The organism is Hydrogenophaga sp. H7 (genome assembly GCF_002025745.1).
GTDB classification, from domain to species: domain Bacteria; phylum Pseudomonadota; class Gammaproteobacteria; order Burkholderiales; family Burkholderiaceae_C; genus Hydrogenophaga; species Hydrogenophaga pseudoflava.
Genome location: NZ_MCIC01000004.1, coordinates 1 through 56197, shown reverse-complemented (window position 1 = coordinate 56197; position 56197 = coordinate 1). Strand labels below are relative to the sequence as shown.

The window sequence follows — 56197 nt, the reverse complement described above, 5'->3', positions numbered from 1 at the left end:
CTGGCGCGCTACGGCATCACCGTCGAACTGTTGCCCTCCCAGGGCTCCTCGGCCAACCTCGAACTGCTGCGCACCGGCCAGGCCGACCTGGGCTTCGTGCAGGGCGGCAGTGCCGACATCGGCTACGACGACGAAGAAGCCATCACCTCGCTGGGCAGCCTGTTCGTGGAACCGCTGTGGCTGTTCTACCGCGAGGACTCGGCGCAGCGGCTCAGGCAGAGCCCGACCATCCAGTCGCTGGGCGATCTGGTCGGCTGGCGCGTCAACGTCGGCACACCCGGCAGCGGCGTGCCGCGCCTGTTCTCGACCCTGCTGGACGTCAACCGCATCGACCGCCAGCAGCTGCAGCTCAGCGAGCTGGAGCAGACCCCCGCCACGGTGGCCTTCCTGGACGGCCAGATCGACGCCATCGTGTTCGCCTCCGCCCCCGAGTCGCTGATGGTGCAGATGCTGCTGCAGTCGCCCGGCGTGCGCCTGCTCAACTTCTCGCAGAGCGAGGCCTACTCGCGCCGCTTCGGCTACCTCACGCCGGTGGTCATGCCGCAGGGCGTGGTGGACCTGTCGAAAAACATCCCCGAAACCGACATGCACCTGGTCGCCTCGACCACCAGCCTGCTGGCCGGCGCCAAGACCCACCCGGCCATCCTGCAGCTGTTCGCGCAGACGGCCACCGGCCTTCACAGCGGTGGCAGCTGGTTCAACCGGGCACGCGAATACCCGAGCCTGGAGCACAGCGAGGTGCCCATCTCGCCCGAAGCGGTGCGCGCGATCAAGAACGGCCCGCCCTTCCTGCAGCGCTACCTGCCGTTCTGGCTGGCCAACCTGGTCGAGCGCATGTGGCTGGCGATGGGCCTGATCCTGGCGCTGGCGCTGCCGCTCTCGCGCGTGGTGCCGCCGCTCTACACCTTCCGCATCCGCTCGCGCGTGTTCCGCTGGTACGCAGAGTTGCGCAGCATCGAGCAGCGGTTCACCGAACCGGGTGGTGCGCCGGTGCCGGTGGACGAGCTGGTCGAGCAGCTGGACCGGCTGGAGGCCCGGGTGGAGCAGGTGGTGGTGCCGCTGTCGTACACCGACGAGCTCTACGCCCTGCGCAGCAACATCGGGCTGGTGCGCAAGAAGCTGCTGCGCCAGGGCTGAAGGCCCCGGCGGACGGACCCTCTCAGGCCAGCCGGCCCGAGTTGACCCAGGCCAGGCGGGCCACGGCCGCGAGGGCTTCGTCCACCACACCGTGTTCGGCCACCACCCGCAGATGGCTGCTGGCCTCCAGGCGGTCCATGCCCTGCCGGGTGAGCGACACCGACTGCCCTTCGGCGGTGGCGAACAGGAACAGCGTGCGGTGCGGACTCGCCCAGCGCAGCTGGCAGCGCTGCACATGGTCCGGGTATTGCAGCTCGATCCAGGCACCCACCGCCAGCGTGTCCCCGCTGCCCAACGGCTGCTGGCAGGTGGCCGGCTCGGTGTCCGCGAACTCGGTGACCATCAGCTGGGTGTCGATGAACCCGGACTCCCGGGCCTCGTGGCCCTGCAACCAGGGTTCCGCTGTGGCCACCGGCTGCTCCTGGTAGCGCAGGCTCGTTTTCAGCATCCCGTCGCTGCGGTGCGACTTGTAGGCTGCCTCGTGCAGCCCCATCAGGGCCTGGAAGAAGGACTCGGCCTGCGGACGGGGAAAGTCGATGGCGTCCAGCCCTTCCCGCAGCGTGCGCAGCACCACCGGCACCACGCGCACCAGGCGCGGCCGGTTCTGGCTTGCCTGCGCGAGCTGGCAGGACCAGAGCAGGTCTGTGAGGATGTCCATGTAGCGATCCGATGGCACATCGCGCACCTCCAGCAGGTCGTGTTGTGTCGCCAGCTCCCCCAGGATGTCGGTCGACAGGCGGGCATGGGCCACCGCCTGCGCCCAGGGTCCGCACAGAAAGCGCTTGACCAGGGCGGGCGCACGGGCAAAGTCGTCGCGAGCCCGGATCTCCCGCGCCACGCGCTCGGCCAGCAGGTGCCGCTGCTCGACGCGCACCAGGGTCTGCATGGCCGGCCCCTGGTCGGTCAGCCCCAGGGACTCCATGCGCTGCATGCAGGCCACCACGCGCTCGGGCAGGTCGGCCGACAAGGTCTGCAGCGACTGCACCGTGTGCAGCACCTGCCCGGCGAACTCGCCGAACCCGGTGTCCTGCTCGTGGACGTAGGCCAGGCTGCGCGCGGTGATCGCGTCCAGCAGACGGCGGGCCGGGTTGTCGCGGTCGGCGAAGAAGCGCGGATCGGTCTTGGCCAGGTGCAGCAGCGCAGGCTTGAGCTGCATCACCAGATCCCGCACAGGCGTCAGCAGCCGCCGGTCTTCGGCGATCGTGCGCAGCATCAGCGTCACCACCTCGGCCGCCAGCGTCCGCACCAGCGCATTGCCAGAACCCGATGCACCATGGTCGGACACGCCGGCACCGCCCTGGGCCAAGTTGCCCACCAGCAGCCGGTGCAGGTGGTCCAGCGTCAGCACCAGCGGGGCACCGTCGGCATCCGCGCCGGACGGGCGGTCTTCACCATGATCGGACACAGACGTATGGACCGGGCGCGCCGGCAGCGCTGTGGGCACCACCACATAGCCGGCCGGCTGCACGCCGTCCGCCTCCAGGTGCCGCACCAGCGCGGCGTAGAACCGGCCCAGTTCCTGCCCCAGCGACACGGCACCTGCATGCAGCCAGTGCAGCCGTGCCGCTTCGTCGATGCGCAGTTTGGCCAGCGCCGCCATCAGGGTGTCGATGACGACATCGGGGCGCAGGGGGTTGGCCTCGGCACGCACGGTGCGCAGGCCGCGCGCGGCGCTGAGCAGCGCGTCCAGTGTGAGCAGTTCGTCGTCCACCGCCATCCTGACCACCTGCTGCAGCCGGGCCAGCTCCACCGAGGCCTGCACCTGGCCGTGGTCCATCAGTGTCAGGTCGTCCATGCTCAGCGCGGCCCTCGGCTTGCGTGGGGCGGCCGTTGGCGAGCCGCGGTCGCGCGCCACGTCGGCGTGAACCGCACTGGCAAACGCCGTCACCAGGCGGGCTTCGAGCCGGTCCCGGCATGCCATCAGCACCGAGCGCGCATGGCCGAAGCCGCGCTTCTCGTGTGTGGCACCAGTCGCCTCACGGTGCACCAGAGCAGCCTGCAGCAGGTCCAGCCAGCGCGGAATCCAGTCGGCGGACAGGACCAGCGCGGCCTTCAGGCAGCTGTCGAAGGGGGTGTAGGTGCGGGCGTTCATGGGGTGGAGCACAGATCGTTCGGTCGGGACCTCATGACCGAGGATTGTGGGCAACCCCTCCGGGCGACAAAGCCCGGATCAGCCCTGGAATTTCGCGCAGTTCAGGGCTTAGAAAGCAAGGCTTTCCAGCCCTCGGCGCCCAGCGTGCGCAACGTGGCGATGTTGCGTTCCACGATCTTCTCGGCGTCCCCGCCCTCGCTGGCCACCGCGCGTTCCACGCTGTCCTCACGCAGCAGATGCAGCGTGGGATAGGGCGCGCGGTTGGTGAAGTGGCTCGGATCATCCGCCGCCTCGTCCTCGAAGAGGAACTGGGGGTGGAAGTTGGCCACCTGGACCACACCTTCGAGCTCGTGCTCGGCCACCACGTCGTCCACCACGTTCATGAAGTCGTTGAAGACCTCGAACTCCGGGAACAGCGTGGGGTGCACCAGCAGCGTGGTGTCGATCTCTTCGGCCGGCGTGCTCACCAGCAGGTCCAGCTCGCGGTCGAATTCGTCCAGGAAGGCGTCCAGGTGCCGCGCGCGGCTGACCACGATGCGCACCTGGTTCTTCACGTACACCGAACGCGCAAACGGGCACAGATTCAGCCCGATCACCGCCTTCTCGATCCAGCGGCGGGTGTCGGCCAGAACCTGTTCGTCGGTCAGTTCCATGGCGGGCGTCAAATGGATTTGAAACGGGTGCGTTTCGGCCGCGCGCCCTCTTCGCCCAGGCGTTTCTTCTTGTCGGCCTCGTACTCGGTGAAGTTGCCGTCGAAGAAATACCACTGCGAATTGCCTTCGCAGGCCAGGATGTGGGTGCAGATGCGGTCGAGGAACCAGCGGTCGTGCGAGATCACCATGGCCGATCCGGCGAATTCCAGCAGTGCCTCTTCCAGAGCGCGCAGGGTTTCGACGTCCAGGTCGTTCGAGGGTTCGTCGAGCATAAGCACGTTGCCGCCCTGGGCCAGGGTCTTGGCCAGGTGCAGGCGGCCGCGCTCACCACCGGAGAGGTTGCCCACCAGCTTCTGCTGGTCGTTGCCCTTGAAGTTGAAGCGGCCGATGTAGGCGCGCGAGGGCATGACGAACTTGCCCACGGTGATGTTGTCCAGCCCGCCGGACACGTCTTCCCACACGGTCTTGCTGCCGTCCAGGCTCTCGCGGCTCTGGTCCACGAAGGCCAGCTTGGCGGTCTGGCCGATGGTCACCGTGCCCGAATCGGGTTGCTCCACGCCCTGGATCATGCGGAACAGCGTCGACTTGCCGGCACCGTTGGGACCGATGATGCCGACGATGGCGCCCGGGGGCACCGAGAAGCTCAGGTTGTCGATCAGCAGGCGGTCGCCGAAGGACTTGCTGACGTTCTTGAACTCGATCACCTGGTTGCCCAGGCGCTCGGCCACCGGGATGAAGATCTCGTTGGTCTCGTTGCGCTTCTGGTATTCGACGTCGCTCAGCTCCTCGAAGCGGGCCAGACGCGCCTTGCTCTTGGCCTGGCGGCCCTTGGCGTTGGAGCGCACCCACTTCAGTTCTTCCTTCATCGCCTTGGTGCGGGCGTCTTCGGACTTCTGTTCGGTCTCCAGGCGGCGTTCCTTCTGGTCCAGCCAGTCGGTGTAGTTGCCCTTGTAAGGAATGCCGTGGCCACGGTCGAGTTCGAGAATCCACTCGGCGGCGTTGTCCAGGAAGTAGCGGTCGTGGGTGATGGCCACCACGGTGCCGGGGAAGCGCTGCAGGAAGTGCTCCAGCCACTCCACCGACTCGGCGTCCAGGTGGTTGGTCGGTTCGTCGAGCAGCAGCATGTCGGGTTTGGACAGCAGCAGACGGCACAGGGCCACGCGGCGCTTCTCGCCACCGGAGAGGTTCTTGATGGTGGCGTCCCAGGGCGGCAGGTTCAGCGCGTCGGCGGCCAGCTCCAGTTGCAGGTCGGAGTTTTCGGAACCGCTGGCGGCGATGATGGCTTCGAGCTCGGCCTGCTCGGCGGCCAGGGCGTCGAAGTCGGCGTCGGGTTCGGCGTAGGCGGCGTACACCTCTTCCAGGCGGGCCTTGGCCTTGAGCGCACCGCCAATGCCCTCTTCCACGGCCTGGCGCACGGTCTGGTCGGGGTTGAGCTGCGGCTCCTGCGGCAGGTAGCCGATCTGGATGCCCGGCATGGCGATGGCTTCGCCCTCGATCTCCTTGTCGATGCCGGCCATGATCTTGAGCAGGGTCGACTTGCCCGAGCCGTTCAGACCGAGCACGCCGATCTTGGCGCCGGGGAAGAAGCTGATGGAAACGTCCTTCAAGATCTGCCGCTTGGGCGGCACGGTCTTGGTGACACGGTTCATGGAAAAGACGTACTGGGCCATGGCTGATGAGCTCGCTGGTGAAGGCGCGTTGTTCCGGCGAAAGGCACCGGATAGGGCAAAGGGGAAAACCGGGGATTATCGCCCGGAGGCCGGTTTGTCGAGGTCGGGCGGCAGCGGGCGGTCCAGCAGATCCCGCACCGCTGCGGGTGTCATGGGCTCCTGCAGCCACTCCGGCAGCGGCTCGGGCAGGTTCCAGTGGGTCTGCGGGAGCACCAGCGCGAGCCCCCGGTACCACAGGTGCATGCCCTTGCGGCTGAGCCGCAGCACCAGCGGGCCGGCGCCAGTTTCGAAGTTCAGGGTGACGCCCTGGGGCGCGGCCTGGGTCGTGATCCGGGTGCACAGGCGCCGCTGCGGGTCGCTCTCCTGGCCGGGCTGTTCGCGCCCCGCCCGGATCTGCGCCGGGCGCTGGCCCGGTGCGGCCTCGTGCAGCGACAGCTGGTGCTCGATCGACGCCCGCGCCCGGGGTGCGGCGCCGCCCTGCTGCCCTGGAGTGGACTCCTCGAACACTTTGAGCATGGGCCCCAGGATGCTGCGCACCATGCGCCGGGTCAGCCAGAGCGTGACGTCCTGATCGTGCACCCGCATCCAGATGCGGTCCTGCGCCGGGTCGTAGCCGAAGGTGGTCGTGGTCAAGAGAACAACCTGCGCGGGTCCGCCGTGTCAGAGACCGGTGTCCGGATCGGCCTCCTGCGCGTTGCGCAGGGCCTGCTGGGCCACCGCGTCCAGCGCCCCCTCGACCACCCCGCCGCGGGAGATGATGCGCAGGGCGTCCTTGCCCAGCAGCTTCTCCAGCGTGCGCCGGGTCATGGAATGGGCCAGGCCATTGGCGGAGATGAACATGAACAGGCCGCCCCGCGGGCTGGTCCAGGTCAGCTGGGCCCGCAGCCACTCGCCCTGCACCTTGAGGTCGACCCAGGCGCCAGGCGCCAGGTCCATTTCGACGACGTTCAGTCCTTCGAGGGGCATGGGGCCGGTCTCGGCCTCCACAAAACCGGCGTCTTCGGCCTCCTTGCCCGCGATCCAGAACGAGTCGTCGATGGGCAGCTCCTCGACCGACATGCCCAGGGTGATCGGATCGTCGAGGGCGTCGACCTCCGCCCCGGCCCCGGACGCATCGGTCAGCGTGGGCACGTCGAAGGCTTTTTCATGCACCGTCACCAGCGCGTCGAAGAACTGGCCGGTGAGTTCGTCGGGGTAGGCAATGCGCTGCAGGCCCTGGCGCATCTGGCCCAGCAGGCGGGGCACCAGCCGCGCCAGTCGGTCGGTGTCGCGCCGGATCAGGGCCGGCTGCACGCTCCAGATCAGGTCGTCGGCGACGACGTCCAGCGAATCGTCCTCGTTGCCCGGCAGGCTGCCTTCGAGCTGCGCTTCGGCCAGCACCTGGGCCCAGGGACCGGTGAGAAAGCGCTGCACGAACTCCGGCACGTCCTTGTCCTGCATGCGCTGCTGGAAATCGGCGGCCAGCCGCTCGGCCAGCACCTGCCGCTGCTCGGCGTGCAGCAGCGCACGCGCCGCCTCGGCCCGCCGCTGGTTCTTGCGGGCGTCGTCCTCTTCCCAGCGGCGCCGCAGGCGTTTGAGCAGACGGGCAAACACCTCTTCGCTGGCGTCGACGCGCTGCAGCGAACGCACCGCGCCGGTCACCGAGCGCAGCAGGTCGCTGAAACCGTCTTCGCTCTGGCTCTGGTAGCCCAGGCTGCGCTGGGTGATGCTTTCCAGCAGCTGGCGCGCGGGGTGCTGCCGGTCGCTGAAGAAACGGGGGTCGGCCTGCGAGAGCCGGGTCAGCGAGGGTTCGAGCAGTCCGATCTGCTGGCGGATGGCCGGCAGCAGGCGCTCGTCCTGCGTCAGGTTGTCCAGCATGAGGCGGACCACCTCCTGGCCCAGCAGCCGGCCCAGCTGATGGCCCGAGACCACCGGCAGTTCGGCCACCGGGCCCTGACCAGCGGCCCGTTCCGGCCGCTGGCGCAGGCGCTGCATCAGGGGCTCGATGAGCCCCAGGTCCTCCAGCGCCGACATGGAGGCCGGCACCGTGTGCAGAAAGATCGGCCCGCCTTCCTGCTCGCCATTGAGATCCCCCGCCAGCAACTGGCGCAGCCGGCTCAGCGTCAGCAGGGTGCGGCCCACCGCGTTGCGCGGTGCCTTGTCGGCCTGCAGCGACTGCGTGGTGTTCTCGAGTGGCTCGACGCCGTGCGCCATCAGCCACTGGATCAGTTCGCGGTACACCTGCCGCAGGCTCTCGCCCATGATGCCGGCCACCGGCACGAACAGTGCGGTGCGCTGGTGCGGATCGGATACGTGCTGGACCATCACCGCGCGCAGCGCCCGGGCGTAGGCCGAGGGTCGCAGCGGGTTCAGGTCGGGCTGCACCGTGAGCCAGCCCATGAGGTTGCTCACCAGGGCGTTCAGACGCGGCAGCAGTTCCTGCGTGGACTTGGTCAGCGCCTGCTCGGCGATGGCGAACTCGATGCTGGCGTCCAGTTGCCGGTCGTCCAGCAGCCGCAGATCGTCAAAACGCACCGTGGCATGCAGGTCCGGGTCCTGGACCTCGCCGTGGTAGAAGACCTGGCGCAGCTGCTGCGACCAGGTGCGCTTGATGGCATCGGCTTCGTGGATCCAGCGGTCGATCTGCCCCACGTCCACATGTTCCAGCTCCATGGGCAGGTTGGCCAGGCGGTCCGGGTCGGCCACCGCCTCCAGCTGCGCCAGCAGCTCGTCGATCATGGTGTCGGCGATCGACAGAGCGGCCTCCAGGCAATGCTGGAGTGTCGGGCGCAGCTTTCCCGCGTCATTGGCCACACCGGACCGGATCAACTTGTGCGAATCCATGGCTTCTCGTGGAGGGTGGGATCGTCCCGGCCGGGGCCGGCGTGAGGGCGGACCGACATTATGGAGACAGGCACTGACAGCCGGCTCCCGCAATTCTCCAGACGGTCGCTGGGCAAGACGTGCGACAATACGCCCCGTTGCGTCGCATCAGTGGCCCGCAACACCGGCAACCCCGCCGGAGGGTCGGCCCCCAGTTCCTGGTCCTGCCACCCGCTTTGTAGACCCCGTCTGCCTTCAACTGAACAGTTGCTTCGGCAACCGCACAGGCAGATGCCCCCAGCGCCCTGGACGGGTGCCTCTCATTGATGAAATTCGAAGATCTGAACCTGGCTCCGGCCATCGTGCAAGCTGTGCGCGAGCACGGTTACGAGACCCCCACCCCCATCCAGGTTGAGGCCATCCCGGCCGTCCTGGCCGGCCGCGACCTGCTCGGTGGCGCCCAGACCGGCACCGGCAAGACCGCTGCCTTCACCCTGCCGATGCTGCAGCGCCTCTCGCAGGGCGAGCGCGGCCAGAACCGCTTTGGTGGCAACGCCATCCGCGCCCTGGTGCTCACGCCGACCCGCGAACTCGCGGCCCAGGTGGAAGAGTCCGTGCGTGTCTACGGCAAGCACCTGTCGCTGACCTCCACCGTGGTCTTCGGTGGCGTCGGCATGAACCCGCAGATCAACGCCATGAAAAAGGGCGTGGACATCCTGGTGGCCACCCCCGGCCGCCTGCTGGACCTGCAGCAGCAGGGCTTCCTGGACCTCTCGCAGGTGCAGATCCTGGTGCTCGACGAAGCCGACCGCATGCTCGACATGGGCTTCATCCACGACGTGAAGAAGGTGCTGGCCCTGCTGCCCCAGAGCAAGCAGAGCCTGCTGTTCTCGGCCACCTTCAGCGACGAGATCCGCGACCTGGCCAACAACCTGCTCAAGGACCCGCAGAGTATCCAGGTGACCCCGCGCAACACCACGGTGCAGCGCATCACCCAGGTGATCCACCCCGTGGGCCGCGGCAAGAAGAAGGCGCTGCTGGTGCACATCATCAACCAGCACAACTGGAGCCAGGTGCTGGTCTTCACCCGCACCAAGTTCGGCGCCAACAACGTGGCCGACTACCTGACCAAGAACGGCATCAAGGCCATGGCGCTGCACGGCAACAAGAGCCAAGGCGCCCGCACCCAGGCACTGGCCGACTTCAAGAGCGGCGAGATCCGCGCCCTGGTGGCCACCGACATCGCGGCCCGCGGCATCGACATCGACGAGCTGCCACACGTCGTCAACTACGAGATCCCCAACGTCTGCGAAGACTACGTGCACCGCATCGGCCGCACCGGCCGTGCCGGCCGCGAAGGCCAGGCGGTCAACCTCGTGAGCCTGGACGAAGAAGGCTTCATGATGGACATCGAGCGCTTCACCAAGCAGCAGATTCCGGTGGAGATCTTCCAGGAGTTCATGCCCGAGCCGGGTGAGAAGGCCGAACCCATCGCCATGGGCCGCCAGACCATCTGGGGCGGCGCGGGCAAGCCGCCCAGCCGCGACGTGATGGCCGCCGCCGCCAAGGCCGCACGCCAGGAAATGATGACCCGCATCCGCGAGAAGAAGGCCGAGGGCGGCAACAGCGGGCGCAACAACAACGGCGGCGGCCAGCCGCGCCAGCGCGCCGAATCCGGTGAGGGCCAGCCCCTCGCCGAGGGCCAGGGCGAAGGCCGGCGCCGCAACCGCAACCGCCGTGGCGGTGGGGGCGGCAACGGACAACCGCGCCAGGCCAACGCCAACGGCAACCCCAATCACAACGGTCAGCCGCGCCAGCACCAGGAGCGCACGCCGCGCGCACCGCGCGAAGACCGCTACGAAGGCGAAGACCGCCCCGAGCGCCAGCCCGGCCCCAATGCCCACCTGGGCAGCCTGCGCATCCGCGAACCGCGCGCCCGCGCCGCCTCGCCGGGCGGCCAGCCTGATCCGCTGCGCACCAGCATCGATTCGATGCGCACCGGCAACCGCAACAAGAACAAGGGCGGTGGTGGACAGCGCGGTGGCAACGGCGGCGGTGCCGATCCGCTGCGCACCAGCTACGGCCGCATCCGCTGAGTTCGTTTTTCGGTCCGATCGGCAGCAAGGCGGGCACATGCCCGCCTTTTTTTCGTCGGTACCATTGCGCCATCAGAGGTCCACACCATGAAACTGCTGCTTGCCGAAGACGATGTGATGCTGGGTGCCAGCATGGAAAAAGGGCTGGATCTGGCCGGGTTCCAGGTGGACTGGGCCAAGACCGGTGACCAGGTCGTCGACGCCCTGGGCCGCCGCAGCTACGACGTGGTGCTGCTGGACATCGGCCTGCCGAAGCCCGATGGGCTGCAGATCCTGCGATGGATGCGCAACGAGGGCCAGACGACCCCGGTGATGCTGGTGACTGCGCGCGATGCCGTGCCCGACCGCGTGGCCGGGCTCAACCAGGGCGCCGACGACTACCTGACCAAACCCTTCGACCTGGACGAACTGTGCGCGCGTATCCATGCGCTGGCGCGCCGCCAGGGCGGGCGCGCCAGCGCCCACATCCAGCTGGGGCGCCTGGAGGTGCGGCCGGCCGAGCGCGAGGCCCTGCTGGGGGGCAAGCAGCTGGCGCTGTCGCAACGCGAGTTCGACCTGCTGACCACCTTCGCCCGGCAGCCTGGGGTGGTGCTCTCGGTCGAGCAGCTGGAGAAGCAGCTGTATGGCTGGAGCGAAGACATTTCCAGCAACGCCGTGGAGGTGCACCTGCACCACCTGCGCCGCAAGCTCGGTGAGCCCTGGATCGTCAATGTGCGCGGGGTGGGCTACAAGCTGGTGCAGCGGCCTTGAAACTGCGCTCGATCCGCTCCCAGCTGCTGATCTGGCTGATCTCCTCGGTGCTGATCACCACCCTGGTGGTCGGTTTCCTGACCGCGCGGCTGACCTGGAGCGGCTTCAACAATGTGCGCGACATGGGTCTGGAGCAGATCGCCCAGACGGTGGTGCGCCACGACGAGGCCGCGCCCGCTCAACCCCCGGCGCCGCTGCCCTCGACCGCACTGGCCGATGACGACCTCGACCAGTTCGTCAGCCAGATCTGGGACCACTCGGGCCAGCTGGTCTATTCCTCGCTGGCCGATGTCGGCCCGCCCCTGCAGCGTCCGGGACACAACATCGTCACCTGGGAGGGCGAAAGCTGGCGTGTGTACACACAGGCGCACGACCGGCGCATCGTTCAGGTGGCGGTCACCACCAAGATCCGGCGCCAGCACTTCTACTCACTCACCCCATGGCTGCTGATTCCGCTGGTGCTGCTGGTGCTGGTGCTGGCGGTGCTCACCAGCACGGGCGTCGACCGCGTGCTGCTGCCGCTGGAACAGCTGCGCAGCGACATCGCCCGCAGCGACCCGGAAGGCCTGCAGCCCATCGACACCTCCGGCCTGCCCGCCGAGGTGGCGCCACTGGCCGACACGCTCAACCAGCTGCTGGCCCGCATCGAGCACATGCTCAACCACCAGCGCCGCTTCCTGGCCGACGCCGCGCACGAGCTCAATACACCGCTGGCCGTGGTCAAGCTGCAGGCGCAGCTGGTCCGGCGGTCAAAGCCGGGCGAATGGGAGGGTGCGCTGGACCAGCTGGATGCAGGCATCGAACGGGCCTCCCGGCTGGCCTTTCAGCTGCTCCAGCTCGCACGCCTGGAGCCCGAAGCGCAGACGGCCCAGCAGCAGACCCTGCGGCTGGACGATCTGCTGCGCGAGGCCGTCGCCGGCTTTTCGGCGCGCGCCGAACAGCAGGGCAGCGACCTGGGACTGGTGAGCGCCGAGCCGGTGTCCCTGGTCGGCGACCCGCATGCGCTGCGCAACCTGGTCGACAACCTGATCGGCAATGCGCTGACCCACAACCCGGGGCCGGTGCGCATCGACGTGGGCTTGCACGTCGCCGGCGGGACAGCGGTGCTGGAGGTCAGCGACAACGGCACCGGCATCGCACCGGAGGACCGGGTGCGGGTGCTGGAACGGTTCGTCCGGCTCTCCCCCGGCGACGGCAAAGGCAGCGGCCTGGGCCTGTCCATCGTCGGCGAAATCGCGGCCCTGCACGGCGGCAGGGTGGAACTGGCCGACACATCCGGCGGTGGGCTGACGGTGCGCGTGCACCTGCCGCTGTTCACTGCCCGCACCGAACCGCGGAACACCTGATGCGGCGGCGCCCCGCCGCACCACTCTGTATATACAGTGCAGCCATGGCCAACACCTCTCCGCCGCCGCCCTCGCGCTGGGCCACGCTGACCGTCGCCAGCGCCAACGTACTGAACCTGGCGCAGCCGGGCCGCCACTTCTACGACGGGCAGGACCCGTACAGCCAGAACGAGTTCGAGCGCAAAGTCGAGTGGCTCGGCGAGCGCTTTCGCGTGCTCAACGCCGACGTGCTGGCGGTGCAGGAGGTCTGGGACGAGGTGGCGCTGCGCGCCGCCATCGCCCGCAGCGGCCTCCAGTACGGTACGGTGGCCGTGCCCGGCGCCGAGAACGGCCCCGGACAACACGGTGCCCAGGGCACGCCGCGCGTGGGCCTGGTGACGCGGCTGAAGCTTGAGTCGCTGGAGTCGATCGCCGATTTCCCCGCCGCGGCCGTGGTGCAGGTGCCCGGGCTGGGGCCACACACCCGCTTCGAGCGCCCGCCCCTGCTGGCCACGCTGCGCATGAAACACGGGCAGGAGATCGGCGTGATCACCGCGCACCTCAAGTCCAAGCGCCCCAAGTACCTGCAGGACGCCAGCGGCCAGACCATGGAAGACACCGAAGACCCGACCGTGCAGGCACTGGGCTCGCTGCGTTCGCTGCTGATGCGCGCAGGCGAGGCGCTGGCACTGCGGCTGAAGGTGGTCGAGCTGCTGCACCGCACGCGGCTGCCGCTGATCGTGATGGGCGATTTCAACGACGGGCCGCACAGCGTGACCACCCAGCTGATCGCCGCCACCTCGCAGGTGGCCTACGACAAGGGTGCGCGCGACAACGCCCTGTTCAGCGCCTGGGACGTGCAGGGGGAGGCTGCGCTGCGGCGCGACGTGGCGTATTCGCACATCCACCAGGGCTACCCCGAGGTGCTGGATCAGGTGCTGGTGAGCGAGGAGTTCGTGGCCACCAGCCGTTCGGCCATCGGCGACGTGCGCCGCGTGGAGGTGTTCAACGACCACCTGCACGAAGGCCGCGACCGCAGCCGCAGCGACCACGGCTTCGTGCGCGCGCTGCTGCGGCTGAAGCTGCCGGATGTGCTGGTCTAGACGAACCGGACGGAAGCCAGCGGCGGCAGATCGCGCGAGAGTTCCTGCCAGTGTTCGCCGGCATCGGCACTGACCCAGAGCCCGCCGGTGGTCGAGCCCATGGCCAGCACGCGACCGCTGGCGTCCACGTCCAGCGCGTGCCGGTACACCAGGTGGTAGGCGTGGGTCTGAGGCAAGCCGTCGCCGAAGGCCTGGAAACTCCGGCCGCCGTCGTCGGTGCGCAGCACCACCAAACGCCCGTCCACCGGGATGCGGCAGACATCGGCCTGCGCCGGCACGAACCAGGCGCGTTGCGGGTTGCCCGGGTCACAGGCCACGGCAAAGCCGAAACCCGACGGCGCTGGCGCCGCGATGGCCTGCCACAGCACGCCGCCGTCGGTGGAGCGGTAAATGCCGCGGTGGTGCTGCACCCACAGCGCTTCGGGCTGGGCGCGGCACTGCACCAGGGCGTGCGGGTCCTGGGTGTTGCCGTCGTCGGCGCTCTCGGCCGGCAGGTAGTCGGCCTTCATGCCTTGGGCCGTGAGGGACCAGCTGGTGCCAGCGTCGCGCGTCTGCCAGACGCCTCCACAGGAGATGCCCAGCGTCACATGGCGGGCATCGCGCGGGTCGACCACGATGGAGTGGATGCCGGCGTGGTCGTAGCCGCCACCGAACCATTCGCGGCGGCCGGGCTCTTCCCACAGCGGCCGGTTCAGCGACCAGCTCGCGCCGCGATCCTCCGAACGGAACAGGCCCGCCGGCAGGCAGCCCGCCCAGAGCACCCCGGGCTCGTCCGCGCCGCCGGCCGCCATCGACCACACCAGGTCCACACTCCAGGGCGTGGTGTCGTCGGCCATCGGGCCTTCGGCCGGTTTGGGCGGAAACGCGGGCGCGGCCACCTCGGTCCACGAACGCCCCCGGTCTGCACTGCGGTGCAGCTTGACGCCAAAGTGGCCCAGGCGCAGCGCGGCGTACCAGTGGCCGTCGCGCGGATCGGCCAGCACGCTGGTGACCGGCTCGCCAGCAAAGTGCAGCGCCGCGATGCGCCAGCCGGTGCCCGCGCCCTCCCACACGAACAGGCCCTTGCGGCTTGCCACCAGCATCGTCGCCATTGCAGTCTCCTCGGGTTGTGTGGGTGGCGGTTCAGCCGCCGCTCAGCGCCTGCACCACCAGCACCCGGTCGCCGGCCAGCAGTGCCCGGTCCAGCCGGGTGCGGTCGGCCACCAGTTCGCGGTTGACGAACACGGCCACGTGTTTGCGCACCGCGCGCTGGTCGTCGAACACATAGGCCGCCAGCGCCGGCGCGGCCTGCAGGGCCTCCTCCAGCGCATCGCGCAGCAACCCCGGTGGCACCTGCTGGGGTTCGCAGTCCACGTGGCGGCGCAGGGCGGGGGCGAATTCGACGGTGACCATGGTGAAGGTTCCGCACGCAGTGTCGATTCGCTCGCCCGCGCGCGCAAGCCCCGAACCCCTCTGGAGGCAGGGTCAGGCGCGCACGAACAGCGTCACCAGCGGCTGGTCGCCGACCTGGCGGCTCCAGTGGCCGTGCACCGCCGGGTCGAAGGTCGCGCCCTCGGGCAGGGTGTCGGCGGAATAGAAGTGATCGCCCGGGCCGAAGACGCGCGAGCTGCCGTCCTGCAGCCCGATCTCCATCTGCCCCTGCAGCACGAACAGCCACTGGGGGGTACCGGTGCAGTGGAACTGGCTGCGAAAACCGACCGGGCTCTGGCGCAGCTGGTAACCGCCCGAGGGCATCAACGGCGAAAGGCACGCCGCTGGCGTGCCTTCGCTGAGTTCGACCGATTCCTCGCGGAACGCGGCCCGTCCGTCGGTGCCGGTGTAGAGCACCACCTTGGTGAAACTTGTCATCGTCATCTCCTGCGTCGCAGGGTTGTACCAGACACGTTCGCCTGACATTCCAGCGCACACCGCGGAACCGGCTTCGCCGGGCCGCAGGTGTGGTCCCCCTGGGGGAAAGCCGCGAAGCGGCGCAGGGGGGAGGTCAGTTCGCCTTGGGGTAACGGCTGGGGTAAAGCTCGTTCAGCTTCTTGCCGCTTTCGCCGTCGGCAATGATGTCGCCGGTGCGCTGGGCTTCGGCCAACTCGGCCTTGACCTGCTCACGCGTCTTGGCCTGGGCCACGTTGTCCTTGGGGTAGCGGTTCGGGTAAACCTCGCGCAGCGTGCGGCCCGACTCGTTGTCGGCGATCACGTTGCCGCTTTCCTGGGCAGCACGCAGCTCGGCGCGCACTTCCTCGCGGGTCAGGCCCTGGGTCTTGGGTGCGGCGGCGTAGGCCGAGGGATTGATCTCGCGGGCGGTGCGGCCGGACTCGTTGTCGGCGATCACGTTGCCATCGCGCTGGGCGGCGGCCAGCTCGGCCTTGACCTCGGCACGGGTCTTGGCCTGGGCGGTGGCGGCGGCCGGATAGCGGCCGGGATACATCTCGCGCAGCGTCAGACCGGACTCGTTGTCGCCGATCACGTCACCGGCCTGCTGGGCCTGGATCAGTTCGGCGCGGACCTGCTCGCGGGTCAGGGGTGCGTCGGCGTCGGCGGCGAAGGCCTGACCGGCCGACAGGGCGGCCACGGCAAGGGCGATGCTGGAGAGGTAAGAGGCTTTCATGGTGCTTCCTTTCAAGAAGTGGTGAAACGGTGAAGTGATGGTGCCGGCCCGGGGGTCGGGTGTCTTTTCGCGGCGGTTTCGCTTCTTTGCGTTGTGTTTCGGAAGAGATTCGTTCGCGATGGGTGAACTTTAAAATTTCATTGCAAGAAGAAAAATCACCGGATCGTCGTCAATCTATTTCCAAATCAGCAACAATCTCTCGATTGAAACCCTCCACCATCGACCCATGGACCGACTGACCTCAATGCGTGTGTTTCTTCGTGTGGCGGACGAAGGCGGTTTTGCCGCCGCTGCGCGGGCGCTGGACATGTCGCCCGCGGTGGTGACGCGGCTGGTGGCCGACCTGGAGGAGCACCTGGGCACCCGGCTGCTGCAACGCACCACACGCCGGCAGTCGCTCACCGATGCCGGCGAGGCCTACCTGGAGCGGGTGCGCCACATCCTGCAGGATCTGGACGACGCGCACTCGCTGGTGAGTTCGCACACACAGGAGCTTTCGGGCACGCTGCGGGTGCTGGCGCCACCGGTGCTGGCCACACACGTGCTCGCGCCCATGGTCGCGAGCTTCCACCAGCGCTATCCGCAGATCCAGCTGGACATCGAGGTGGCGAGCCACCGCGAGCCCCCCATCGAAGCCTTCGACATCACACTGATGGGCACCGACGAGGGTTACGACGCCAACATCATTGCCCGCAAGGTGAACACGACCGAGGCCTTCCTGGTTGCGTCGCCGGCGTACCTGGCGCGCCGGGGCACCCCCGCCACCCCGCAGGACCTGCTGCAGCACGACTGCCTGCGCATCAAGCCGGACATGGGCCCTCGCAGCCGCATGCTGCGCCTGTTCCGCAGCGACTGCGACGACGAGGTGCTGCTGGACGTGCGCCCGGTGCTCTGGGCCAACCACACCGACACGCTGATGCGGGCCGCGCTCGACGGCGCCGGCATCACCGGCACCACGGTCGAGCTGGCTGCGCCCCACCTGGCCAGCGGTGCGCTGGTGCGCGTGCTCGCGCCCTGGATCACCGGCCGGTTCACGCTCTATGCGGCCCTGCCCAGCCGCAAGTTCCTGCCCCAGCGCACCCAGGTGTTTCTGGACCACCTGACCGAACGGACGCGCGAGCGCGTGGCAGAGGCGCTGGCCGGCTGCAGCGTCTGCTGAATCTGGGGGCGGCCCGGCGCTGAAATCTTCCACCAGGGTTCAACCCCTTTTCGCCGTTCCGTTCGTTTCAGTGGACTCCACACCCTTTCTGGAGTCCTCATGAACACCTCCCTGCGCCGCCTCGCCCTGTCCGCCTTCGCGGCAGGTGCCTTGTTGTCCGCCCTGCCCGCCCAGGCCATCGGCCGGCTCGCCAATGTCCACCTGATCGACCGCGACAGCGGCGAGACCCTGCCGGTCTACCGGCACCGGGGCGAACACTGGGTCGCCGGCCGGCCGGGCGCCCGCTACGCCATCTCGGTGCGCAATGCCCAGCCGAACCGCCTCATGGGCGTGGTCTCGGTGGACGGCGTCAATGTGGTCTCGGGTGAAACCGCGGCCTGGCACCAGACCGGCTACGTGCTCGGCCCCTGGCAGCAGTACGACATCACCGGCTGGCGCAAGTCCGACCACGAGGTCGCGGCCTTCCACTTCACCGCCCTGCCGTCGTCCTACGCCGCACGCACCGGTCGCCCGGCGCATGTGGGGGTGATCGGGGTGGCGCTCTTCCGTGAGAAGGCCCCGGCCCTGGAGCCGCTGCCGGAGCCGGTCTACCCGTCCTGGCGCGAGCGGCGGGAACTCAATGAAGCCGAAAGCGGCTCACTGGGCAGGGGCCCGCTCGAACGCGGCGCACCCTCGGCCTCGGCCGCCGACTCGGTCGCCGAAGCCCGCCGCCCGGCACCAGCGGCGCCGAAGCTGGGCACCGGCCACGGCGAGCGCGAACACGACACCATCGGCCACACCACGTTCGAGCGCCGCAGCGACCGGCCCGAAGAGGTGATCCGCATCCGCTACGACAGCCGCGAGAACCTGGTGGCGATGGGCATCCTGCCGCCCGATGTGTCACCGCACCGCCCGCAGCCGTTCCCGGGGTCGCGCTCGCCGCGCTACGCACCCGATCCGGACTGAAGGCGTGACCACCGCCGCCCATAATCGCCCGCATGACCGCGGCCGACACGCCCTCCGACGAAGAACTCATGCAGGCCTACGCCCGCGGGGACATGCGCGCCTTTGAAGCCCTGTACGACCGCCACGCCCTGCCGGTGTGGCGTTTCGTGCAGCGCAGCGTGCAGAACGCCGCGCTGGCCGACGACCTGGTGCAGGACGTCTGGTTCAGTGTGGTGCGCCACGCGCCGCAGTACGAGCCGCGTGCCAAGTTCCGCACCTGGCTGTTCACCCTGGCGCACCACCGCATGGTCGACCACTGGCGCACGCAGAAGAACCACACCAGCCTGGACGCCGAGAGCGAGGACGGCAGCGCGCTGGCCGAGATGCTGGCGGCCGAGTCCGGCTTCGGCCCGGAGCGGCGGCTCGATTCGCGCGAGCTGGCGCAGGCGCTGCTGGATGCGCTGGCGGCACTGCCCGAGGTGCAGCGCGAGGCCTTCCTGCTGCAGGCCGAAGCGGGCATGAGCCTGGCCGAAATCGCGCAGACCACGGGCGTCAGCATGGAAACCGCCAAGAGCCGCCTGCGCTATGCCCGCGCCCGCCTGCGCGAGACCCTGGAGGCCCACGCATGAACCGCGACCACCTGCCGCCGACGCCCGACGACGCGCTGCTGAAGCGCTACCGCGAGGCCAATGAGCTCGACGCCGCGCGGCCCGGCCCCGCGCTGAGAGAGAACGTGCTGGCGCATGCGCGCGCGGTCGCCGCCTCGCGCCTCGAAACGCCGCCCCCCAACGCGCGGCCGGCCGCCAACGACAGCGCCTGGACCTGGCGGGCCCTGGGCGGCCTCGCGGCGATCGGCCTAGTCGGCCTGCTGGTGCTGCAGTTCGACCGTGGCACGCCGGAAGAGAAGGAACTGGCCATGGGCGCCGGCAGTGCGCGCCCTGCCGCAGAAATTGCGGCCACGCAGGCTGCGCCAACCGCGCCCGCCGGAACCGCGGAGTCCGCCACCGCCCCGGCACCGCCGCCCCAACCGGAGCCTCAACAGCAGAAGCAGGCGCCGGAGGCTCAGACCCGGTTCATGAAGCGACCGCCAGCGCCAGTGGCCCCCGCCCCCGAAGCGGCAGACCGCATGGCCGGCGCCGAGCCGGCGCAAGAGGCCGAGCGCGCAGCCCCTGCCGCTTCGGCCGAAGTCGCTCCGCCACCGCAGGCGCCAGCGGCAGCGGTCGCACCCGCCCCCTTGTCCCGCGCCGCACCCGCCGCCGAAGGGGTGCTGCGCGAGCGGCATGAGATCACCTCCGCCCGCCCGGCGCCACCGCCCTCGCCCCTGTTCGCCGCCATCGCGTCTGGCAACGCAGAGGCCGTGCAGCAGCGGCTGGCCGAAGGGGCCGACCCGAACGGGCGCGACCCCGTCGGCCGCACGCCCCTGATCGCGGCGGCGCGGACCGGCAACGAAGCGGTGGTGCGGCAACTGCTGGCCGCGGGTGCGGACCGCACGCTGCGCGACCGCGATGGCCTCAGTGCCGCGGACCACGCCGAACGGAGCGGTCACCCAGGTCTGCTGCCGCTGTTGCGCTGAGCGCACCGGCCGTTTCGGCCACCAGGCGCTGCCGCCGGACCTGGCGCGGCGTGGCCTCGGTCAGCCGCTGCAACATCCGGCGCAAGGCCGTGGCGTCCTGGTAGCCCACGGCGGCCGCCACCTGTTCCACCGGCAGGCGCGTGTGTTCCAGCAGGGCGCGCGCGCGGCGCAGACGCACGCTCTGGATCAGCGCCATGGGCGACTTGCCGGTGGCGCGCTGCACATGGCGCGCCAGCGTGCGGGTCGACATCGCGGCCTGCTGCGCCAGCATCGACACGGTCACCGGTTCCGGCCAGCGCGCCTCGATCTGCGCCACCAGCCCGCTGACGAAGTCGTCGCCCGCCACCAGGGCCTGGGGCACCACGTAGGGCGACTGCGCCGCACGGGCGTCGATCAGCAGCACCCGGCCGACCCAGTCGGCCAGCGCGTGCCCACCGTGCTCGCGCAGCAGGTGCAGCATCAGGTCGGTCTGCGCCAGGGCCGCCCCGCCGGTGGCGACAGGGCCGTCCACGCACACCATGCGGTCGGCGTCCACGCGGCAGGCGGGAAACCGCTGCTGCAGCAGGTGGGCCAGCCACCAGGTGGTGGTGGCGCGGCGCCCGTCCAGCACGCCCGCCAGACCCAGCACGAACACCGAGAAACACGACGCCGCCACGCGCCCGCCCGCGGCCACATGGCGGCGCACCGCCGCAGCCGTCGCCTGCACGCATGGGTTATCCAGGTGTTGCGCCAGTTGCGCGGTGTCGGCCAAACGCAGGCCCGGCAGCACCCACACCGAGGAGTCGGCGCCCGCGCGCCGCGGCAGGGGGCGGGTGTCCACGGTCAGGCCCATCGACAGCGCCACCGGGCCACCCGCAGGCGAAAGCACCCGCCAGGTCGGTGCGGATACGCCGCAGCGCGGTGCCATCACCTGGGCGGCCGACAGCATGTCCAGCGTCACGGCCACACCGCTGGTCAGGCTGCCGGGCAGGACGATCAGGCTGAAATCGGGCATGTCTGAAATCGCTCCAAAGATGTCATTCCGGACACTTTAAGACCCGGCGCCCCCCGGGTCCAATGCGATCCATCGATTCAAGGAGCCGCCGCATGACAACACCGCCCCCAAAACCCATCCCCCGCTGGTACCTGGCGCTGGCACTGGCCGGGCTGGTGGGCACCTGGCTCTTCAACCTGCAGTACTTCCTGTCGGGGGGCAGCGTGGCGCCCGACCGCTTCTGGGCCGATGCCATGGTCAACCCGCTGACCAGTGCGATCACGGTCGACGTGTACCTGTCGGCGCTGGTATTTGCGGTCTGGGTGTGGCGCGAAACGGCGCCGCTCAGCCGCTGGCGGGCCCTGGCCTGGATCGCGCTGTGTTTCGGGGTGGGGCTGGCGGTCGCCCTGCCGCTGTACCTCGCGCACCGGGGCGTCGCCATCGCCCCTCGGCGCTGACTGGGCCGCAAGGCCTCAGCGGGGTGCGACGCGGTTCAGCGGCGTCTTCGCCTGCCCGGTGGTCAGGTAGGCGATCAGGTTGTCGGCGGCGAGCATGGCCATCGCCATGCGCGTGGGCAAGGTGGCGCTGGCGATGTGCGGCGTGAGCACCACGTTGGGCACGGTCAGCAGCGCGGGATTGACCTGGGGCTCGCCCTCGAACACGTCCAGCCCGGCGGCCGCGATGCGCTTTTCGCGCAGCGCCGCGACCAGCGCGTTCTCGTCCACGATGCCGCCGCGCGCGATGTTGACCAGGATCGCGGTCGGCTTCATCAGCGCCAGTTCGGCCGCGCCCACCGTGTGGTGCGCCGCGGGTGTGTAGGGCAGCACCAGCACCACATGGTCGGCCTGCGAGAACAGTGCTTCGCGAGAGACATAGCTCGCGCCACACGCGGCCTCTTTCCCGGCGTCGAGGCGCGAACGGTTGTGGTAGACCACCCGCATGCCGAAGCCGTGCGCACCGCGGCGCGCGATGGCCTGGCCGATGCGGCCCATGCCCAGGATGCCCAGCGTCGTGCCGTGGATGTCGGCGCCCGCGAACAGGTCGAGCGACCACTGCTTCCACTGGCCGGCGCGCAGGAAGTGTTCGCTCTCGGTGATGCGCCGCGCGGTCGCCATCAGCAGCGCAAAGCCGAAGTCGGCCGTGGTCTCGGTGAGCACGTCGGGCGCGTTGGTGGCCTGCACGCCGGCCGCCGTCATCGCGTCCAGATCGAAGTTGTTGTGGCCCACCGCGAGGTTGGCCACGATTTTCAGCTGCGGGCAGGCCGCCAGCAGCGCCGCGTCGATGTACTCGCTGCCGGTGGTCAGCACCCCGTCCTTGCCCTGCAGGCGCTCGATGAGTTCGACCGGGGACCAGACCACGCCGGGCGGCGTGGTCTCGACCTCGAAGTGCTCGCGCAGGCGCTCCACCACTTCGGGGAACACGGCACGCGCGATCAGGATGGCGGGGCGCTGGCTCATGCGCGTGCTCAGACGGCCAGCAGGTCGACTTCGAACAGCAGCGTGGCGTTCGGCGGGATCACGCCGCCGGCGCCGCGCGCGCCGTAGCCCAGCGCGGCCGGGATCACCAGGCGGCGCGTGCCACCGACGGCCATGCCCTGCACGCCCTCGTCCCAGCCCTTGATCACGTGGCCGGCGCCGAGCGGGAATTCGAAAGGCTGGCCGCGGTCCTTGCTGGAGTCGAACTTGGCGCCCTGCACGCCATCGTTGTAGAGCCAGCCGGTGTAGTGCACCTGCACGCGGCGGCCGGCCTGGGCGACCTCGCCGTTGCCGACGGTGGTGTCTTCGTACTGCAGGCCGCTGGGGGTGGTGATCATGGTGTGTCCTCGGGTTGAAAAAACGGAAGACCGATTATTCCAGCCCGGCACCGGCCCGGCGTCGGCACCACTTCAAACACCTGTTTACACAGGCTTTGCACGCCATGGGGCAAACGTTGACGCAGCCGCGATGTACTGCAGTCCTCGCAACCACCGGTCCCAGGAGACCCACGATGACCACCTCCACCCCCCTCTTCTCCCGCCGCCTGGCGCTGGGCGCCATCGCCGGCTCGGCCCTGCTCACCGCGTTGCCGGCCATGGCCGAGGGACGCCTGACCGACGTGCGCGTGATCGACCGCGACCGCGGCGCGGTGCTGCCGCTCTACCGCTTCCGCGGCGAGTACTGGGTGGCGGGCGAACCGGGCGCACGCTACGCCATCGAGCTGCGCAACGACAGCCGCGAGCGCCTGCTCAACGTGGTGTCGGTAGACGGCGTGAACGTGATCACCGGCGAGACCGCCGACTTTGACCAGGCCGGCTACGTGCTGGAGCCGATGCAGCGCTACGACGTGGCTGGCTGGCGCAAGAGCAAGCGCGAGATCGCGGCCTTCGAGTTCACCCGCCACTCGCGCTCTTACGCCGCGCGCACCGGGCGTCCGGACGACGTGGGCGTGATCGGCGTGGCGGTGTTCCGCGAGCGCGAGGCCTTCCACCTGCCGCGCCCGCCCCTGCCGCCCTTCCCGCCGTTCGACCGCAGCGCACCGGGCACCAAGTCCAGCCCGCAGCTGCAGGAGCGTTCCCACAACGGCGCGCAGGCAGGGCCCCAGCTGGGCACCGGCCATGGCGACCGAGAACGCGACCGCGTCGGCGAGACCGACTTCGAGCGCCGCAGCAACCGGCCCGACGAGATCATCCGCATCCGCTACGACAGCCGCGAGAACCTGATCGCGCTGGGTGTGATCCCGCCGGAGCGCCGCCGCTGGCGCGACCGGCCCAGCGCCTTCCCGGGTGCGAACCGGGGCTACGTGCCCGATCCGAACTGAGTTTGGCCCCCCCGCTCACTCCAGCCAGTGCGTGAAGCTGGCCACCGGCTCGCGGGGGGTGATGAACCCATTCACCTTGTCAGCCGGGTCGGCGTAGCCCAGCGCCATGCCGCAGACCAGCATCTCGTTCTCGCCCGCGCCGATGTGCGGCAGGATGATCTTGGCGAAGCCGTTCCAGGCCGCCTGCGGGCAGGTGTGCAGGCCGTGCCCGCGCGCGGCGACCATGAGGTTCTGCAGGAACATGCCGTAGTCCACCAGCGAGCCGCGGCCCATGACCCTGTCCAGCGTGAACATCAGGCCCACCGGCGCGTCGAAGAAGCGGAAGTTGCGCTGGTGCTGCGCATGCATCTTGTCCTTGTCACCCTTGGTGATGCCCAGCAGGCCGTAGAGGCTCCAGCCGTTCTCGCGCCGGCGGTCGATGTAGGGGCTGACCCACTGCGTGGGGTAGTAGTCGTACTCCTCGCGGTACTGCTCGGCCAGCGAGGGGTCGGCGCGCAGCGCATCGTGCGCGGCGCAGCACTTCTCCACCAGGCTGTCGCGGCTGGCGCCCTGCAGCACATACACCTTCCAGGGCTGGGTGTTGGTGCCCGAGGGCGCGCGCGAGGCCACCTCCAGCAGGTGCTCCAGCGTGGCGCGCGGCACCGGCTGCGGCAGGAAGGCGCGGGCCGACATGCGGCTGGTGATGGCGGCGTCGACGCTGGCGGCGTCGATCACGGGCGTGGTCGCGGGCGGGTTCTGGCTCATGGTGTCTCCTGGATATGACGTTTACGTCAACGTCAATTATGGCAAGCGGTGCCGCCCAGCGCTGGCCGGCGGTCAGGTGATGGTCTGCAGGGTGGCCTGGAGCTTGTCGGGCAAGGTGACGGGCCGGCGGGTTTCACGGTCCACATACACATGGATGAAGTGACCACAGGCGGCGGCCAGTGGCTCGCCCTGGGCGAAGAGGCCGACCTCGTAGCGCACGCTGGAGCGGCCCAGGTGCGCGACGCGCAGGCCGGCTTCGATGGTCTGCGGAAAGGCCAGCGGAGCGAAATAGTTGCACTGGGTCTCGATCACCAGGCCGATCACGCCGCCGGCGTGGATGTCCAGCGCGCCCTGCTCGATCAGCCAGGCGTTGACCGCGGTGTCGAACCAGCTGTAGTAGACGACGTTGTTGACGTGGCCGTAGACGTCGTTGTCCATCCAGCGGGTGCCGATGGAGCGGAACACGCGGTAGTGGTCGCGCGGCAGGGCCTGTGGTCGTGAAGCGGGGGCGGCAGGGACGTTCATGGCGGCGGATTCTGCCTGCGCGGTCTTCAGGCCGCTGTCACCGCCGCGCGTTCCCCGGCCCGCGCAGCCGCGGCCCAGCGGGCGTGGTACTCCAGCGCCACCCGGTAGGTGTTCATCTGCACCTGCACCGTGGATTCCATGTCGGTGCCATAGCCTCCGGCCATGGCGAAGGCCAGCGGCAGGCGGCGCTGCCAGGCCCAGTCCATCACCCGCCGGTCGCGCGCCTCCAGCCCGTCGAACGTGAGCTTCAGGCGCCCCAGCCGGTCGCCCTCGTGCGGGTCGGCGCCCGCCAGGTAGATCACCAGCCCGGGTTCGAACCGGCGCTCCAGCTCGTCCAGCGCGCGTTCCAGCGCTTCCAGGTACGGACCATCGCCGGTGCCGTCGGGCAGTTCCACGTCCAGGTCGCTCGGCTCCTTGCGGAACGGGAAGTTCTTCTCGCCATGCAGCGAGAGCGTGAACACCGAGTCGTCGTCCGCGAAGATGCGCGCCGTGCCGTTGCCCTGGTGCACGTCCAGGTCGACGATGGCCACCTTCAGCGGGCCGCGCGCGCGGTGCTGCCTTGCGTGTTCGGCCTGCATCAGGCGCGCGGCCACGGCCGCGTCGTTGAACACGCAGAAGCCGCTGCCCTTGTCGGCGTAGGAATGGTGGGTGCCGCCCGCGATGTTGGCCGCCAGACCTTCTCCGGCCATCGCGGCGCGGCAGGCCTGGATGGTGGCGCCGACCGAGCGCCGCGCCCGCTCGGCCATGGCCGGGCTCCACGGGAAGCCGATTTCCCGCTGGGCGGCTGCGCTCAGCGCGCCGGTCTGGATCGCCTGGATGTACGCCGGGGCATGCACCAGCGCCAGCTCACCGTCGCTGGCCGGCAGGGCCTGGCCGAGCCGGATCTGCGGGCACTCGGCCGCCAGCCGCTCGCGCAGGCGCCCGTACTTGGCCATGGGAAACCGGTGCCCGGCGGGCAGCGGCAGGATGAAGTGGTCGGCATAGAAGACGTGCACGGCCCATTGTGGCCGGCGCATCAAATCCAGCCGGCGCCACCCGGTTTTAGAAAACAGCACCTAGATTGCTGCAGCGCAACAAAAAAGCCTTGCATCCGTTCGTTCAGTCCCTATAATTCGAGCCATGTTGCAGCGCAGCAAAGCGAACGAAAACAACAGCGTCCAGACAGCGCGGTGTTCTCGAAGCAGCCTTCAACTGCCCTTTAAAACCTTCTACAGGAGCTAAATACATGTTGACCGCTGAACAAATCGTTGCCGCCCAGAAAGCCAACATCGAAACTCTCTTCGGCCTGACCCAGAAAGCCTTCGAAGGCGTGGAAAAGCTGGTCGAGCTGAACGTGCAAGCCACCAAGGCCGCTCTGAGCGAATCCGCCAACAGCGCCCAGGCCCTGCTGTCCGTCAAGGACGCCCAGGAACTGCTGACGCTGCAAGCCAGCCTGATGCAGCCCCTGGCCGAGAAGACTGTGGCCTACAGCCGCCACCTGTACGACATCGCCTCCGGCACTGGCGCCGAGTTCGGCAAGGCCGCTGAAGCGCAAGCCGCCGACGCCCAGAAGAAGTTCATGGCCGTCGTCGACAACGCCGCCAAGAACGCACCCGCCGGTTCGGAAACCGCCGTCGCCGTGATGAAGAGCGCCGTGTCCGCCGCCAACAACGCCATGGAGTCGGTGCAGAAGGCTGTCAAGCAAGCCACCGAAATGGCCGAAACCAACTTCAACACCGTCACCGCCCAGGCCGTGACCGCCACCAAGGCCGCCGCCAAGAAGCGTTGAACAACACAGGGTTCCTGCGGATGTTCTGACCTTTGACTTCGATCAAGGTCAATACCATTGAACTCAAGCAGACTGGCGCCAGACCTGTGAAGGCGGCGCTGAACCCTCAGACCGTTTTTCTGGTTGTCTCCTCGGGTCCTTTTCGAAATTCCGATTTCATCGGACCCCTTCAAGCCCTCGCCGCAACGCGAGGGCTTTTTTTATGTCCGCGGCTGGCAGTGGCTGGTCAGTGGGGTTCTGCCGGGCGCAACCGCGCCAGCAGTTGCTTGAGCTTCGGCAGGGCCGCCTGCATCGCGGCCCGGCCCGCCTCGATGGACCGCTGGCGTGAGGCGAAATCGGCGCTGCCCACCCCCGCCAGCGAAGGCCGCACGACCACGTCGGCACGGGCCAGTTCCAGCCGGTTGATGCTCTGCCCCATGATGGCCGTGGTCTTGGGCAGCAGGCTGAACAGGCCGTTGGCCGGGATGTCCTGCGGATCGGCCGAAATGTCGATTGCCAGCACCACCTCGGCCCCCATCTCGCGTGCCTGGCGCACCGGCACGGGCGCCACGAGGCCGCCATCGACGTATTCCCGGCCGGCGATCGACACCGGATTGAAGACGCCGGGCACCGCGCTGGACGCGCGCACGGCCTGCGCGGTGTCGCCCCGGCGGAACAGCACGCCGCTGCCATTGGCGAGATCGGTCGCCAGGATGCCCAGCGGCAGCGCCATCTGCTCGATCAGCTTGCCATCCACCGCCTGCCGCACATAGCGCGCCAGCGCCTCGCCCCGCAGCAGGCCCCGGCTGGCCAGCGGCATGGTCCAGTCGGTCAGCAGCGCTTCGTCCATGCCCATCGCCACGCGCTCCAGTTCGGCGGAGCGCTTGCCGCTGGCGTAGAGGGCCGCCACCAGACTGCCGGCGGAGGTGCCCGCCACCACATCGGCGCGGATGCCGTTCGCCTCCAGCACCTGGATCACACCCACATGGGCAAAACCGCGCGCCGCACCGCCTCCCAACGCCAGCCCCAGTCGGGGCGGGCGCTGGGGCACCTCCACCACGGGGGGGGCTACCACCGGGGGCTCCGCTGGCGGTGCCACGGTGGAGCAACCGGCCAGCAAGGCCAGCAACAGGGCATTGACCCAGATCAAGAATCTCTTATCAAGAACCATTCGCATTTGTGTTAGCATCCGCCGCAACTCATTCCCCACATTGAAAGACAACCCATGCGCTCATTCGCCTTGCTCCCGATTGTCCTGGCTGCCGCCACGTCCCTGAACGCCCTGGCCCAGGACAAGGTCCTGAACATCTACTCCGCCCGCCACTACCAGACGGACGAGGCGATGTACGAGAACTTCACCAAGACCACGGGCATCAAGATCAACCGCGTGGACGCCGACGACGCCGGCATCGTGGCCCGCCTGAAGGCCGAAGGCTCGGCATCTCCGGCCGACGTGATCCTGCTGGTGGACGCCGCCCGCATGGCCAGCGCCGACAAGGACGGCCTGTTCCTGCCGATCAAGTCCGCCAAGCTGGACGCTGCGATCCCCGCCAACCTGCGCGCCGACGCCACCAAGGACGGGGTAACCTGGACCGGCTTCTCCACCCGCGCCCGCGTGATCGTGTACGACCCGCTGCGCGTCAAGGCCGCCGACGTCGCCACCTACGAACAACTGGCCGACCCCAAGCTCAAGGGCCTGCTGTGCACCCGCTCGGGCTCGCATCCCTACAACCTCTCGCTGTTCTCGACCGTGGTCGAGCGTCTGGGCGATGCCAAGGGCGAGGCCTGGCTCAAGGGCCTGGTCGACAACATGGCGCGCGCACCCAAGGGCGGCGACACCGACCAGATCAAGGCCGTTGCCTCGGGCGAGTGCGGCGTGGCCATCTCCAACACCTACTACATTGCGCGGCTGGTCAAGTCGAGCAAGGCCGACGAAAAGGAAGTGATGGAGAAGGTGAAGGTGGTGTTCCCCAACCAGGGCACGACCGGCACGCACGTCAACATCGCCGGCGCCGCCGTGGCCAAGCACGCCAAGAACAAGGACAACGCCATCGCGTTCATGGAGTACCTGGCCAGCCCGTATGCCCAGGACTATTTCGCCAACGGCAACAACGAGTTCGCAGCCGCCAAGGGCGTGAAGATCGAGAACGCGGCCCTCAAGGCCATCGGTGGCGACAACTTCAAGGCCGAGCAGATTCCGCTGGGCGTGGTGGCCAAGAACATGGTGAAGGTGCAGCAGATGCTGGACCGCGTCGGGTTCAAGTGATCGACCGAAAGCCCGCTTCTCGCGGGCTTTTTTGTGGGCGATAATTGACGTTTACGTTAACGTCAATTCCATCCAAGAGGAGCATTCCATGGAAATCGCAGGCAAGGTCTTCATCGTCACCGGCGGCGCATCGGGCCTGGGCGAAGGCACAGCGCGCATGCTGGCGGCCAACGGCGGCAAGGTGGTGATCGCCGACATGCAGGCGGAAAAAGGCGAAGCGGTCGCCCGGGAGATCGGCGGTGCCTTCGTCAAATGCGACGTGAGCAACGAGGCCGACGGCCAGGCCGTGGTCGCCAAGGCCGTGTCCATGGGCAAGCTCATGGGCCTGGTGAACTGCGCCGGCATCGCCCCGGCCGAGAAGACCGTGGGCAAGAATGGCGCCCACTCGCTGGCCGTCTACACCAAGACCATCATGGTCAACCTGGTCGGCAGCTTCAACATGATCCGCCTGGCTGCGGACGCCATGTGCAAGAACGAACCCGAGGCCACCGGCGAGCGCGGCGTGATGATCTCGACCGCCTCGGTGGCTGCCTACGACGGCCAGATCGGCCAGGCGGCCTACGCCGCGTCCAAGGGCGGCGTGGTGGGCATGACCCTGCCGATCGCGCGCGACCTCGCTCGCAACGGCATCCGCAACATGACCATCGCCCCCGGCATCTTCGGCACGCCCATGCTGTTCGGCATGCCGCAGGAGGTGCAGGATGCGCTGGCCGCCAGCGTGCCCTTCCCCAGCCGCCTGGGCACGCCGAACGACTACGCCAAGCTGGCCAAGCACATCATCGAGAACGACATGCTCAATGGCGAGGTGATCCGCCTGGACGGCGCCATCCGCCTGGCGCCTCGCTGACAGGGCCCACCCCTGCCGCGCTGCACGCGCCCCCTCCAGGGGGCGATGCGAGTGGCCCGGCAAAGCCGGTTCCACCGCATCCTGGGTGGGATGTCTCGCGCCGGAGGGTTCTTCCCTGACCGTGCCAAGCTTCTGGCGAGCTCAGCGGTAAGCCGTGCGGGCCTGCTTGAGATCGATGCGGCCCCGCACCACCTTCTCCAGCGCGTCGTGGCGCAGGCTGCGCATGCCCTCGCGCACGGCAACATCGAAAATCTCGGTCGGTCGGGCACGGTCCTGGATCAGCTGCTTGACGCTGCGGCTGTTCTGCAGGATCTCGTAGATGCCCAGCCGGCCTTTGTATCCTTTGCCGCCGCAGTGGTCGCAGCCCACCGCGTGGCGCATCCGAACCTCGGCAGGTGTCGACACCCCGGCCGCCGTCAGCAAGCGGTCCTGCGCCTGTGCCAGACCCAAGTCGCTGCCCTCGCGGTATTCCTCCAGCAACGCCGTCCAGGCCGTTGCATCCAGCGGCCCAGGCTCGGAACAGTGCGTGCACAGGGCCCGCACCAGGCGCTGCGCCACCAGGCCCAGCAGAGAATCGGCGAAGTTCATCGGGTCCATGCCCAGGTCCAGCAGGCGCACCACACTCTCGCTGGCGTTGTTGGTGTGCAGGGTCGAGAGCACCAGGTGACCGGTGAGCGAGGCTTCGATGGCGATCTTCGCGGTCTCGGCGTCGCGAATCTCGCCGATCATGATGATGTCGGGATCGGCGCGCAGAAAGCTGCGCATCGCGCTTGCAAACGTCAGACCGATCTTGGCATTCATCTGCACCTGGCGCAGTCCGGCCTGCGTGATCTCGATCGGGTCCTCGGCGGTCCAGATCTTCTTGTCGGCGGTGTTGACCTCGGCCAGCATCGAGTGCAGCGTGGTGGTCTTACCCGAGCCGGTCGGCCCCACGGCCAGCACCATGCCGAAGCTGCGCTGCGAGAAACCGGCGATGGTGTCCAGGTCGCGCGGCTGCAGGCCCAGTTGCGACAGCGGGATCGGCTTGGCCGATTCCAGCAGGCGCAGCACCACGTCCTCCAAGCCATCGTGGGTGGGCATCACGGCCACGCGCAGCTCCAGCGCCGTGCCACCGAACTCGGCGAAGTCTATCTTGCCGTCCTGGGGGCGCCGCCGCTCGGCGATGTCCAGCCGCGCCATGATCTTGATGCGCGAAACCAGGGGCGCGCGCAGCTTGGCGGGCAGCCACAGGTAGGGTTCGAGATCGCCATCGCGGCGGAACCGGATCGCTGTCAGCGCCTCCCCGGGGTTGGACTCGATGTGGATGTCGGAGGCGTGCAACCGCTGCGCCTCCGCGATCATCTGGTTGACCAGGCGCACCATGCCGGCCGATTCGCTGGCAGAGGCCATCTGCTCGGACTCGGCCGCCGACCCGACCTCGACCATGGCCTGCATCACCAGGTCGTCCACCAGTGCATGACCGGCCACACTGGCCCCCCCTTGTGGAGAAAGGCGTCGGCGTGCCTCTTCAACGATGGCGGGTGCGCTGTGTGCATGGGCTGCCCGCTCCACCCGGTCCTGCACTTCGAGCCGCCGTTCAATGGCTTCACGACTGGCCCAGACCAGCTCCACCGTATGCCCCGTACAAGAACAGAGGGCGCGGTGCAGATCACCACTGGTGGGCGCCCAGGAGGCCACAAGGAACCGGTCGGCAGCCATGCCCAGCGGCAGCACGGTGTGGGCGTGGGCCACCCGCAAGGGGAGGATGTCGAACGCACCACGCTCCACCTCGAAACCCAGGGCCTCGACCTCGACCACCCCGGCCACCCGGGCCAACGCCCGCTGCAGCTCGTCGTCCGTCAGCACCATGCGTGTGACCAGTTCGTGCGAGCGCGACCGGAACAGATCGGGGTCCTCTGCCAGCAAGCCGTCCACGGTGCCCTGATCAAGGATGCGCAACCGCAGCAATGCCTCGCTCAGACTCACAATGGGCCACCGATGTTGCAACTCGAAAGCCTGCACCAGTTGCGTCAGGTTGTGCACTGGCCCCTGCACGGGCGGACGATGGTTGGGGGTTGGAGGGGCGGCGGTGCTTGTCAGCGTCATCAGGGTTTTCTCGTATCAGCGGCTGGTTGCCGATGAAGCCAAGATAGCCCAGCGGGCCACCAGCCGGATTGACCTCGGGCAAGTATCTGCAACATCAAGTTACAAAATGGACCACTTCATGAAAGAGTGCACGAAACGGACGGGGCATCGCGTGCTGGTCCTTGCCATCGGCGCGATCATGGCGGCCTGTGCCGGATCGGCGGACACGCACCGGTCGACCGGCGTGGCATCGTCACCGGCACAGCCCGAATTGGCTTCCGGCCTGCAGGCCAAACCCGGCTGGGTGTTCAGCCAGCAGGCGGTGGCTGCGGCCAACCCGCTGGCCGCCGAGGCGGGTCTTCAGATGCTGCGCGCCGGTGGCAGCGCGGTCGACGCCGCGGTGGCGGTGCAGATGATGCTGACCCTGGTCGAGCCGCAATCGAGCGGCATCGGCGGCGGCGCCTTCCTGCTGCACCACGACGGCCGCCGCGTGCAGGCCTTCGACGGCCGCGAGACCGCACCCACCGGCGCCACACCCCAACTCTTCCTGGCCGGCGATGGCAAGCCCCTGCCCTTCATGGACGCGGTCGCCTCCGGCCTTTCCGTGGGGACACCCGGCGCGGTCGCCATGCTCGCCCTCGCCCACCACCAGCACGGCCGCCTGCCCTGGGCGGCGCTGTTCGAACCCGCCATCGTGCTGGCCGAGCAGGGCTTTGCCGTCAGTCCGCGCCTGCACACGCTGCTGGCGGCCGAGAGTGCGCTCAAGGCCGACCCGGTGGCCGCGGCCTACTTCTACCAGCCAGACGGCACGCCGCACCCGGTCGGCCATGTGCTGAAGAATCCCGAGCTGGCGGCGGTGCTGCGCGGCATCGCGGCGCAGGGCCCCCGGGCGCTGCACGAAGGCCCGGTGGCGCAAGCCATCGTGGACAAGGTGCGCCGGCATCCAAAAGCGCCGGGCACGCTGTCGGCAGACGACCTGGCGCGCTACCAGCCCCGCGAGCGCGAAGCGCTGTGCATGGACCACACCGCGGCGGCGAAGGCGCTGCGCATCTGCGGCTTCCCGCCCCCGAGTTCGGGCGCCATCGCGGTCGGACAGATCCTCGGGCTGCTGGCCCGCACGCCGCTGGGCGCCGCACCGCTGACCGGGACACCAGGTGCCGACTGGCTGCACGCCTACATGGAGGCCTCGCGCCTGGCATTCGCGGACCGCGCACAGTACCTGGCCGACCCGGACTTCGTGGCCGCCCCGGCCGGCCGCTGGGACAGCTTGCTGGATGCACGCTACCTGGATGACCGCGCGCGCCTGATCACGCCGGCCCGCGCACCGCAGGTCGGCCCTGGCAGGCCCGGCGGCGCCCCCCTGGCCCATGCGCCCATGCCCGACCAGCCCGAATACGGCACCAGCCACATCAGCATCACCGACCGCTTCGGCAACGCGCTGGCCATGACCACCACCATCGAGGCCGGCTTCGGGTCGCGGCTGATGGTGAACACCGGCCAGGGCCGCAGCGGCGGCTTCCTGCTGAACAACCAGCTGACCGACTTCAGCTTCGCCCCCACCGACGCGCAAGGCCAGCCCATCGCGAACCGCGTGGAGCCCGGCAAGCGGCCGCGCTCGTCGATGTCGCCGACGCTGGTGTTCGACAAGGCCACGGGCCAGTTGCTGATGAGCGCGGGCAGCCCGGGCGGTGCACTGATCATTCACTTCACGGCCAAGACACTGCTGGGCACGCTGGGCGGCGGTCTGTCGCCGCAGGCCTCGATCGACCTGCCGAACTTCGGTACGCTGGGCGGGCCGGTGATGCTGGAGGCGGGCCGTTTTCCGGCTGCGACGGTGCAGGCCCTGCAAGCCAGGGGCCACACGGTCAGCGAGACGCCGATGCCCAGCGGGCTGCAGGCGATTCAGCGGGCACCCGATGGCCGTTGGCTGGGCGGCGCCGACCCGCGGCGCGAGGGCGTGGTCGCAGGTGACTAAACGTCAATCGCGCTGGCCGACCCCGCCTGCTTGCGCAGCTCGAACTTCTGGATCTTGCCGGTGCTGGTCTTGGGCAGTTCGCCGAACACCACGTAACGCGGCACCTTGAACCCGGCCAGGTGCTGCTTGCAGTGCTTCACGATGTCCTCGGGCGTGGTGTGCGCGCCGAATTTCAGCTCCACAAAGGCGCAAGGGGTCTCGCCCCACTTCGGATCGGGCCGCGCCACCACGGCAGCAGCGAGCACGTCGGGGTGGCGGTAGAGCACGTCCTCGACCTCGATGGACGAGATGTTCTCGCCGCCCGAGATGATGATGTCCTTGCTGCGGTCCTTGATCTTGAAATAGCCGTCGGCGTACTGCACCGCCAGGTCGCCGCTGTGGAACCATCCGCCGGCAAATACCTCTTGCGTCGCTTTGGGGTTCTTCAGATAGCCCTTCATGGCGATGTTGCCCTTGAACATGATTTCGCCCATGGTCTCGCCGTCCAGTGGCACCGGCTGCATGGTCTCGGGGTTCAGCACGCGCACATCGCGTTCCAGGTGGTAGCGCACGCCCTGGCGCGCATTCAGCCGGGCGCGCTCGCCGATGTCGAGCTGATTCCAGCTGTCGTGTTTGGCGCAGACGGTGGCCGGGCCGTAGACCTCGGTCAGACCGTAGACGTGGGTCAGGTCGAAACCCATCTGCTCCATGCCCTCGATCATTGAGGCCGGCGGCGCGGCACCCGCGACCATGGCCTTGATGCCTGCGGGAATGCCCGCCTTCATCGCGGCCGGCGCGTTCACCAGCAGGCCCTGCACGATGGGCGCGCCGCAGTAGTGCGTCACGCGGTGTTCGCGCATCAGGTCGAAGATGGCCTGTGCCTCCACCCGGCGCAGGCAGACGTTGACACCCGCGCGCGCTGCGACCGTCCAGGGGAAGCACCAGCCGTTGCAGTGGAACATGGGCAGGGTCCAGAGGTAGACCGCGTGCTTGGGCATGTCCCACTCCAGCACGTTGCTGATCGCATTCATGGCCGCGCCGCGGTGGTGGTAGACCACGCCCTTGGGGTTGCCGGTGGTGCCGCTGGTGTAGTTCAGCGCGATCGCGTCCCACTCGTCACCCGGCAGCTGCCAGGCAAAGGCCGGGTCGCCACCCGCGATGAAGGCTTCGTAGGTGGTGCTGCCGATGGGCTGGCTCTCGCCGGTGAACAGCGTGTCCTGCACGTCGATCACCAGCAGCGGCTCGGTTCGCGTGCGCAGCTTCAGCGCCTTGGCCATGGTGCCGGCGAACTCGGGGTCGACGATCACCGCCTTGGCCTCGCCGTGGTCCAGCATGAAGGCAATCGCCTCCGGGTCCAGCCGGGTGTTGAGCGCGTTGAGCACCGCGCCGGACATGGGCACACCGAAGTGCGCCTCCACCATCGGCGGCGTGTTGGGCAGCATCACCGCCACGGTGTCGTTCTTGCCGATGCCGGCTTTCTGCAGCGCACTGGCCAGCTGGCGGGTGCGGGCGTAGGTCTGGGCCCAGGTCTGGCGCAAGCCGCCATGCACGATGGCCAGCCGGTCCGGGTAGACCTCGGCCGTGCGTTCGATGAACGACAGCGGCGAGATCGGCGCGAAATTGGCTTCGTTGCGGGGCAGGTCCTGGTCGTAGATGCTGGTCATGCGGTTCTCCGTGTTCAGAAAGGGCTTGCGAGAGAATAGCCCTGTGGCCATACCGCAATCTTTCATCCAGGAACTGCTCAACCGCGTCGACGTGGTCGATGTGGTGGGCCGGTACGTCCAGCTGAAGAAAGGCGGGGCCAACTTCATGGGGTTGTGCCCGTTCCACGGCGAAAAGTCGCCGTCGTTCAGCGTCAGCCCGTCCAAGCAGTTCTACCACTGCTTCGGCTGCGGGGCCAACGGCAACGCCATCGGTTTCCTGATGGAACACGCGGGCATGAACTTCGTCGAGGCGGTCAAGGACCTGGCGCAGCAGGTTGGCCTGCAGGTGCCCGAGGACGATGTATCGCCGCAGGACCGCGAACGCGCCGCCCAGCAGCGCCAGAAGCAGGCCACCCTGACCGATGTGCTGGAGAAGGCCGCCAAGGCTTACCAGAAAGACCTCAAGGCCTCGCCGCGCGCGGTGAACTACCTCAAGGGTCGGGGCCTGTCGGGCCAGATCGCCAAGACCTTCGGCCTGGGCTACGCACCCGAAGGCTGGCGCCACCTGGCCGGCGTGTTTCCGGACTACGGCGAGCCCCTGCTGGTCGAGTCGGGCCTGGTGATCGAGCATGAAGATGAAAAAGGCCAGGACGGCGAAGCCAAACGCTACGACCGCTTCCGCGACCGCATCATGTTCCCGATCCGCAACGTCAAGGGCGAGTGCATCGGCTTCGGCGGCCGCGTGCTCGACAAGGGCGAACCCAAGTACCTGAACTCGCCCGAGACGCCGGTGTTCAGCAAGGGCCGGGAGTTGTATGGCCTGTTCGAGGCCCGCACCGCCATCCGCCAGCACGGCTATGCCCTGGTCACCGAAGGCTACATGGACGTGGTCGCCCTGGCGCAGCTGGGTTTCGCCAACGCCGTGGCCACGCTGGGGACGGCCTGCACGTCCGACCATGTGCACAAGCTGTTCCGCTTCACCGACGCCGTGGTCTTCAGCTTCGACGGCGACGCCGCCGGCCGCCGCGCCGCCCGCAAGGCGCTGGACGCCGCGCTGCCGCTGGCCACCGACACGCGCAGCGTGAAGTTCCTCTTTCTGCCGCCCGAGCACGACCCGGACAGCTACATCCGTGAACATGGTGCCGACGCATTCGCAAATTTCGTCAAGCAGGCGGTGCCGCTGTCGAAGTTCCTGGTCGACGCGGCCAGCACCGATTGCGATCTGGACAGCGCCGAGGGCCGTGCCCGCCTCTCCAGCCAGGCGCGGCCGCTGTGGAGCGCCCTGCCCGAGGGTGCGCTCAAGCGGCAGCTGCTGGCCGAGCTGGCCCAGCAGATCGGCATCGGCACGCCCGACCTGCAGCAGCTCTGGCAGCGGGACGAACGCGGGCCGCGCCGGCCGCGGGAAGAGCGCCAGCCGCCCACCGCACACGGGCCGCAACCGCCCGTCGACGACGGAGTGGCACATCATGCGGGCTTCTCCCCTGCCCCCTCACCCCATAAACCGCCCGGGGCATGGAGCCCCCCGCCGGGGTCCGCCAGCCGTGGCACCTGGACCGGCGGCAGCGGCCGCAGCAACTGGCGCAAAGGCCCACCACCGCCGCCGCGCATGCTGGGCCGTCAGACTGCGAGCAAAAGCCGCACGGACCGGGCCGTGGGCCTGTTGCTGGCCAACGCCGCCGCCTGGGACAGCCTCTCGGCCGACGACCATGCCATGCTGGCCCACCTGCCAGCGCCCCACGGCCCCGTATTCGCCTGGCTGGAGGCACAGCTGCACGAGCACGGCCCGCAGCCCTGGGCGGCGCTGCGCGAGGGCTTGCGCGGGGAAGCGTTCGAGGCCTATGTCTGCGCGGAGGTGGAGCAGGCCACCATCGCCGCCGACTCGGCGTCCGAACTGGAGGAGCTGGCCGGTGTGATGGACCTGCTGCGCCGGGACGAACTGATGCGCCAGAGCCAGGCGCTGTCCCTCCAGGCCACCACCGACCCGGAGGCCCGCGAGCGCCTGCGGGAGATCAATGAACGCATCAAGGCACTGAAACCGGGCTCAACGGTATAATCGCGCGTTTTGCACCGCAAGCGCGACAGCAGCACCTCCGGCACCGGCCACCCCCCAGCACAGGGGTTTCGGATACAGACATCCCGGCCACCTCGGCGCCCCTGGCCCGACGGAACCCCGCAAGGACTGCACACCAAATGTTCGCCCACACAGCTTGCAGGCCCGCCCTTCCCCGGCGAAGTGCGGGCCCCAGTGTTTGATTCGCCCGACAAAAACCACCGGATTTGCGCCCAGAGAGGCGGAATTCTGGCGATTTTTGTGTGTCTCAGCCGGTATCTTTCCTGACGTTTTTTGAGGTTCCCATGCCCGCGAAGAAAGCCAGTACGCCTGCCCCCAGCACCAAAGCCGCCCAGAAGCCCGCCGCCAAGGCTGCCGCCTCTGAGCCCAAGAAGAAAGCCCCCGTCCCCGTGACCGACAAAGCCCCTGCCAAGACCGCCGCCAAGCCGGCCGCCAAAACGACCAAGACCGGCAAGACCAAAGCCGAAGAACTCGACACCGTCGACGCCGACGAACCAACCAAGAAAAAGCCCGGCCGCCCCGCCAAGGCCGCGGCCGACAAGCCGGCCGCCAAGCGCGGCCGCAAGCCCAAGGCCGCCGCCAAGGAAGAAAGCGACCTGGACGATGCCGACCTGAGCGATATCGAAGAGGATCTGGTCGAAGAAGTCGTTGAGGAAGTCGCAGACCCGGCGGCACCAGCCGAAAAGGTCAAGCCGCTGCGCATGAAGATCAGCAAGGCCAAGGAGCGCGCGCTGATGAAGGAATTCGGCCTGGACGAAACCGTCCTGTCCGAAGAAGAAGCCAAGCTGCGCCGCGAACGCCTGAAGACCCTGATCAAGCTGGGCAAGACCCGCGGCTACCTGACGCACGGCGAAATCAACGACCACCTGCCCGACAAGCTGGTCGAGGCCGAGACGCTGGAAGTGGTGGTCTCGCTGCTCAACGACATGGGCGTGGCGGTCTACGAACAGACGCCGGACGCCGAAACGCTGCTGCTGTCCAACGCCGGCCCCACCGCAGCGACCGAAGAGGAAGCGGAAGAGGAAGCCGAAGCCGCCCTGTCCACCGTGGACAGCGAGTTCGGCCGCACCACCGACCCGGTGCGCATGTACATGCGCGAGATGGGCACGGTGGAACTGCTGACGCGCGAGGGCGAAATCGAGATCGCCAAGCGCATCGAAGGCGGTCTCAACGACATGATGGCCGCGATCAGCGAGAGCCCGGCCACCATTGCCGAGCTGCTGGCCATGTCGGAAGAGATCCGTGAAGGCAAGGTCGTCATCTCCACCGTGGTGGACGGCTTCGCCGACGCCGATGCGGCCGACGACTACGTGGCCGAAGAAGACTTCGACGACTACGACGAGGCCGACGACGACGATGGCAAGGGCGGATCCAAGGCCCTGACGCGCAAACTCGAAGAACTCAAGCGCGAAGCGCTGGAGCGCTTCGACACCATGCGCAACCTGTTCGAGAAGCTGCACAAGATCTACGACAAGGAAGGCTACGGCACGCCGTCGTACATCAAGACCCAGCAGGCCATCACCGAAACGCTGATGACCATCCGCTTCACCGCCAAGGCGATCGAGAAGCTGTGCAGCACGCTGCGCGGCCAGGTCGACGAGGTGCGCAAGAAGGAGCGCGAGCTGCGCCGCATCATCGTGGACAAGTGCGGCATGCCGCAGGAAAAGTTCATCGCCGACTTCCCGGCCAACCTGCTGAACCTCAAGTGGGTCGAGAAGCAGGCCGCCGCCGGCAAGCCCTGGAGCGTGGTGATGGAACGCAACATCCCGCCGATCCAGGAACTCCAGCAGGGCCTGATCACGATCCAGAACAGCGTGGTGGTGCCGCTGTCCCACCTCAAGGACATCCACAAGCGGATGAACGAGGGTGAGGCCAATTCGCGCGACGCCAAGAAAGAGATGATCGAGGCCAACCTGCGCCTGGTGATCTCCATCGCCAAGAAGTACACCAACCGTGGCCTGCAGTTCCTGGACCTGATCCAGGAGGGCAACATCGGCCTGATGAAGGCGGTGGACAAGTTCGAATACCGCCGCGGCTACAAGTTCTCGACCTACGCCACGTGGTGGATCCGCCAGGCCATCACCCGCTCGATCGCCGACCAGGCGCGCACCATCCGCATCCCGGTGCACATGATCGAGACGATCAACAAGATGAACCGCATCAGCCGCCAGCATTTGCAGGAACACGGCTTCGAACCCGACGCGTCCATCCTGGCCGAGAAGATGGAGATGCCCGAGGACAAGATCCGCAAGATCATGAAGATTGCGAAGGAGCCGATCTCGATGGAAACCCCCATCGGCGACGACGACGATTCGCACCTGGGCGATTTCATCGAGGACCAGGCCAACACCGCGCCGATCGAAGCCGCGATGCAGGCTGGTCTGCGCGAGGTGGTCAAGGAGATCCTGGACAGCCTGACGCCGCGCGAGGCCAAGGTGCTGCGCATGCGTTTCGGTATCGAGATGTCGACCGACCACACGCTGGAAGAAGTGGGCAAGCAATTCGACGTGACGCGCGAGCGCATCCGTCAGATCGAGTCGAAGGCGGTGCGCAAGCTCAAGCACCCGAGCCGTTCGGACAAGCTCCGCAGCTTCATCGATTCGCTGTAATTCCTTTCAGCGATTCACTCTTCAGAACGGGGGCCTTCGGGCTCCCGTTTTGTTTTTGTCACGCCACCTTGGCTGGCCAGCGCCTGAATCGCCGGGCATCCGACTCCGCTCATGTCCCCCGAACCGGCTGCGCCGGTTCTCCTCCTTTACTTCGCTGCGCGGACACCCGACGCTTCAGGCACCACGAGGTTTCACCCCGCCAACGGTGGCGCGCCTGCACTTCGCCGGTTCGGCGTGTGCGGGTGCCCTGCAGAGCGAAGTAAAGGAGGAGGCGGCCGCAGGCCGCCGGGGGACATGAGCGGCGCAGGGCACCCGTGCGCGCCGAACCAAACCAAACCAGCAGGCATGAAAAAGGGGCAACAAAGGCCCCTCTTCAAACCGGCAGCAACAGGTCAGACCGTCTCCAGCGCCAGCACACCCGTCGCGGTATTGGAAATCGGGATGTGGTAGTTGCTGTGCACCTTGCGCACACCCGAAGCGGACACCGTCAGCGCCGCCCGCATCGCCAGCCACATCAGCAGCTCCACCCCCTGCGTGCCCGCCTTCTCCACCAGCTCCAGATCGCTGAACTGCGTCGCCCACTCCGGGTTCGTTTCCATGCTGTCCAGGAACTGCAGGTCGAACTGCTTGTTGATGAAGCCTGCGCGCTCGCCGTCCAGCTGGTGCGACAGGCCGCCTGTGGCCATCACCGCCACGCGCTTGCTGCTGTCCCAGCTCTGGATCGCCTCGCCCACCGCCTTGCCCAGCTTGTAGACGCGCTTAGCGGTCGGCAGCGGGAACTGCACCGTGTTGATGTTGATCGGCACGATCTGCACCGGTGCGATCTCGTGCTCGGGCCAGAACAGCTTGAACGGCAGCGTGCAGGCGTGGTCCACCAGCATCTCCTGGCAGGTCACGATGTCGAACTCCTTGGCGATCAGCTCGCGGATCAGGTGCCACGACAGGTCCGGGCAGCCCGGGATCGGCGGCAGCGTCGGGATGCCCCAGCCCTCGTCGGCGTTGCTGTAGGTGGCGGCCGCACCCACGGCGAAGGTCGGCATCTTGTCGAGGAAGAAGTTCAGGCCATGGTCGTTGTAGAACACCACGACCACGTCGGGCTGGACCTTGCCCAGCCACTGGTGGATCGGCGGAAAGCCATCGAAGAAGGGCTTCCAGTAGGGGTCGTTCTGCTTGCCCTTGTGGATGGCGCCGCCGATGGCGGGGATGTGCGATGTGGCCAGGCCACCGATGAGTTGTGCCATGGGGGTGTCTCCTGGTTCAGCACTGCTCGTTGGCAGCAACGAGCTTGGCCTTGAATTGGTCTTTGGTCATGCCCGTCTGCTGGGCGCCGATGTCCTGCATGTCCAGGCCGAAGATGCCGGCGAACTTGGCCAGGTAGTAGGCATTGCCGCCGGCCGCGATCAGGGCCAGCACCTGCTTGGAACGGATCGCCTCGGCCTGCTGTTCGTTCAGGCCGTACTGCTGCATGTAGGCCTCGGGATCGGCCACGAACGCGTCGCGGTTGGCCTTGTGGTTGAAGGAAAAGCACATCTTGTTCAGTGCGTAGCCCTTCTGGGCCGCGTCGCCGTCGAATGGCGTGGTGCCGGGGATGGTCTTGCTCACATCTGTCTCCTGCGTGGGGTGGATTGACGTCGGTCAAGCCGGAGTATTCCGCCCGCATTGCCAAAGATAAACAGATGAATGATCATCGAACACATGAGTGATTTCGATTGGTCAGACCTCGACGCCCGCCTGCTCCAGCTGCTGGTGGCCGTCGTCGAGGCGGGCAGCATCACCGGCGCGGCGCAGTCCCTGGGCGTCACCCAGTCGGCCGTGAGCCACCAGCTGGACAAGCTGCGCGCCATCACCGGCGACGCGCTGTTCGTCAAGAGTGGGCGCGGCATCGTTGCCACGGCCCGCGCGGCGGGGCTGGCGGTGCAGGCGCGCGAGCTGTTGCGCCAGCTGCAGGGCTTTGCGCAGAGCGGCGCCTTCGACCCGGCGCGCTGGAAGGGCACGGTCACCATCGCAGCCAACGACTTCCAGCGCGAGGTGCTGCTGCCGACCCTGGCGCAGCGGCTGCGGGAACAGGCGCCCGGTCTGGCCCTGCGCATCATCCCGTCCGACGTGCCGAGCCTGGAGATGCTGCGCGACGGTGTGTGCGACCTGGCGATCAGCCCACGCCCACCCGAGGGCAGCGACATCGTGCAGAAGCGCCTGTTCGAGGACCGCTACATGGTCTATTTCGATGCCAGCGTGCGCACGGCACCGACAACGCTCCAGGACTACCTCGCGGCCGACCACATCACCGTGGTCTACGAACCCCGGCGCACCCTGCACCTGGACCGCACGCTCGAAGCCCGCGGCCTGCACCGCCGCTTTGCCGTGATGGTGCCGGGCTTCGGCGCCCTGCCCGCCTTCCTGCGCGGCAGCCCGCTGCTGGCGACCGCGCCCTCGCTGCTGGCCGGGCGTTTCATGGCGGGTTTCGGCCGCTGCGAGGTGCCCGTGCCCTGCCCGCCGCTGCCGATGTACCTGATCTGGCACCGCCGCCACCAGGACGACGCCGCCCACCGCTGGTTGCGGGAGCTGCTCGCCTCGAACAGTCCGCCCAGGGCCTGAGCGCGGTGCCGGATCGTGGGAACACCCCCCAGTAAAATCCCGGGCTTCTTCCAACTCTGTGCAGAACGCAGAACATGACCCACGCCTCTGCGTCCACCCTCAACGGGGAAGCCGCGCCCCGTCCCTCCCGATCCGCCCGCTACTGGCTTCTGCGCGGGCTGGCGCTGGCCCTGCTGCTCGCCTCCTGTGGCTACTTCGGTTTCCACCTCTGGGACAACCTCCACCAGTTGCCGCCGATCGAATGGGGCTGGTCGGCGGCCGGCGTCATCGCGCTGGCGGTACTGGGCTGCCTCACCAGCGTGCCGCTGATCGCGCTGATGTGGCAGCTGCTGCTGCGGGACCAGGGCGTGAAGCTGCCCTACGGCCAGGCGCTGCAGATCATCGCCGTCTCGCAGATGGGCAAGTACCTGCCCGGCAACGTGGGCCACTTCGCGGGCCGGGTGCTGCTGGGCAGCCAGGCCGGCATCCCGGCCGGCAAGACCATCGCCACCATGGCCATGGAAACCTTCTGGGTGCTGGGCATCAGCGGCATATTCGCCGTGGCGGCCCTGCTGTTCGTGGTCAACGACCTGCACGAGGGACTGGTCGACACCAGCCACCCGGGCTATCTGGCCGCCGTCGCCGTCACCATGTTGATCGCGCCTTTTCTGGCGGTGCGGGTGGTCAACCGCCTGCTGCCGGGCCTCAGCCGCAAGCTCGGCCGCGGCCAGCTGCTGGCCGAACCCCGGCTGCTGACGGCCATGAGCGTGGCCGGCCTGATCGCCTTCTCCTTCGTCGTGCTGGGCGCTGTGGTGGAACTGCTAGCAGCCGAATTGTTCCAGCACCCCGAGATCCACCTGCTGGAAATGATCCTGCTGTTCGCCGTGTCGTGGACGGCCGGCTTTCTGGTGCCCGGATCGCCGGGTGGCATCGGCGTGCGCGAGGCGGTGATGATCCAGCTCATGGGGCCGGCCATCGGGCTGGAAACCGCCTTGGGCGTGGCCCTGGTGATGCGCCTGTGCTCGATGGGTGCGGACGCGCTGGCCTTTGGTGTCGGCCTGCTGTTCAGGCCCAAGCCGCAGCCCCCCGCCGACGACGGCCTCTGACGCTCAGAGGCCCGGCGCCACCAGGGCGCCCAGCGCCGCCACACCCACCGGTGCCTGGGGCAACCAGGGCAGCACAAAGGTGCGGTTTGCCAGCCCGTTGGCAATGCGCGCTGTCTGCCGGGCTTCGCCTGCCAGACGCGCCTGCAGCAGCGGGTCGGTGGTGCCGGTGGCGGCAATGCTCTTGTTGATGACCCAGGCCCAGGGCTCGATGCTCGCGCGTCGCAGGTCGTCCTGCAGCGCAGCCGCCTGGCTCACCGGGGTGACCTCGGGCAGGGTGACGATCACGACCTTGGTCGTGTCCGGGTCCTGCAGGCGCATGAGCGGCGTGATGATGTGCTTGGCATTCGCCATGCCCTCGTACTGCCGCGTCATCTGGCGGTGGTAGGCACCCGTGGCGTCCATCAGCAGCAGGCTGTGGCCGGTGGGTGCGGTGTCGAGCACGACGAAGGACGTGCGCGCCTCATTGACCACGCGGCTGAAGGCGTGGAACACCGCCACCTCCTCGGTGCAGGGCGACTGCAGGTCCTCCAGCAGCAGGGCCCGGCCCTCGTCGTCGAGGTCCTTGCCGCGCGTGGCCATGATCTTGTCGATGTAGGCGGCGGTCTCGGCCTTCGGGTCGATGCGGCCGACCTTGAGGCCGTCCAGGCCGCCGCTCAGCGCCTCGGCCACGTGGGCCGCTGGGTCGGTGGTGGTCAGGTGCACGCTGTGGCCACGCTGCACCAGGCCGACCGCCAGCGCGGCGGCGATGGTGGTCTTGCCCACGCCGCCCTTGCCCATGACCATGATCAGCCCGTGACCGGCCGCGGCCAGTTCGTCGGTCAGCGCGGCCAGCGAGCCGGCCCGCAGGTCGGCGCCCGCCCTGGCCGGCACGGTGTCCGGTGCCGGCCCACCGCCCAGCAGCGCGCGCAGCGCGGGCAGGCCGACGGTGTCGAAGGCCCGCAGCGGCACCTCGTCGCGCGGCAGCGCGGCCAGTGCCCCGGGCAGCTGCGCCAGCGCCTCGCGGCCCAGGGCTTCGATGGACGCCGCCACGCGGTCGGCGGGATCGCTGGCGTGGAACACGCCGTTGATGGCCAGCCGCTGGTTGGCCAGCCCAAGCAGGCGCAGTTCGTCCGAGGTGCGCGCGGCCTCCTGCATGGGGCGCGGGTCGGGGCGCGTGACCAGCACCACGGTGGTGAGCGACGGGTCGCTCAGGGCCCGCAGCGCGGCATTGAAACGCGTCTCCTGCATCTTCAGCCCCGAATGCGGCCCCAGGCAGGAGGCGCCGCGGTCGTTGCCGGCCAGGAAACCGCTCCAGGCCTTGGGCAGGCTCAGCAGGCGCAGGGTGTGGCCGGTGGGCGCGGTGTCGAAGACCACATGATCGAAGTGCCCGTCCGTCGCCTCGCCGGCCAGCAGCGCGGCGAACTCGTCGAAGGCGGCGATCTCGGTGGTGCAGGCGCCCGAGAGCTGCTCGCGCACCGTTGCGCGCTCCTCGTCGCTGGCGCCCGCCTCCAGCTGTGCCAGCACGCGCTGGCGGTAGGCCTCGGCGGCGCTGTCGGGGTCGATGTTGAGCATCTGCAGCCCCGGCACGCCAGGCACCGCCACCGGCTGGTTCGACAGCGGAACCCCCAGCATCTCGTCGAGGTTGGAGGCGGCGTCGGTGCTGACCAGCAGCACGCGCCGGCCGGCGTCGGCCAGCGCGATGGCGGTGGCGGTGGACAGCGAGGTTTTGCCCACCCCGCCCTTGCCCGTGAAGAACAGGTAGCGGGTGGGATCGGTGGCGAAACCGGGCAAGGGGGTGTTTGAGGAATGGGCCATACCTCAGCATCGCACAAGCGCGACGCCCTGGCGATGACCCGCGTCAAGCCGGCGGCAGCGTGACCGTGACCGCCAGCCCCGGCTGCGCATTGCGCACCGCGAAGCTGCCGCCATGGGCCTGCGCCACCAGTCGGCACAGATAGAGACCCAGCCCGACCCCGCCAGCCGCCCGGGTGCGCGCGCTGTCCGGGCGGTAGAAGGCCTGTGCGAGGTGGGCCAGCTGTTCCTCGGGCACGCCCGGCCCGTGGTCGCGCACCTCCAGGGTGACGGTCCCCGCGTCCGACGACAGCGTCACCGACGGCGGCTGGGCGGCGTCGGCGCCGTGGCGCAGCGCGTTGTCCACCAGGTTGCGCAGCAGCAGGCGCACGCGCGAGGCGTCCACCGACGCGGCGGGCATGTCGCCGGGCGCGTGCACCGCCACCTTCGCCGCCGCCGGGTGCCGTGTGCGGAGTTCGTCGATCACCTGACGGGCCAGCGCCGGCAGGTCGGTGGGCGCGCGCTGCAGCGCCGTGTGGTTGCCGGCCAGCCGCTCGCTTTCCAGCAAATCGCTGATCAGCGAGGCCATTTCCTGCAGGTCGCGCATCAGGGCGTCGCGCTGCGGGTTCACGTCGGCGGTCTCGGGCAGCAGCTCGGCGTTCAGCCGCGCCCGGGTCAGCGGGCTGCGCAGCTCGTGGCTGATCGCCAGCAGCAGCGCGCGCTTGGCTTCGAGCATCTGGTGGATGTCCTGGCCCATGGTGTTGATGGTGGTCGCGAGTTCGCCCAGTTCGTCGGGGCCGTGGATGCAGCGCTCGGGAATCGGCTGGCTGAAGTCGCCCTTGCCAAAGCGGCGCGCGCCTTCGCCGATCGCGTCCAGCGGCTTGAGCAGATGCCGCACGTACATCCAGGCCAGCAGGGTGAGCACCAGCAGTGCCGCCAGTGCGACGCCGATCATGCGCGGCTTGCGCTCGAAGGCCTGGCCGTTGATACCGAAGGTGAGCACATGCCCGTCGGCGGTGGTGCGCTGCAGGATGCCCTGCCAGTCGGGTCCGCTGTCCGCGTCGTCGCGGCGCCAGGAGGTCCCTGCTCCGGGCTTGTCCCGCAGCCAGTCGGGCGGCGGCTGGTCGGGGTGGGACGACCAGTTGATCTGCGGGCCGGTGATGGTGACCGTCAGCGGCAGGCGCCCGATGATGGCCCGCGCGCGCTCGACGCTGGGCGTGGGGCCGCCGGCGGTGCACTCCCGGGTCAGCTGGTCGACGTAGTCCATGAGCAGCGGGCGTGCGGCCTCGCGCCAGCCCATGGAGAACGCCCTCTGCGCACCCGTGAAAAACACGAAGGTCATCGCCGCCGCGAGCAGCAGGAACAGCAGCACCATGCGCAGCTTGATCGAATGCGCGACGCGGTGCTTGGCCCGTTTCCAGGCCGAGATGCGGGCCGGGCTCACTCGGCCTCCCGCCGCAGCGCCAGCGAGTAGCCGGCGTTGCGCAGGGTCTTGATGCAGTCCAGCGGCTCCAGCTTCCTGCGCAGGCGGCTGACCACGATGTCCACCGCGCGCGTGTAGAGATCGGCCTCGTGGCCGCGCAGCTGGTTGAGGATGTCGTCGCGGCTGAACACCCGGCCCGGTTCGCGCGCCAGCATGGCCAGCAGCTCGTACTCGGTGCCGGTCAGTTCGATGGCCTCGCCCTGGCGCAGCACGCTGCGACGCGCGGTGTCGATCTCCAGGCCTTCGAACTTCAGCGTCGGCGCGGCGCTGAGCACCGCGGCGTGCCCGTTGCCATTGGGTTTGAGGCGGCGCAGCACGGTCTGGATGCGCGCCACCAGCTCGCGCGGCTCGAAGGGCTTGGGCAGGTAGTCGTCGGCGCCGATCTCCAGCCCGACGATGCGGTCCATCACCTCGCCGCGTGCGGTCAGCATGATGATCGGGATGTCGCTGTCCTTGCGGATGGTGCGGCACAGCTCGAAGCCGTCCATCTCGGGCAGCATCACGTCCAGGATGGCGGCGTCGAAGCCGCCGGCGCGCAGCTGGGCCAGCCCGGCGCTGGGCCGCGTGGCGTGGACCAGCTGGATCTCGAAGCGCTGGAAGTAGGTGGCCAGCGGCGGTCCGAGGTTTTCGTCGTCGTCGATCAGCAGGATGCGGTTCATCGGGTCATTCTGACAGGGCACGGTGGCGGACGATCAGCCGGCGCAGCCGGTCTTTTTCGGTGCGTTCGAGCGCATCGAAGCGCTCCCCCACCGACAGCAACGCTGGCAGCATCGGCACCGCCTCGACCGGCTGGCGTTGCGAGAAGCGCGCCCACAGGGCGAGCGCGTGTTCGCGGTCGAACTGCGGGCCCCAGAACAGGGTCAGCAGCTCGGCGTGCGGATCGTCGGCGTCGGCCAGCAGGGCCGCCGTGTGCGGGCGGACCTGCCGGGCGATCGCGTGGATGGCGTCAGCCACGGCCCCACCACCCATGGCCACGGCGCTCCAGCCTCTCGCGCACCTGCTTCTGCTGCTCGGGGTTGAGGCTGTCGTAGAAGTCGCCGAAGGCGGCGAGCATCTTCGGGCCGTTGCCCTGGGCGGCCTGCAGCTTCTGGTCCAGCAGCTGCTGCGCCTTGCTGCGGTCGAACTTGTCACCGGCGATCAGCGCCGCCATGTCGGCGCGCGGGTTGGCGGACTCGCCGCGGAAGGCCTTGCGCGAGGCGATCATCTCGTTGGCCAGCACGCCCAGCTTGGCCTTCTGCTCGGCGTTGAGGTCGAGCTTGCTGCTGATCTTCTCGATCGCCTTGCCGCGCACCTCGGTGACGCGCTCGTCGCTCCAGCCGCGGGCGTGGTCGCCGCGCGTGCCGCAGGCGGTGAGGCCGCCGAGAACAACGGTGGTGGCCGTGAGGCCGATGAGGGTGCGTTTGATCCAGGGTTTCATGGCGGTGCTCCTTAGGGGGAACGTGTTGAACATGAGCGCCATGGTGCCGGCCGCCCTACCCCGGCGGGTGTCGGCGCGGTCTCGCTTTTTTTCGGTTTGTTTCAGCGCGCCGTCACGGCGCTTTCAAGGAGCGTTCATTGAGGCGTCACAGCCGGCGGGCACCCTACCGGGGTTCCACCAACCGAGACCCGTCCATGCGATTCACCCCATTCGGCCTGAGCGCCTCCGTCGCCCTGGCATTCAGCGCCTACAGCGCACAGGCACAGACCGCCTATCCCGCCACCCTCGCGGGCCACGCCGTGCTGCCCGCCAAGACCTTCATCGCCGCGCCGAAAGACGCGCCGGCCGACCTGCAGGTCAGCGGCAAGTTCACCACCGGCCAGCGCGTCGAGGCGATCGGCTCGGTCGAAGGCAAATCCGCCGGCCGCCCCACCGGCGTGTCGCTGCCGTTCAAGGGTCAGCCGGTGCAGGGCCATTCGGGCATCAAACGCCTGGCCGACGGCAGCTTCTGGCTGCTGACCGACAACGGCGCCGGCGCCAAGGCCAACTCGCCCGACTTCGCGCTGTTCCTCAACCGCTACGCGGTGGACTTCAAGAGCGGCCAGTTCAAGCGCCTGCAGACCGTGTTCCTGCACGACCCCGACAAGAAGGTGCCTTTCCGCATCGTCCACGAAGGCACGAAGCAGCGTTACCTCACCGGCTCCGACTTCGACACCGAAGGCTTCCAGATCGCTGGCGGGCACTTCTGGATCGGCGACGAGTTTGGCCCGTACCTCATCAAGGCCGACATGAAGGGCCGGGTACGGGCCGTCATCGACACGAAGGTGGACGGCAAGACCATCGTCTCGCCCGACCATCCTTCGGTCACCACCCCGGGCGCCCCGAACGGGGAGCTGAAGTTCCAGTCGCGCCGCTCCAAGGGCTACGAAGGCCTGGCCTCGTCGCCCGACGGCAGCAAGCTGTATGCCCTGCTCGAAGGCGCGCTGTGGGACGAGGCCACCAAGGCCCCCGAGACACTGGATGGCAAGCAGTTCCTGCGCGTGCTGGAGTTCGACGTGAAGGCCGAGCAGTGGACCGGCCGGCACTGGAAGTACGTGCTGGAGGCCAACCACCACGCCATCGGCGACTTCAACATGATCAGCGCCACCGAAGGCCTGATCATCGAGCGCGACAACGGCGAAGGCACACCCGACAAGGCCTGCCCCGAGGCCGAGAAGCGTGCCGACTGCTTCCACGACCTGCCGAAGTTCAAGCGCGTGGTGAAGGTGGAACTGAGCGACGCCAACGCGGGCGGCCCGCTGCGCAAGATCGGCCACATCGACCTGCTCAACATCGCCGACCCGAACAAGCTGGCCCGCAAGCCGCTGGTGGACGGCAAGCTGAGCTTCCCCTTCTTCACCATCGAGAACGTGGACCGCTTCGACGCCACGCACATCGTGGTCGGCAACGACAACAACCTGCCGTTCTCCAGCAGCCGCGACCCGAACAAGGCCGACGACAACGAGCTGATCCTGCTGGAGGTGGGGGAGTTTCTGAAGGCACGTTGAGCGGGGTGACGCTGATCGTCACAGACCAGCGTCAACACCCGACAGATCGCCCGCAATCAGCTTGAACTGTTCCAGCGCCGCCTGCAGGTCTTCCACGATTTCCTGCGCAATCACCTCCGGCGGCGGCAGGTTGTCGCTGTCGGCCAGCGACTCGTCCTTGAGCCAGAAGATGTCCAGACTGGCCTTGTCGCGCGCCACCAACTCGTCGTAACTGTAGACGCGCCAACGGCCGTCCGGGTTCTCGGGTGACCAAGTGGCCTGGCGCAGGTGCCGCTGACCCACCTTGTACAAATCAACAAACTCGTCCAGGTGTTCGCGCTTGAGCGGATTCGTCTTGAGCGTGAAGTGCTGGTTGGTGCGCAGGTCGTAGATCCACAGCTGTTTCGTCCATGGCGTTTCGCTGGCCGGCTTCTTGTCGAAGAACAGCACGTTGGCCTTCACGCCCTGGGCGTAGAACAGACCCGTGGGCAGCCGCAGCAAGGTGTGCAGGTCGCATTCGTGCAGCAGCTTGCGGCGGATGGTTTCGCCCGCCCCGCCTTCGAACAGCACGTTGTCCGGCAGCACCACCGCCGCCCGGCCGTGGGTGGCCAGCAGCGTCTTGATGTGCTGCACGAAGTTCAGCTGCTTGTTGCTGGTGGTGGCCCAGAAATCGTCGCGCTCGATGATGTCCTTCTCGGTGCTGGTGCGGCCGTCTTCGCCCACGATCACCGTGCTGCTCTTCTTGCCAAACGGCGGGTTGGCCAGCACCACGTCGTAGCGTTCGCCGGGGTCAGAGCCCAACGCGTCGCCCACCACCACCGGCACCGACTTTTCAGACCCGATGCCGTGCAGCATCAGGTTCATGGCACACACCCGTGCCGTGGCCTGCACCAGCTCGTAGCCGGTGAAGGCCTTTTCCTTCAGGTGCTTGAGCTGATCGCGCGTGAGGTTCTTGTGGTGCGCGGTGATGTGGTTGTGCGCCGTGAACAGAAAGCCACCCGTGCCGCAGGCCGGATCGCAAATCGTCTCGCCCGGCTGCGGCGCGATGCAGTCCACCATGGCCTGGATCAGCGCACGCGGCGTGAAATACTGGCCTGCGCCGCTCTTGGTGTCCTGCGCGTTGCGCTCCAAAAGGCCTTCGTAAGCGTCGCCCTTCACGTCCGCGCCCAGGATAGTCCAGGTCTCGGTGTCGATCAGGTCCGCCACCACCCGGCGCAGTTTGGCCGGGTCCTGGAACTTGTTTTGCGCCTTGGCAAAGATCAGCCCCAGCGTGCCGCGCTCCATGCCCAGCCGTTCCAGCGTGTGGCGGTAGTGGTCGAACAGGCCGTCGCCGTCGCGCTTGAGCAGTTCGGGCCAGCTGTAGCCCGCCGGCACGATGCTGGGCTGGTTGTACGGAGGCCGGCTGCGCTCGTCGGCCATCTTCAGGAACAGCAGATACGTCAGCTGCTCCACATAGTCGCCGTAGCTCATGCCGTCGTCACGCAGCACGTTGCAGTAGTTCCAGAGCTTCTGGACGAGGGTGTTGGTGTTCATAACGATGGGCCGCAAGCGCAGCCTGCTGGTATTTCAGATGCCCAGCGGCAACTCGCGTGCGTCCAAGCCCATGGCCTGCAGCTCCCGACGAAAATGGGTCATGGCCAAGGGGACCACCTGCGCCACCAACACGTATTGATAGGGCTCTGTGGCAAAACGCGAACCGATCATTTCTTCGGTCACGCCGGCTGGGTACTCGAACTTGCCTTCGTATCGACCTTCGAACACCGCACCAGTGTCTGCCCCTTCAGGGGTCTTGGCTGCGGCATGCAGCACGACATTTACCAACGCCAACAGCGGACCATCTGCGCTGGCAGAGGTACCCAAACCCACCTCGATGTCCTGCCTGAGCTCCAGACTCAGCTTCTGCGGAGCAGGAGCGGGCGCGCTGTTGTCGCCACGAAACTGCGTGACCCGCAACGACACCAAGCGAGGACGCTGCTCAACTACTTCCATTGCCGCTCCTGTGGCTCGACGTCATGACCCGCGACCGTGTAGGCGTGCATGCCCACAGACAGCGAAGGCCTGAAGCCGCCATTGCCGAAGTTGGCAACGATCACATTGCTGGAACTCTTTCGTGCGTACACGATTTGCGCCGCAGGCTTGGCCGGGCGCAGTTCGGCGGTCATGCCTTCTTGGTCAACCAGCGCCCAGAAAGCCTCTTCGCTGCGCAGCACCAGGCGCAACAGCTTGTCCATGGCCTCGGAATGCGCCACATCGTCGTTTTCGTACTTGCTGAAAGCCACAGGGCCTCCGCCAAACAGCCGGGCTGCCTGTTTCTGGTTGAGCTTGTAGCGCTCACGCAAAGCCGCAATCTCAGCCCCGCTGAGCAACCCACCCACCTGCTTGCGAAACGCCATCACGGCTCGTTTGTTGCTGCGCATTTCTGCAGCACCAGCAAAGTCAGACCCGCACGCATCGCACTGCTGATAGTGCGAAGGCACCTGGCCTTTGTGCCCCTTGTACTCGGCTTCGATCTGCTCCACGTGATCGGTCACGTGGCCCGCCCCGCAAATGGGGCACAGTGTTTTGTCATTCATACAGACCTCCTGGTCTTGTGATTCGCTCAGGTATGGCAAGAGACCATCAGCACCAATGCACCCGTCTTGCCAATCGCGAACTTCAGGAAATATTCCACCGACATTTCTTTTCGGGCTGCTTCGATCCACTCGCGACGCCGGATCGTGTAGGCATCGCACGCAGCCCACGCCTTGCCGTTGTCACACCACTCGGAATCCTTGTAGTCGCTCGACTTCAACGCCGAAATCACCGACGCCACATCGTCTGCATCCCAAGTCAAGTTCGCCACATCCCGTGAGCACTTCCTGGTCCAAAGGAGCAAACCACTAGGCTGCACCGCCAGCCCCTGCACCCGCTCCAACGGATACAGCGGCCCACCGTCGATCTTGACCCGGTCGCCCGGCGTCGGACCGCCACTGTACTCTGAAACGACGATGAAAGTTACCATAATGGTAATTTTAAGGACATCAACTTGGAATAACTGTATTTTTAAACAGTTTCAACCAAGTTCTGCCTCCTGCAACGCCTTCAACGTCCGCCCCTGCGCGTCTTTCCACTCGATGCGCCCGTTCGCACTGCGGCCCAGCACCACGGCGGCGGCCGTGCTGGGTGAGCTGAAGCTGTAGTCCTGCGTGAAGCGGTACAGGCCCGCTTCCAGCGCCAGCACGCCATTGCCAATCAGTTCCTGCCGCACGTCGTACATGCCGCGCACGTGCTGCGCCATCGACGGCACCGCCTCAGCCACCGCCTGCGAACCAGCCTTGACCACAAAGCCCTGCGTCGCCTCGTAACCCGTCGCCAGCACGCCCTTGCCCTTGCAAGCCAGCACCGGGCTGGCCTTGGCCGTGGGAGCCGGCGCCTGCTCGAACGCATGCACACCCAGCACCGGCAGCATGCCCAGCATGTGGGCCAGAAACACTTCCATGTCGGCCCGGTCGGCCTCGCTCAGGCTGGGTTCGGTGGGCTGGTTGGCGTTGTCCAGCGGCACCCGCTTGGCCGCGCGGGCCAGCGCGATCAGCCGCGCCTCCAGAAACTGCACATGCGCCTTGTTCAGCTGCCCGGCCGTGGCCGTGGTGAAGCCGATGGCGCGGGTCCAGAAATCCTTCTGCGCGTAGTGGCTCTCCAGCCGGGGGCGGATCGGGTCGCCCTCGCCCACGTAGAGCATCTCGCCCTCGCCGTCCGGCCGCGGCCCCAGCAGCAGGTAGACGCCGGTCTGCGCCAGCTCCGGCCGCGCCTTCACCTGCGGCAGCAGCGCCCGCGGAAACACCAGCGCCTTGCCGATCCAGTTGGATTTATCGACGATGCGCAGGCCGTCGGGGTCGCCGTCGACGACGAAGACGCGGAGGGAGAAAGGATGTTGCATGCCTTGTTTAACGCCAGATCAAGACGAAATCGTCATCTCCGCTTCAGACGTCTCGACATCCTCACCCTCTTCGGGGACGGTTCCTCCATAGGCAGCTTTCCCCATGGCTTGCTCTATCAGAGCCAGCAACTGCCGTTGTCTGTCTTCCATGAACCCAGCAAAGTCATCCGCAAAGAGCTTCGCTGGGTCGGTCAAGTGCGACCGCAAATACACATCCAGCTTAGCCGGATCAATGGGTGGATTGGCGGCGTCGCCTTTGATCAGCTTGGCCAAGTAGGTTGAAGGCGCAACACCGCCAATGATCCGGTTCGTACGGAATGACAGCGGCGTCTTGTTGATGATGGAGTCGAATACTTCTGGCTTGACGCCCTGCTTCTTGCACCAGTCCTGGGGAAAGATGTGGTGAATGTCAACGTTCTCGCCGAAGAAAACCGTGTGATCAAACTTCTGCCCGGAACGGAAGTCCTGCGCGCCCTCCTTCATCAGCAGCGCATTGACGCCCTTGTAGGCAGCAGACAATCGCATGCGCATGGTTTTCAAACGGTCCGCCCTGAAGATCGTCTCACTCACGGTCGACGGCTCAACGCCCCCCTTCAGCCAGAGTGGCACCTCGATGAAATCGCGGGCAATACGCGTTTCAACCGCTGAGCCATACAGCTCGCCGAACACTCCGTTCCAATACCAGCGAACAAGCTTCGCGCGGTTTGCCTCATGCTCCCAAGCATCGCCCACATCCGCAAGGATGGCCGCCAGTGGAACGATCTGTGACTGGTACGGCAGGTCGTAGATGCGGTATATGTGCAGCATGTGCAGAAACTTCGCCGCCTTCATAAAACCGTCTTCCACTTGCTTCTCGTACTTCTTGTACGCAGCCAAAGGAAGACCCAACAAAGCCTGACGATTGCCAGTCACCGCTGGCAGCTCTTTGCCTTCCTTTCCAGCCACCTCTGCCTCGCGACGGCGTTCGCGCGTGTGGAATAAAGACACTGCTTGCAAAAAGTCCGTGTTGCCTACGTTGGCAAGAATCCCCGCCTCGGAATCCGCTGGGCGCAGTGCGTCCACAAAACGCCGTTGCCGCCCCTTTAGGTTGTCATCCTGAAGTCCCCTCGAATTCCTGAGCCAGTCAGAAGTAGAGGTTGGGGAACAGTTTGACACGGTACTCGACCGGTGGGATTCGGCCGAGAGATTCATGGGGGCGCTGGTGGTTGTAGCGGTGCAGCCAGTCGGCCGTCATATCACGCACCTCCTGCAATGACTCGAAGACATAGCAGTCCAGCACCTCGGTTCGGTAGGTCTTGTTGAATCGTTCGACATAGGCGTTTTGCGTGGGCTTTCCTGGCTGGATGTGATTGAGCGCGATGCCCTTGGATTTCGCCCATTCGGACAGAGCGTGAGCGATGAACTCCGGGCCGTTGTCCAGGCGAATCGACAGCGGCGCTCCGCGCACTTCCACCAGCTCATTCAAGGCACGTATGACACGGGCTGCCGGCAGGCTGGTGTCGACCTCGATACGCAGGCCCTCGCGGTTGAACTCATCGATGACGTTGAAGGTCCTGAATCGCCTGCCGGACCACAGTGCATCGGCCATGAAGTCGCAGCTCCAACCCTGATTGGGTTGGCCAGCAGCCTCCAGCGGTTGCTTGATGCGCGCCGGCAAACGCTTCTTGCCGCGCCGTGGCAGGTTCAGCCGCAGCTCGCAGTACACGCGCCAAAGCACCGTCTTGCCCCAGGGCTTGCCTTGGTGGCGGGCACTGTCGTAAAGCAGGCCAAAGCCGTGGCGCGGGTTGAGCGCCATGTGCATCTGGATGAAGGTGATGACCCCGGAGTCGTCGCGCGCAATGGGTCGGTAGCGCAGTGTGGAGCGGGCAATGCCGCTGGCCTGGCAGGCTCGGCGCTCGCTCATGCCGTGCTCGGCCATGAGGGCTTGAACGACCATCTCGCGACGCTCCGGGGTCAGAGCTTTCGGTCGACAACGTCCTTGAGCGCGTGGTGCATGAGCGCCAGGTCGGCATACATGCGTTTGAGCTTGGCGTTCTCGTCCTGCAGTTGCCGAAGCTGCGCCAGGTGCGAGACCGTCATGCCAGAGAACTGACTCTTCCACTTGTAGTAGGTCGGCTCGCTCACGCCGTGCTTCCTGCACGTCTCGCCGACCTTGGCACCCATCTCGACCTCCTTGAGGATGCCGACTATCTGCGCTTCGCTGAATCTGGATTTCTTCATGTAGAGACTCCGTCTTGGGGAATTCTCTACTTCCGGGTGGTTCAGGTTTTCAAGGGGACTTCA

The 56197-nt window shown here is 67.8% G+C and carries 52 protein-coding genes (1 of these 52 cut by a window edge); 20 read left to right on the top strand and 32 right to left on the bottom strand.

The annotated features are described in order from the left end of the window. Positions 1-1137, top strand: partial view of a TAXI family TRAP transporter solute-binding subunit gene (locus tag BC358_RS05280; protein WP_079365014.1) — the 3' portion only. Its footprint begins 198 nt before the window's first position; 1137 of the gene's 1335 nt are visible here — the last part of the coding sequence; the start codon falls outside the window, past its left edge; the stop codon is at positions 1135-1137. A 22-nt stretch (positions 1138-1159) separates the two neighbouring features. On the opposite strand, the gene BC358_RS05275 is transcribed toward BC358_RS05280, so the two are convergent. The 5 genes from BC358_RS05275 to BC358_RS05255 form a co-directional block, all read right to left on the bottom strand. Continuing rightward, positions 1160-3229: a DUF1631 family protein gene (locus BC358_RS05275; RefSeq protein ID WP_079365013.1), complete on the bottom strand. Its 2070-nt coding sequence runs from the start codon at positions 3227-3229 to the stop codon at positions 1160-1162. 101 nt (positions 3230-3330) lie between these two features. Further along, positions 3331-3882 carry a DUF1415 domain-containing protein gene (locus BC358_RS05270; protein ID WP_218669466.1) on the bottom strand — a complete coding sequence of 184 codons (552 nt, stop codon included), beginning with the start codon at positions 3880-3882 and terminating at the stop codon, positions 3331-3333. A gap of 8 nt (positions 3883-3890) precedes the next feature. After that, on the bottom strand, positions 3891-5552 hold the full coding sequence (gene ettA, locus BC358_RS05265; RefSeq protein ID WP_079365012.1) for an energy-dependent translational throttle protein EttA: 1662 nt from the start codon (positions 5550-5552) through the stop codon (positions 3891-3893). Between the two features lie 75 nt (positions 5553-5627). Beyond that, complete coding sequence (locus tag BC358_RS05260) at positions 5628-6185, bottom strand: hypothetical protein (protein WP_066150486.1); 558 nt, start codon at positions 6183-6185, stop codon at positions 5628-5630. Between the two features lie 27 nt (positions 6186-6212). After that, positions 6213-8375 carry a DUF1631 family protein gene (locus tag BC358_RS05255; protein WP_079365011.1) on the bottom strand — a complete coding sequence of 721 codons (2163 nt, stop codon included), beginning with the start codon at positions 8373-8375 and terminating at the stop codon, positions 6213-6215. Positions 8376-8680: 305 nt separating this feature from the next. Here BC358_RS05255 and BC358_RS05250 point away from each other — a divergent pair, with 305 nt between their 5' ends. The 4 genes from BC358_RS05250 (at position 8681) to BC358_RS05235 (ending at position 13628) form a co-directional block, all read left to right on the top strand. Further along, the gene (locus BC358_RS05250; RefSeq protein WP_079365010.1) at positions 8681-10450 is read left to right on the top strand and encodes a DEAD/DEAH box helicase; all 1770 of its coding nucleotides are present in this window, start codon (positions 8681-8683) and stop codon (positions 10448-10450) included. Positions 10451-10537: 87 nt separating this feature from the next. Continuing rightward, on the top strand, positions 10538-11200 hold the full coding sequence (locus tag BC358_RS05245; protein WP_079365009.1) for a response regulator transcription factor: 663 nt from the start codon (positions 10538-10540) through the stop codon (positions 11198-11200). Then, complete coding sequence (locus tag BC358_RS05240) at positions 11197-12546, top strand: ATP-binding protein (protein WP_079365008.1); 1350 nt, start codon at positions 11197-11199, stop codon at positions 12544-12546. The genes BC358_RS05245 and BC358_RS05240 overlap by 4 nt, the downstream gene beginning before the upstream one ends. Positions 12547-12590: 44 nt before the next feature. After that, complete coding sequence (locus BC358_RS05235; protein WP_079365007.1) at positions 12591-13628, top strand: endonuclease/exonuclease/phosphatase family protein; 1038 nt, start codon at positions 12591-12593, stop codon at positions 13626-13628. Here BC358_RS05235 and BC358_RS05230 read toward each other — a convergent pair. From BC358_RS05230 to BC358_RS21740, 4 genes are all read right to left on the bottom strand, one after another. Then, a complete protein-coding gene (locus BC358_RS05230; protein WP_079365006.1) occupies positions 13625-14719 on the bottom strand; it encodes a sialidase family protein in 1095 nt (364 codons plus the stop codon). The genes BC358_RS05235 and BC358_RS05230 overlap by 4 nt on opposite strands. A 31-nt stretch (positions 14720-14750) precedes the next feature. Beyond that, positions 14751-15020: a MoaD/ThiS family protein gene (locus BC358_RS05225; RefSeq protein WP_079365005.1), complete on the bottom strand. Its 270-nt coding sequence runs from the start codon at positions 15018-15020 to the stop codon at positions 14751-14753. A 72-nt stretch (positions 15021-15092) separates the two neighbouring features. Continuing rightward, positions 15093-15476, bottom strand: coding sequence for a hypothetical protein (locus BC358_RS05220; RefSeq protein WP_079365004.1), 384 nt, complete (start codon positions 15474-15476; stop codon positions 15093-15095). Positions 15477-15609: 133 nt separating this feature from the next. Then, on the bottom strand, positions 15610-16227 hold the full coding sequence (locus BC358_RS21740; protein WP_133156297.1) for a DUF4148 domain-containing protein: 618 nt from the start codon (positions 16225-16227) through the stop codon (positions 15610-15612). A gap of 226 nt (positions 16228-16453) precedes the next feature. Between BC358_RS21740 and BC358_RS05210 the strand changes: the two genes are divergently transcribed. The 4 genes from BC358_RS05210 (at position 16454) to BC358_RS05195 (ending at position 19883) form a co-directional block, all read left to right on the top strand. After that, positions 16454-17386, top strand: a complete 933-nt coding sequence (locus tag BC358_RS05210) for a LysR family transcriptional regulator (protein WP_079365003.1) — start codon at positions 16454-16456, stop codon at positions 17384-17386. Positions 17387-17485: 99 nt separating this feature from the next. After that, positions 17486-18331, top strand: coding sequence for a hypothetical protein (locus BC358_RS05205; protein ID WP_079365002.1), 846 nt, complete (start codon positions 17486-17488; stop codon positions 18329-18331). A gap of 32 nt (positions 18332-18363) precedes the next feature. Then, the gene (locus tag BC358_RS05200; RefSeq protein WP_143434181.1) at positions 18364-18939 is read left to right on the top strand and encodes an RNA polymerase sigma factor; all 576 of its coding nucleotides are present in this window, start codon (positions 18364-18366) and stop codon (positions 18937-18939) included. Then, positions 18936-19883, top strand: a complete 948-nt coding sequence (locus BC358_RS05195; protein ID WP_079365001.1) for an ankyrin repeat domain-containing protein — start codon at positions 18936-18938, stop codon at positions 19881-19883. The genes BC358_RS05200 and BC358_RS05195 overlap by 4 nt, the downstream gene beginning before the upstream one ends. On the opposite strand, the gene BC358_RS05190 is transcribed toward BC358_RS05195, so the two are convergent. After that, positions 19822-20877 carry a GlxA family transcriptional regulator gene (locus tag BC358_RS05190; RefSeq protein WP_079365000.1) on the bottom strand — a complete coding sequence of 352 codons (1056 nt, stop codon included), beginning with the start codon at positions 20875-20877 and terminating at the stop codon, positions 19822-19824. The two genes, BC358_RS05195 and BC358_RS05190, sit on opposite strands and share 62 nt — an antisense overlap. 92 nt (positions 20878-20969) lie before the next feature. On the opposite strand from BC358_RS05190, the gene BC358_RS05185 reads away from it, so the two are divergent. After that, the gene (locus BC358_RS05185; protein WP_079364999.1) at positions 20970-21314 is read left to right on the top strand and encodes a DUF2834 domain-containing protein; all 345 of its coding nucleotides are present in this window, start codon (positions 20970-20972) and stop codon (positions 21312-21314) included. 15 nt (positions 21315-21329) lie between these two features. On the opposite strand, the gene BC358_RS05180 is transcribed toward BC358_RS05185, so the two are convergent. After that, complete coding sequence (locus BC358_RS05180) at positions 21330-22313, bottom strand: D-glycerate dehydrogenase (protein WP_079364998.1); 984 nt, start codon at positions 22311-22313, stop codon at positions 21330-21332. Between the two features lie 8 nt (positions 22314-22321). After that, the gene (locus tag BC358_RS05175) at positions 22322-22669 is read right to left on the bottom strand and encodes an FKBP-type peptidyl-prolyl cis-trans isomerase (RefSeq protein WP_066150438.1); all 348 of its coding nucleotides are present in this window, start codon (positions 22667-22669) and stop codon (positions 22322-22324) included. Between the two features lie 173 nt (positions 22670-22842). Here BC358_RS05175 and BC358_RS05170 point away from each other — a divergent pair, with 173 nt between their 5' ends. After that, positions 22843-23652, top strand: a complete 810-nt coding sequence (locus BC358_RS05170) for a hypothetical protein (protein ID WP_079364997.1) — start codon at positions 22843-22845, stop codon at positions 23650-23652. A gap of 15 nt (positions 23653-23667) precedes the next feature. On the opposite strand, the gene BC358_RS05165 is transcribed toward BC358_RS05170, so the two are convergent. The 3 genes from BC358_RS05165 to BC358_RS05155 all read right to left on the bottom strand — a co-directional run bounded on the left by BC358_RS05165 (position 23668) and on the right by BC358_RS05155 (position 25916). Further along, positions 23668-24396 carry a nitroreductase gene (locus tag BC358_RS05165; protein WP_079364996.1) on the bottom strand — a complete coding sequence of 243 codons (729 nt, stop codon included), beginning with the start codon at positions 24394-24396 and terminating at the stop codon, positions 23668-23670. 72 nt (positions 24397-24468) lie between these two features. Then, a complete protein-coding gene (locus tag BC358_RS05160) occupies positions 24469-24921 on the bottom strand; it encodes a thioesterase family protein (RefSeq protein WP_079364995.1) in 453 nt (150 codons plus the stop codon). A gap of 26 nt (positions 24922-24947) precedes the next feature. Further along, the gene (locus tag BC358_RS05155) at positions 24948-25916 is read right to left on the bottom strand and encodes a histone deacetylase (protein WP_179130012.1); all 969 of its coding nucleotides are present in this window, start codon (positions 25914-25916) and stop codon (positions 24948-24950) included. A 230-nt stretch (positions 25917-26146) separates the two neighbouring features. On the opposite strand from BC358_RS05155, the gene BC358_RS05150 reads away from it, so the two are divergent. After that, positions 26147-26689 (top strand): phasin family protein, encoded by a 543-nt coding sequence (locus tag BC358_RS05150; RefSeq protein WP_066150422.1) that lies wholly within the window; start codon positions 26147-26149, stop codon positions 26687-26689. Positions 26690-26915: 226 nt separating this feature from the next. On the opposite strand, the gene BC358_RS05145 is transcribed toward BC358_RS05150, so the two are convergent. Further along, a complete protein-coding gene (locus BC358_RS05145) occupies positions 26916-27845 on the bottom strand; it encodes a patatin-like phospholipase family protein (protein ID WP_079364994.1) in 930 nt (309 codons plus the stop codon). A gap of 48 nt (positions 27846-27893) precedes the next feature. On the opposite strand from BC358_RS05145, the gene BC358_RS05140 reads away from it, so the two are divergent. Together BC358_RS05140 and BC358_RS05135 are read left to right on the top strand one after the other, a co-directional pair. Next, on the top strand, positions 27894-28934 hold the full coding sequence (locus tag BC358_RS05140; RefSeq protein WP_079364993.1) for an extracellular solute-binding protein: 1041 nt from the start codon (positions 27894-27896) through the stop codon (positions 28932-28934). 88 nt (positions 28935-29022) lie between these two features. Continuing rightward, positions 29023-29781 (top strand): 3-hydroxyacyl-CoA dehydrogenase, encoded by a 759-nt coding sequence (locus tag BC358_RS05135; RefSeq protein ID WP_066150413.1) that lies wholly within the window; start codon positions 29023-29025, stop codon positions 29779-29781. A 141-nt stretch (positions 29782-29922) separates the two neighbouring features. Here the strand turns inward: BC358_RS05135 and BC358_RS05130 are convergent, their stop codons facing one another. Further along, positions 29923-31866, bottom strand: coding sequence for a GspE/PulE family protein (locus BC358_RS05130; RefSeq protein WP_079364992.1), 1944 nt, complete (start codon positions 31864-31866; stop codon positions 29923-29925). 118 nt (positions 31867-31984) lie between these two features. Here BC358_RS05130 and BC358_RS05125 point away from each other — a divergent pair, with 118 nt between their 5' ends. Further along, complete coding sequence (locus BC358_RS05125; protein ID WP_373270131.1) at positions 31985-33820, top strand: gamma-glutamyltransferase family protein; 1836 nt, start codon at positions 31985-31987, stop codon at positions 33818-33820. Here BC358_RS05125 and BC358_RS05120 read toward each other — a convergent pair. Continuing rightward, positions 33817-35463, bottom strand: a complete 1647-nt coding sequence (locus tag BC358_RS05120; protein WP_079364991.1) for an acyl-CoA synthetase — start codon at positions 35461-35463, stop codon at positions 33817-33819. The genes BC358_RS05125 and BC358_RS05120 overlap by 4 nt on opposite strands. A gap of 43 nt (positions 35464-35506) precedes the next feature. Between BC358_RS05120 and dnaG the strand changes: the two genes are divergently transcribed. Beyond that, positions 35507-37495 (top strand): DNA primase, encoded by a 1989-nt coding sequence (gene dnaG / locus BC358_RS05115; RefSeq protein WP_079364990.1) that lies wholly within the window; start codon positions 35507-35509, stop codon positions 37493-37495. Positions 37496-37797: 302 nt separating this feature from the next. After that, on the top strand, positions 37798-40122 hold the full coding sequence (gene rpoD, locus BC358_RS05110) for an RNA polymerase sigma factor RpoD (protein ID WP_079364989.1): 2325 nt from the start codon (positions 37798-37800) through the stop codon (positions 40120-40122). Positions 40123-40514: 392 nt separating this feature from the next. Here rpoD and BC358_RS05105 read toward each other — a convergent pair whose 3' ends face one another. Next, positions 40515-41363, bottom strand: coding sequence for a class III extradiol dioxygenase family protein (locus BC358_RS05105; RefSeq protein WP_079364988.1), 849 nt, complete (start codon positions 41361-41363; stop codon positions 40515-40517). A gap of 16 nt (positions 41364-41379) precedes the next feature. Further along, positions 41380-41724: a protocatechuate 4,5-dioxygenase subunit alpha gene (locus tag BC358_RS05100; protein ID WP_066150398.1), complete on the bottom strand. Its 345-nt coding sequence runs from the start codon at positions 41722-41724 to the stop codon at positions 41380-41382. A gap of 93 nt (positions 41725-41817) precedes the next feature. Here BC358_RS05100 and BC358_RS05095 point away from each other — a divergent pair, with 93 nt between their 5' ends. After that, complete coding sequence (locus tag BC358_RS05095; RefSeq protein WP_133156284.1) at positions 41818-42717, top strand: LysR family transcriptional regulator; 900 nt, start codon at positions 41818-41820, stop codon at positions 42715-42717. Positions 42718-42791: 74 nt separating this feature from the next. Continuing rightward, positions 42792-43802, top strand: coding sequence for a lysylphosphatidylglycerol synthase transmembrane domain-containing protein (locus BC358_RS05090; RefSeq protein ID WP_079364987.1), 1011 nt, complete (start codon positions 42792-42794; stop codon positions 43800-43802). A 3-nt stretch (positions 43803-43805) separates the two neighbouring features. Here BC358_RS05090 and arsA read toward each other — a convergent pair whose 3' ends face one another. The 5 genes from arsA to BC358_RS05065 are packed head-to-tail and all read right to left on the bottom strand — an operon-like array spanning position 43806 to position 48472. Continuing rightward, positions 43806-45596, bottom strand: coding sequence for an arsenical pump-driving ATPase (gene arsA / locus BC358_RS05085; protein ID WP_079364986.1), 1791 nt, complete (start codon positions 45594-45596; stop codon positions 43806-43808). 43 nt (positions 45597-45639) lie between these two features. Beyond that, positions 45640-47016, bottom strand: a complete 1377-nt coding sequence (locus tag BC358_RS05080) for a HAMP domain-containing sensor histidine kinase (RefSeq protein ID WP_306292786.1) — start codon at positions 47014-47016, stop codon at positions 45640-45642. After that, complete coding sequence (locus BC358_RS05075) at positions 47013-47714, bottom strand: response regulator transcription factor (protein ID WP_079364985.1); 702 nt, start codon at positions 47712-47714, stop codon at positions 47013-47015. Before BC358_RS05075 ends, BC358_RS05080 begins: the two co-directional genes overlap by 4 nt. A 4-nt stretch (positions 47715-47718) precedes the next feature. After that, entirely contained in the window at positions 47719-48009 is a 291-nt protein-coding gene (locus tag BC358_RS05070; RefSeq protein ID WP_256861429.1) for a hypothetical protein, read from the bottom strand. Continuing rightward, complete coding sequence (locus BC358_RS05065) at positions 48002-48472, bottom strand: Spy/CpxP family protein refolding chaperone (RefSeq protein WP_079364983.1); 471 nt, start codon at positions 48470-48472, stop codon at positions 48002-48004. Before BC358_RS05065 ends, BC358_RS05070 begins: the two co-directional genes overlap by 8 nt. 194 nt (positions 48473-48666) lie before the next feature. Between BC358_RS05065 and BC358_RS05060 the strand changes: the two genes are divergently transcribed. After that, positions 48667-50019, top strand: a complete 1353-nt coding sequence (locus BC358_RS05060) for an esterase-like activity of phytase family protein (RefSeq protein WP_079364982.1) — start codon at positions 48667-48669, stop codon at positions 50017-50019. 18 nt (positions 50020-50037) lie between these two features. On the opposite strand, the gene BC358_RS05055 is transcribed toward BC358_RS05060, so the two are convergent. The 7 genes from BC358_RS05055 to BC358_RS05025 form a co-directional block, all read right to left on the bottom strand. Then, positions 50038-51531, bottom strand: a complete 1494-nt coding sequence (locus tag BC358_RS05055) for a class I SAM-dependent DNA methyltransferase (protein ID WP_079364981.1) — start codon at positions 51529-51531, stop codon at positions 50038-50040. Positions 51532-51564: 33 nt separating this feature from the next. Beyond that, on the bottom strand, positions 51565-51987 hold the full coding sequence (locus BC358_RS05050; protein WP_079364980.1) for a hypothetical protein: 423 nt from the start codon (positions 51985-51987) through the stop codon (positions 51565-51567). Further along, positions 51978-52571 (bottom strand): type II toxin-antitoxin system MqsA family antitoxin, encoded by a 594-nt coding sequence (locus tag BC358_RS05045; RefSeq protein WP_079364979.1) that lies wholly within the window; start codon positions 52569-52571, stop codon positions 51978-51980. Before BC358_RS05045 ends, BC358_RS05050 begins: the two co-directional genes overlap by 10 nt. Before the next feature lie 26 nt (positions 52572-52597). Continuing rightward, positions 52598-52999, bottom strand: a complete 402-nt coding sequence (locus BC358_RS21735) for a type II toxin-antitoxin system MqsR family toxin (RefSeq protein ID WP_143434179.1) — start codon at positions 52997-52999, stop codon at positions 52598-52600. A 51-nt stretch (positions 53000-53050) separates the two neighbouring features. Then, positions 53051-53914, bottom strand: coding sequence for a GIY-YIG nuclease family protein (locus BC358_RS05035; protein ID WP_079364978.1), 864 nt, complete (start codon positions 53912-53914; stop codon positions 53051-53053). An 18-nt stretch (positions 53915-53932) separates the two neighbouring features. After that, the gene (locus BC358_RS05030; RefSeq protein ID WP_218669465.1) at positions 53933-54976 is read right to left on the bottom strand and encodes a hypothetical protein; all 1044 of its coding nucleotides are present in this window, start codon (positions 54974-54976) and stop codon (positions 53933-53935) included. A gap of 61 nt (positions 54977-55037) precedes the next feature. Beyond that, positions 55038-56134 (bottom strand): IS3 family transposase gene (locus tag BC358_RS05025; RefSeq protein WP_256861428.1). Its coding sequence is split into 2 segments (ribosomal slippage): positions 55038-55882 and positions 55882-56134, totalling 1098 coding nucleotides; the frame shifts between segments, so codons are not numbered across the junction. Positions 56135-56197 lie beyond the last annotated feature (63 nt).

Bases quoted from the DNA above. Each gene is read 5' to 3' on its own strand.
- BC358_RS05055 (WP_079364981.1), bottom strand. From the start codon at position 51,531: ATGAACACCAACACCCTCGTCCAGAAGCTCTGGAACTACTGCAACGTG.
- BC358_RS05150 (WP_066150422.1), top strand. From the start codon at position 26,147: ATGTTGACCGCTGAACAAATCGTTGCCGCCCAGAAAGCCAACATCGAA.
- BC358_RS05090 (WP_079364987.1), top strand. From the start codon at position 42,792: ATGACCCACGCCTCTGCGTCCACCCTCAACGGGGAAGCCGCGCCCCGT.
- BC358_RS05145 (WP_079364994.1), bottom strand. From the start codon at position 27,845: ATGCGAATGGTTCTTGATAAGAGATTCTTGATCTGGGTCAATGCCCTG.
- BC358_RS05230 (WP_079365006.1), bottom strand. From the start codon at position 14,719: ATGGCGACGATGCTGGTGGCAAGCCGCAAGGGCCTGTTCGTGTGGGAG.
- BC358_RS05050 (WP_079364980.1), bottom strand. From the start codon at position 51,987: ATGGAAGTAGTTGAGCAGCGTCCTCGCTTGGTGTCGTTGCGGGTCACG.
- BC358_RS05190 (WP_079365000.1), bottom strand. From the start codon at position 20,877: ATGCCCGATTTCAGCCTGATCGTCCTGCCCGGCAGCCTGACCAGCGGT.
- BC358_RS05160 (WP_079364995.1), bottom strand. From the start codon at position 24,921: ATGAACGTCCCTGCCGCCCCCGCTTCACGACCACAGGCCCTGCCGCGC.
- arsA (WP_079364986.1), bottom strand. From the start codon at position 45,596: ATGGCCCATTCCTCAAACACCCCCTTGCCCGGTTTCGCCACCGATCCC.
- BC358_RS05105 (WP_079364988.1), bottom strand. From the start codon at position 41,363: ATGGCACAACTCATCGGTGGCCTGGCCACATCGCACATCCCCGCCATC.
- BC358_RS05125 (WP_373270131.1), top strand. From the start codon at position 31,985: ATGAAAGAGTGCACGAAACGGACGGGGCATCGCGTGCTGGTCCTTGCC.
- BC358_RS05140 (WP_079364993.1), top strand. From the start codon at position 27,894: ATGCGCTCATTCGCCTTGCTCCCGATTGTCCTGGCTGCCGCCACGTCC.
- BC358_RS05170 (WP_079364997.1), top strand. From the start codon at position 22,843: ATGACCACCTCCACCCCCCTCTTCTCCCGCCGCCTGGCGCTGGGCGCC.
- BC358_RS05250 (WP_079365010.1), top strand. From the start codon at position 8,681: ATGAAATTCGAAGATCTGAACCTGGCTCCGGCCATCGTGCAAGCTGTG.
- BC358_RS05200 (WP_143434181.1), top strand. From the start codon at position 18,364: ATGACCGCGGCCGACACGCCCTCCGACGAAGAACTCATGCAGGCCTAC.
- BC358_RS05065 (WP_079364983.1), bottom strand. From the start codon at position 48,472: ATGAAACCCTGGATCAAACGCACCCTCATCGGCCTCACGGCCACCACC.
- BC358_RS05060 (WP_079364982.1), top strand. From the start codon at position 48,667: ATGCGATTCACCCCATTCGGCCTGAGCGCCTCCGTCGCCCTGGCATTC.
- BC358_RS05075 (WP_079364985.1), bottom strand. From the start codon at position 47,714: ATGAACCGCATCCTGCTGATCGACGACGACGAAAACCTCGGACCGCCG.
- rpoD (WP_079364989.1), top strand. From the start codon at position 37,798: ATGCCCGCGAAGAAAGCCAGTACGCCTGCCCCCAGCACCAAAGCCGCC.
- ettA (WP_079365012.1), bottom strand. From the start codon at position 5,552: ATGGCCCAGTACGTCTTTTCCATGAACCGTGTCACCAAGACCGTGCCG.
- BC358_RS05195 (WP_079365001.1), top strand. From the start codon at position 18,936: ATGAACCGCGACCACCTGCCGCCGACGCCCGACGACGCGCTGCTGAAG.
- BC358_RS05255 (WP_079365011.1), bottom strand. From the start codon at position 8,375: ATGGATTCGCACAAGTTGATCCGGTCCGGTGTGGCCAATGACGCGGGA.
- BC358_RS05270 (WP_218669466.1), bottom strand. From the start codon at position 3,882: ATGGAACTGACCGACGAACAGGTTCTGGCCGACACCCGCCGCTGGATC.
- BC358_RS05035 (WP_079364978.1), bottom strand. From the start codon at position 53,914: ATGCAACATCCTTTCTCCCTCCGCGTCTTCGTCGTCGACGGCGACCCC.
- BC358_RS05225 (WP_079365005.1), bottom strand. From the start codon at position 15,020: ATGGTCACCGTCGAATTCGCCCCCGCCCTGCGCCGCCACGTGGACTGC.
- BC358_RS05095 (WP_133156284.1), top strand. From the start codon at position 41,818: ATGAGTGATTTCGATTGGTCAGACCTCGACGCCCGCCTGCTCCAGCTG.
- BC358_RS21740 (WP_133156297.1), bottom strand. From the start codon at position 16,227: ATGAAAGCCTCTTACCTCTCCAGCATCGCCCTTGCCGTGGCCGCCCTG.
- BC358_RS05235 (WP_079365007.1), top strand. From the start codon at position 12,591: ATGGCCAACACCTCTCCGCCGCCGCCCTCGCGCTGGGCCACGCTGACC.
- BC358_RS05175 (WP_066150438.1), bottom strand. From the start codon at position 22,669: ATGATCACCACCCCCAGCGGCCTGCAGTACGAAGACACCACCGTCGGC.
- BC358_RS05245 (WP_079365009.1), top strand. From the start codon at position 10,538: ATGAAACTGCTGCTTGCCGAAGACGATGTGATGCTGGGTGCCAGCATG.
- BC358_RS05135 (WP_066150413.1), top strand. From the start codon at position 29,023: ATGGAAATCGCAGGCAAGGTCTTCATCGTCACCGGCGGCGCATCGGGC.
- BC358_RS05275 (WP_079365013.1), bottom strand. From the start codon at position 3,229: ATGAACGCCCGCACCTACACCCCCTTCGACAGCTGCCTGAAGGCCGCG.
- BC358_RS05165 (WP_079364996.1), bottom strand. From the start codon at position 24,396: ATGAGCCAGAACCCGCCCGCGACCACGCCCGTGATCGACGCCGCCAGC.
- BC358_RS05120 (WP_079364991.1), bottom strand. From the start codon at position 35,463: ATGACCAGCATCTACGACCAGGACCTGCCCCGCAACGAAGCCAATTTC.
- BC358_RS05185 (WP_079364999.1), top strand. From the start codon at position 20,970: ATGACAACACCGCCCCCAAAACCCATCCCCCGCTGGTACCTGGCGCTG.
- BC358_RS05045 (WP_079364979.1), bottom strand. From the start codon at position 52,571: ATGAATGACAAAACACTGTGCCCCATTTGCGGGGCGGGCCACGTGACC.
- BC358_RS05205 (WP_079365002.1), top strand. From the start codon at position 17,486: ATGAACACCTCCCTGCGCCGCCTCGCCCTGTCCGCCTTCGCGGCAGGT.
- BC358_RS05130 (WP_079364992.1), bottom strand. From the start codon at position 31,866: ATGACGCTGACAAGCACCGCCGCCCCTCCAACCCCCAACCATCGTCCG.
- BC358_RS21735 (WP_143434179.1), bottom strand. From the start codon at position 52,999: ATGGTAACTTTCATCGTCGTTTCAGAGTACAGTGGCGGTCCGACGCCG.
- BC358_RS05220 (WP_079365004.1), bottom strand. From the start codon at position 15,476: ATGACAAGTTTCACCAAGGTGGTGCTCTACACCGGCACCGACGGACGG.
- BC358_RS05210 (WP_079365003.1), top strand. From the start codon at position 16,454: ATGGACCGACTGACCTCAATGCGTGTGTTTCTTCGTGTGGCGGACGAA.
- BC358_RS05180 (WP_079364998.1), bottom strand. From the start codon at position 22,313: ATGAGCCAGCGCCCCGCCATCCTGATCGCGCGTGCCGTGTTCCCCGAA.